Source organism: Rathayibacter sp. SD072 (genome assembly GCF_017355185.1).
Classification (GTDB): domain Bacteria; phylum Actinomycetota; class Actinomycetes; order Actinomycetales; family Microbacteriaceae; genus Rathayibacter.
The window spans coordinates 1-55,617 of the sequence record NZ_JADILJ010000004.1 but is presented as its reverse complement, the minus strand read 5'-3'; the positions used below and the strand labels follow the sequence as shown (position 1 = coordinate 55,617).

The following is a 55,617-nucleotide window of genomic DNA, read 5'->3' as shown; positions in this document are numbered from 1 at the left end:
GCGGCCCCTCCGGGTCCTCCTGCACTACTCCGAGACCGGCGGGCCGCTCTTCGCCTCGGGGCTGGCGTTCCAGGCGCTGTTCGCCGTCTTCGGCGCGCTGTTCGTGTTCTTCGCCGTCTTCGGATTCTGGGTCCGCGGGGACACCGTTCTGCGCGACTCCCTCATCGGCATCGTGCAGCGCTCGATCCCCGGGCTGATCGGCGGCAAGGGCTCCCTCGTCTCCGTCGACACGCTGCTGGACCAGTCGATCCTCGGCTGGACCGGAGTCACCGCCGCCGCGGTCCTGCTCTGGACGGCGCTGAACTTCCTCGGCAGCCTGCGTCAGGCGGTCCGCATCCTCTTCGCCCTCCCCGGTCCGACCACGCTGTTCGTCCTGCTCAAGCTCAAGGACGCCGGTCTCGCCCTCGTTTTCGGGGCCGTGCTGCTCGTCTCCGCTGCCCTCTCGGTGTTCTCGACCACGTTCGTCGACGTCGCCCTCGACTTCCTCGGCGTCGGCAGCGACTCGGAGCTCGGGCGCATCACCGGTGGTGCGGTCGGACTCCTGATCATGCTCGCGCTCGACACCGCGACGCTCGCGGGGTCGTTCCGGATCCTGTCGGGCATCCCCATCCCCTGGAAGAACCTCTGGGTCGGCGCCCTGATGGGCGGCGTCGCGCTCGGCGCGCTGAAGATCCTCGGGACTCAGCTGCTCGGAGGCGCGTCGCGGAACCCGCTGCTCGCCTCCTTCGCCGTGCTCGTCGGTCTGCTGATCTGGTTCAACCTCGTCTGCCAGGTGATCCTGATCGTCGCCTCGTGGATCTCGATCGGCATGAGCGACGCCGGCATCTCGGCGCGGAAGCTCACGCCCGAGGAGCGCGAGAAGGAGCAGGAGGAGCAGCTGCGCACCGCGCGCCGGACGCTCGCCGAGGTGGAGCGGCAGCGCCTCACGGCCGCCCTCGCCGACGCCTCCCTGCTCAAGCGCCGGCGGATCGAGAAGAGCCTGGCGCGCCTCGACGAAGAGCTCGCCGACCTCTCCGCCTGATCCGGCCCCTCGACCAGGACGGAGCGGGGTCCTCCTCGTCGCCGCGTGCTGTCCCCCGCAGGACGCCGCGCGTTGCCCCACGCCTGTCGGACATGTCCGTTTCTGTTGACACCACAGGCAAACGGGTCTAAAAAGATGTAAACGCAGATCCGCCCCGCGGAACGCGAGCACCACTGGATCGAGACGACGGAGTCGACATGTACGCACCGGAGCGCCACCAGGCGATCCTCGACCGTGCCCGCACCGAGGGTCGCGTCGAAGTCCGCGATCTCGCCCTCTCCCTCGCGGTCACCCCCGAGACCATCCGCCGCGACCTCACGAGCCTCGAGCGCCGCGGACTGCTGCGCCGCGCGCACGGCGGCGCGATCCCGGTGGAGCGGCTGGGCATCGAGCCCGAGGTCGCGGCCCGTGAAGGCCACCTCGCGGGTGAGAAGGACCGGATCGCCACGGCCGCCCTCGCCGAGGTGCCCGACGGCGGATCCCTCGCCATCGACGCCGGGACCACCACCGTCCGGCTCGCGGAGCTGCTCCCCCTGGACCGCCGGCTGACGGTCGTCACCCACTCCCTCCCCGTCGCGATGGCGCTCGTCGGCCGGCCCAACATCGACCTGCATCTGCTCGGCGGTCACCTGCGCGGAGTGACGCAGGCGGCCGTCGGACCGTGGGTCGCCCAGGCGATCGCCTCGGTCTCGGTCGACGTCGCCTTCATCGGCACGAACGGCATCAGCCGCGAGCGGGGCCTGACCACGCCCGACCTCGACGAGGCGGTCGTCAAGTCGGCCCTCATCGCCTCGGCCCGCCGCGTCGTCGTCCTGGCCGACCACTCCAAGTTCGGCCGCCAGGACTTCGGCCACGTCGCGCCGCTGTCCGCGGTCGACACCGTCATCACGGACAGCGGGATCGACGACGAGCTCGCCGACGACGTCGAGTCCGCAGGCCCCGAGGTGGTCCGCGCATGATCGTCACCGTCACCGCCAACCCGAGCATCGACGTCACCCTCTCGACCAGCGGCTTCGCCGTCGGCGAGGTCAACCGGGCGCACGGCGTGCGGCGCGACCCGGCCGGCAAGGGCGTCAACGTCGCCCGCGCCCTGGCCCGCAACGGAGTCGAGGCCACCGCCGTCTACCCCGCCGACCCCTCGACCGGACTCGATCTCTCGTCGATGCTCGAGGCGGCGGGGGTCCGCTCGGCCAGCTCCCCCATCGCGCAGCCGATCCGCACCAACATCACCGTCGTCGACGACGCGACCGGGCGCACCACCAAGATCAACGAGCCCGGCCCGGCGATCAGCCCCGAGGAGGCGAAGGCCCTCTCGGAGCTCGTCTGCGACCACGTCGTCGCCGCGCCGCGCTGGCTCGTCGCGTGCGGGAGCGTCCCTCCGGGACTCGGCGCGGACTTCTACGCGTCGCTCGGTCGACTCGCCCTGCACTTCGGCGTCCCGCTCGCCGTCGACACCTCCGGAGCGCCCTTCACCGCGATCATCGCGGCCGGGACGGCGACACTGGTGAAGCCCAACCTCGAGGAGCTCGAGGAGCTCCTCGGCCGCTCCCTGCCGACGGTCGGAGACGTCGTCGACGGAGCACGCGAACTCCTCCGCCTCCCGGACGCGCGAGCGCTCGTGAGCCTCGGAGAGCACGGCGCCCTCCTCGTCACGGCCGACGCGTCGTGGTGGGCGGGCGCACCCGCCGTCGTGCCTCTCAGCACCGTCGGGGCAGGGGACAGCACCCTCGCGGGCTACCTCTCGGCCACCGACGCCACGGAGGCGGAGCGCCTCGCGACAGCAGTCGCGTGGGGCACCGCCGCCGTCCGGCTCCCGGGCAGCGAAGCCCCGGGGCCCGACTCCCTCCGGCTCGACGACGTCACCGTCGTCGAGTCCCCCGACCCCCACCTCCCGATTGGAGAACTGAGCGCATGACTGCACTCACCGAGGCCTCGACCGTCATCGTCGACCTGACCGCCAACAGCAAGGACGAGGCCACCGCGCAGCTCGCGAAGACGCTGGCCGACGCGGGCCGCGTCACCGACCTCGACGGGTTCCTCGCCGACGTCCGCGACCGCGAGGCCCAGATGGCCACCGGCATGCCCGGCGGCATCGGGATCCCCCACGCCCGCTCCTCGCACGTCGTCGCCCCCAGCGTCGCCGTCGGCATCGCGAAGCAGGGCGTCGACTTCGGCGCCCCCGACGGACCGGCCGACCTGATCTTCCTGATCGCCGCGCCCGACGGAGCCGACCAGGCGCACCTGAAGATCCTCGCCCAGCTCGCACGCAAGCTGATCCACGAGTCCTTCACCGGGTCCCTCCGCGCCGCGTCCAGCGGCCAGGAGGTCGCCGACATCATCGCCCGAGAGGTCGTCGTCTCATGAGGATCGTCGCCGTCACCAGCTGCATCGCCGGCATCGCGCACACCTACATGGCCGCCGAGGCCCTCGAGCAGGCCGCGAAGAAGAAGGGGTACGAGATCCAGGTCGAGACCCAGGGCGCCGCGGGCTCCGACCCCATGTCGGACCAGACGATCGCCGACGCCGACGTCGTCATCCTCGCCGCCGACCTCGAGGTCCGCGGCAAGGAGCGCTTCGCCGGGAAGCCGACCCTCGAGGTCGGCACCTCGGAGGCGCTCGCGAAGGCCGCCGAGGTCATCGACCGCGCCGTCGCGACCGCCCAGGCCGCGCCGTCCGCGTCGCCGGGGACCTCCTCGGACACACCCCGGTTCGTGGCCGTCACCAGCTGCATCGCGGGCATCGCGCACACCTACATGGCCGCCGAGGCGCTCGAGCAGGCCGCGAGGAAGCGCGGCTACCCGATCCACGTCGAGACGCAGGGAGCCGCCGGCTCCGAGGAGATGACCGCGGGCGACATCGCCGCCGCCGACGTCGTCATCCTCGCCGCCGACCTCGAGGTCCGCGGCAAGGACCGCTTCGCCGGCAAGCCGATCCTCCAGGTCGGAGTCGCCGAGGCGCTCGCCAAGCCGGACGAGGTGCTCGATCGGGCGCTGGCCCTGCGCAGCGCGAGGCCCGCCGACGCCCCCGCCCGTGCGCAGGCGGCCGCCGCGCCCGCCGCCGCCCCGAAGAAGGTCGGCGTCGGCACGCGCATCCGTCAGAACCTGATGACCGGCGTGTCGTACATGATCCCGTTCGTCGCGGCCGGCGGTCTGCTGATCGCCCTGTCGTTCCTGTTCGGCGGCTACACGATCGTCAGCTTCACGCCGCAGCAGATCATCGACAACGGCTTCAACCCGGTGAACATCACCGACTGGGCCGGCGTCATGTTCCTCATCGGAGGCGCCACCTTCGCGTTCCTCGTGCCGGTACTCTCGGGCTTCATCGCCTTCGGCATCGCGGACCGCCCGGGCATCGCTCCCGGATTCCTCGGCGGCGCGGTCGCCGTGACCGTCGGGGCCGGCTTCCTCGGCGGACTCGCCTCGGGCTTCATCGCCGGCTACGCGGCGCTCTACATCTCGCGGATCAAGCTGCCCGCGGCCTTCAAGTCGCTGATGCCCGTCGTGATCATCCCCCTGATCGCGACCTTCATCACCGGCTTCCTGATGTTCGTCGTCCTCGGGGCACCGCTCCGCGCCCTGAGCGAGGGACTCTCGACCTGGCTCTCCGGCCTCACCGGCGGCAACCTCATCGTGCTCGGGATCATCCTGGGCCTCATGATGGCGTTCGACATGGGCGGCCCGGTCAACAAGGTGGCCTACGCCTTCGCGACCACCGGACTCGCCTCCGTCCCCGCCGACGGCGACCCGAACTCGGTGCAGTTCAAGGTGATGGCGATCGTGATGGCCGCCGGCATGACGCCGCCGCTGGGTCTCGCCCTGGCCACCACGCTCCGCAAGCGCCTCTTCACCGACGCCGAGCGCCAGAACGGCAAGGCCGCCTACCTGCTCGGCGCGTCGTTCATCTCGGAGGGGGCCATCCCGTTCGCCGCGGTCGACCCGCTGCGCGTGATCCCGTCCGCGATGATCGGCTCGGCCGTCACCGGCGCGCTCGTCGCCCTGTTCGGCTCGACGCTGCGCGCCCCGCACGGCGGAGTCTGGGTCACCGGTCTCGTCGGGCAGCCGATCCTCTACCTGGTCGCGATCCTCGTCGGAATGGTCGTCACCGCGATCGCCGTCATCATCGCCAAGAGCATCAAGCGCGCCCCCGTGGTCGCCGAGGTGCCCGAGCCCGTCACGGCTCGCCCCGTCGCCGCGGTCTGAACCGCCGCGACCCCCGAACGACCGTCCTGAGCGGTCCCACCGACGGCCCCCGCCTGCGCCGCCTTCTTCTTCTCCGAGGGAAGGTGGTGCAGGACGGGGGTCGTCGGCTGTTCTGTCTCCGCGGCGGTCCCCGCCCGCCGCGGCGCAGTCGGCTCCGCGACGGGATGCGTTCACGGGAGCGGGTTGCGAGCGGCTACGACGAATCGCTGGCACGCGATTCGCCGGTTCGCCTCGACGATGGGCGGCGGTCCCCGCCCGCCGCGGCGCGGGTGGCTTCGCGACGGGGATGCGTTCACGGGAGCGGGGAGCGGACGGCTACGACGAATCGCTGGTACGCGATTCGCCGGTTCGGCTGTGCTCATCTCCGCGGCGGTCCCCGCCCGCCGCGGCGCGGGTGGCTTCGCGACGGGGCGCGTTCCCAGAAGCGGGTTGCGAGCGGCTACGACGAATCGCTGGCACGCGATTCGCCGGTTCGCCTCGACGATGGGCGGCGGTCCCCGCCCGACGCGGCGCGGGTGGCTTCGCGACGGGGCGCGTTCCCAGAAGCGGATTGCGAGCGGCTACGACGAATCGCTGGCACGCGATCCGCCCATTCGCCTCGAACACGGGCGGCGGCGGTTGCGCCACGCGCAACCTCAGCTCCGACAGGGGTGATTCGGCTGTCAGGGGTTTCACCCACGTCACAGCTGAGGTTGTGATGCCGGGGCCGGCGCGGAGGTGAGGACACCGGGTGCGCCGCGGAGGGCCCAGCCATCGGGGGTCGGGGGCAGAACCTGAGCTGAGACGCGTGCTCAGCCGCCATCGTGGATGAGCGGCCGTCCTCGCTGACGTTCTGCGCAGCGGGAAGAGACGCGGTTGCCGGGAGGGGCGTGTCGGCGGCCGAGAATAGACTGCTGCGGTGACCAAGAAGCTCCTCCGCATCGCCTCCGTCAACGTCAACGGAGTGCGCGCCGCGTTCCGCAAGGGCATGGGCGACTGGCTCGCCGCGCGCGACGTCGACATCCTCGCCCTCCAGGAGGTGCGCGCGTCCACCGACGACCTCACCGGGCTGCTCGGCGACGAGTGGGACGTGCTGCACGACGAGGCGACCGCCAAGGGCCGCGCCGGAGTGGCACTCGCGTCCCGCGATCGCGCGACGATCCACCGGGTAGCGCTCGGAGCGGACGACTTCGACTCCGCCGGGCGCTGGCTCGAGGCCGACTACGAGGTCGGCGACCGCACGGTCACCGTCGTCTCGACCTACGTGCACTCGGGTGGAGTCGGCACCCCGAAGCAGGACGAGAAGGTGAAGTTCCTCGACGCGATGACCGAGCGGCTCCCCCAGCTGCAGGCGCACAACCCGCTCGCCGTCGTGATGGGCGACCTGAACGTCGGCCACCGGACCCTCGACATCAAGAACTGGAAGGGCAACGTCAAGAAGGCCGGCTTCCTCCCCGAGGAGCGCGCCTACTTCGACCGCTTCCTCGGCGCCGAGGGCGAAGAGGGCTACAACGCCGGAGCCGGCCTCGGCTGGATCGACCTGGGCCGCCGCTTCGCCGGCGAGGTGCCCGGCCCCTACACCTGGTGGTCGCAGCGCGGCCAGGCCTTCGACACCGACACGGGCTGGCGCATCGACTACCAGCTCGCCACCCCCGAGCTCGCCGCGCTCGCGCGCAGCTACGAGATCGATCGCGCCGACAGCTGGGACACCCGCTGGTCCGACCACGCCCCCGTCGTCGTCGACTACGAGCTCTGACCTTCATCCCCTCCCCCGCGCGATCACCGCGCCTCCGCACCGCTACTGAGGCCTCACCATGACTCCCACCGCTCCGGGCGCCAAGCCCGTCATCTTCTCGGGCATGCAGCCCTCCTCCGGATCGCTGCACCTCGGCAACTACATCGGCGCGCTCACGCAGTGGGTCGTCATGCAGGAGGACTTCGACGCGTACTTCTGCGTCGTCGACCTCCACGCGATCACCGTGCCGCAGGACCCGGCCGAGCTGCGCGAGCGCACCCGCGCGACGGCGGCCCAGTACATCGCGGCCGGCATCGATCCCGAGCGCTCGACCCTGTTCATCCAGTCGCACGTGCCCGCGCACGCGGAGCTGGCGTGGATCCTCAACACGGTGACCGGCTTCGGCGAGGCGAGCCGCATGACGCAGTTCAAGGACAAGTCGGCGAAGCAGGGCGCGGAGGCGGCCTCGGTCGGCCTCTTCACCTACCCGATCCTGATGGCCGCCGACATCCTGCTCTACCAGACCGACGCCGTGCCGGTCGGCGAGGACCAGCGCCAGCACCTCGAGCTCACCCGCGACCTCGCTGGGCGCTTCAACACGCGCTTCGGCGAGACGTTCGCGGTCCCGGAGCCGCACATCGCCCGTGAGACCGCGAAGATCTACGACCTGCAGAACCCCGGCGCCAAGATGTCCAAGTCGGCGGAGTCGGACGCTGGTCTGCTGAGCGTCCTCGACGAGCCGAAGGCGACCGCGAAGAAGATCATGCGCGCCGTCACCGACACGGAATCGGAGGTCCGGTTCGACCGTGCCGCCAAGCCCGGAGTCTCGAACCTGCTCACCATTTACTCCGTCCTGGCCGACCGGACCGTCGAGTCGCTGGAGCAGGAGTACGCGGGCCGCGGCTACGGCGACCTGAAGAAGGGCCTCGTCGAGGTCGTCGCCGCGACGTTCGACCCGATCCGCGCGCGGACGGCCGAGCTGCTGGCGGATCCGGCCGAGCTCGACCGTGCGCTGTCCCGCGCCGCCGACCGCGCCTCCGAGACGGCCGAGAAGACCCTCGCGACCGTGTACGACCGCATCGGCTTCCTCCGCCGCACCCGCTGACCCGTGCTGACGCTCGCGCTCTTCGACCTCGACGACACCCTCTTCCGGCACGCCCGGGCGGTGCAGGAGGGCATCGTCGCGCACGCCGCGGCGCTCGGGAGCGCGTACGCGGGTGAGCCGGCCGATCTCCAGCGGCGCTGGTACGAGCTCGAGGAGGAGCACTACCACCGCTACCTGACGGGCGAGCTCGACTACGAGGGTCAGCGGCGCGCCCGCGCGATCGCCTTCGCGGCGGACGCGGGCGTCGAGCTGACGCCCGAGGAGGCGAGCGAGTGGTTCGCCTCCTACCTCGAGCAGTACGTCGCGGCGTGGACGCTGCACGAGGACGCGCTGCGGGTACTCGACCGGCTCGAGGCGGCGGGCGTGCGGATCGGAGTGATCACGAACGGCGACCTCGACTTCCAGACGCGCAAGATGGACGCGATCGCCCTCTCGGAGCGCGTCGAGCACTTGATCGCGTCGGGCGAGGTCGGAGTGACGAAGCCGGATCCGCGCATCTTCCACGTCGCCTGCGAGCGTTTCGGAGTGGCTCCGTCCGACGCGCTGTACGTCGGTGACCGCCTCGGGACCGACGCGATCGGCGCCGCCCGGGCGGGCCTCCGCGGCGTCTGGCTCGACCGGGTGGGCGGACCGGAGCACGGACGCGAGCTCCCGGAGGACGCCCGGGAACTGGGTGTGCGGCGGATCGGATCCCTCGACGAGCTGCCGGAGCTGCTCGGGCTCTGAGCGGGACGGCCTGCGGGGCGATCTCGGCGAGGCGGGGTCTCGATATGCCGCTGCGCGGCTACTCGACCAGCATGCGGGAGAGCGCCGTCAGGGAACGAGGAAGCGCCTCAGCGCGACCCGAAGGCCGCGCCGAGGCGCTTCACCGATCCGGAGATCAGCGTTCCCGTTCGCCGCGCTCCGCGAGGCGAACCGGCGGAACGCGTGCGAGCGTTCCGTCGTAGCCGGACGCGAGACGCTCTCCGCATCGCGACCGTCTGCGAGAGCCGACCGCGCCGCAGCGGGCGAGGACCGCTGCGGAAGGGGTTACGACACGTCTTCGTCGACCCAGTCGAAGGTCTTCGTGACGGCCTTCTTCCAGAGGCGGTACTGGCGGGCGGCCTCGTCCTGGTCCATCGAGGGGGTCCAGCGCGAGTCCTCCTGCCAGTTCTGACGCAGGTCGTCGAGGTTCTCCCAGAAGCCGACCGCGAGGCCCGCGGCGTACGCGGCTCCGAGCGCGGTGGTTTCGGCGACCACCGGTCGGACGACCGGGACGCCGAGGATGTCGGCCTGGAACTGCATGAGCAGGTTGTTGGCGATCATGCCGCCGTCGACCTTGAGCTCCTGCAGCGGCACACCGGAGTCGGCGTTGACGGCGTCCAGGACCTCGCGGGTCTGGAACGCGGTCGCCTCGAGCGCTGCGCGGGCGATGTGGCCCTTGTTCACGTAGCGGGTGAGTCCGACGAGCGCGCCGCGCGCATCCGATCGCCAGTACGGCGCGAAGAGACCCGAGAACGCCGGCACGAAGTACGCGCCGCCGTTGTCGTTGACGGTCGCGGCGAGCGCCTCGACCTCGGGAGCCGAGCCGATGAGGCCCAGGTTGTCGCGCAGCCACTGGATGAGCGAGCCGGAGACCGCGATCGAGCCCTCGAGCGCGTAGTGCACCTCGCCGTCGCCCAGCTTGTAGCCGATGGTGGTGAGGAGGCCGTTCTTGGAGTGGACGATCTCGGTGCCGGTGTTGAAGATCAGGAAGTTTCCGGTGCCGTAGGTGTTCTTCGCCTCGCCCGGGTCGAACGCCGCCTGGCCGAAGGTGGCGGCCTGCTGGTCGCCCAGGATGCCCGCGATCGGGACCTCGCGCAGCAGCGACGAGGACTCGACGTGGCCGTACACCTCGGAGGAGGAGCAGACCTCGGGGAGCATCGACTTCGGGACGCCGAACGCCTCGAGGATGTCGTCGCGCCACTCGAGGGTCTCGAGGTCGAGGAAGAGCGTGCGCGACGCGTTGGTGACGTCGGTCTTGTGGACGCCGCCGTCGATGCCGCCGGTCAGGTTCCACAGGACCCAGGTGTCGGTCGTGCCGAAGATCAGGTCGCCCGCCTCGGCCTTCTCGCGCGCACCCTCGACGTTCTCGAGGATCCACACGATCTTGGTGCCCGAGAAGTAGGTCGCGAGCGGGAGGCCCACGATCGACTTGAAGCGGTCCGCACCCTCGTCGCCGGCGAGGCGGTCGACGATCGACTGCGTGCGGGTGTCCTGCCAGACGATCGCGTTGTAGACCGGCTTGCCGGTCGTCCTGTCCCAGACCACCGCGGTCTCGCGCTGGTTGGTGATGCCGACGGAGGCGATGTCGTGGCGGGTCAGGTCGGCACGCGAGAGCGCCTGGCCGATGACCTCGCGGACGTTGTTCCAGATCTCGATCGGGTCGTGCTCGACCCAGCCCGCGCGCGGGAAGATCTGCTCGTGCTCCTTCTGGCCGGTGGAGACGATCGATCCCTTCTTGTCGAAGATGATCGCGCGGGACGACGTCGTCCCCTGGTCGATAGCAATGACGTAGTCAGCCATAAGTGATTACTCCTTCGTAACGGGGATGAGTGGAGCGCGGATCAGAGGATGGGGAGCAGGACCAGCGAGGACCAGCCGGCGAGCAGTCCGCCGACGATCGGGCCGGCGATCGGCACCCAGGAGTAGGACCAGTCGCTCGAGCCCTTGCCCTTGATCGGCAGGAGGGCGTGCGCGATGCGGGGGCCGAGGTCACGGGCGGGGTTGATCGCGTAGCCGGTCGGGCCACCGAGGGAGGCGCCGATCGCGATCACGAGGATCGCGACGGGGAGCGCACCGAGCGCGGCGAGTCCGCCGTCGCCCTGGCGTCCGCCGCCGAAGCCGATGACGACGAAGACGAGGACGAAGGTGCCGATGACCTCGGTGACGAAGTTCCAGCCGTAGGAGCGGATGGCCGGGCCGGTCGAGAAGACGCCGAGCTTGTTGGCCGGGTCGGGCTCCTCGTCGAAGTGCTGCTTGTAGGCGAGCCAGCAGAAGACGGCGCCGAGGATCGCACCGAGCAGCTGCGCCGCGATGTAGGTCAGGATCGACACGATGTCGACCGGCACGCCGGAGCCGAACTCCTCAGCGCCGCTCGCGACCAGGCCGAGCGTGACGGCCGGGTTGAGGTGCGCGCCCGAGTTGTACGAGACGATCACACCGGAGAAGACCGCGAAGCCCCACCCGATGGTCACCATCAGGAATCCGCCGTTGAAACCCTTGTTCTTCACCAGCGCCACGTTGGCGACGACGCCGCAGCCCAGGAGGACGAGCAGCGCCGTCCCCACCAGTTCCGCTAGGAACACCACTCCGAGATTGTCCACGATGACCTTTTCCTCCGATTCGAGCGGACGCACGCAGGCGTCCGGCGCGGGCATCGATGCCCGACGTGTGTGAAGTTATCCGCGCCCCGACACCCCGACAAGGAGCGACGCGTGCACGTTCGTGCGTATCAGCGACGGAAGTCCCGGCGCGAGGACGATCGCGCCGGGACTTCCGTCTTCTTCCGCCTGTCTCCGCTTACGACGCGGGGACGGCGGTCGGCGTCTGGACGAAGGTGCCTCCGACGTCCACGCCGTTGTACTGCTTGAGGTGCGAGATGGTCGCGTCGACCTCGTCGGCGCGCGTCGCCTCGTCCCAGCCCAGGACCGACCCGGTGTGCTCGGCAAGCTCCTCGAGGAGCTCGCGGCTGAGTCCGCCGGTGAAGGCGTGGTTCGTGCGGCGCATGACCAGGTCGATCAGGTGCACCACGCTCTCGTGGCGGGCCAGGTAGCGGATCTCACCGGTGGTGAAGTCCTTGTCGAAGTCGAGGGCCTCGTCGTGTCCGTCGGCGAGGGCCTCGATGACCTCCTGCGCGCGGGTGCCGTAGCGCTCGAGCAGCTGGCCCGTGCGGGCGGAGGACAGGCCGGAGCGGTGCTGGCTGATCCACTGCGCGCGGGACGCGTCGGTGCGGGGGTAGCCCTTGCCGCCTCCGATGGCCGTCTTCACGGTCGAGACGCGGCGCGTCACTCCGATCTTCGCGAAGACCTCGTTCGAGAGGTGCTCGGAGAGGGCGCGGAACGTCGTCCACTTGCCGCCGACCAGGCTCAGGACGGGGGTCTTCCCGCCGGGCAGCGTCGAGGGCTCGATGCGGTAGTCGCGGGAGACGAAGCCGGGGGTCTCGTCGTCGTGACGGGGCAGGGGGCGGATGCCGGAGAACTTGAAGACGATCTGGTCGCGGTTCACCGGGATGGAGGGGAACACGTGGCTGACGAGCTCGAAGAAGTAGTCGATCTCCTCCTCCGTGCACACGGCCGGCTCGTTGGGGTCGGCCTCGATGTCGGTCGTGCCGACCATGACCCGGCCCTTGAGCGGGTAGATGAGGACGATGCGGCCGTCGCTGTGCTCGAAGAACATCTCGCGTCCCTCGCAGGCCTCGACCAGCTCGGGGTTGTCGAGCACGATGTGCGAGCCCTTGGTGCCGCCCATGAACTTCGTCGTGGTGCCCAGCGCCGTGTTCGTGAAGTCGGTCCAGGGTCCGGAGACGTTGACGACGACGTCGGCCTGGAAGGCGAACTCCTCGCCGGTCTCGCGGTCGCGCAGGAGCACGCCGCCCTCGGAGGTTCCGACGGCCTCGACGTAGTTCGCCGCGCGCGCCTTCGCTCCGCCGACGAGTCCGTCGCGCAGGACGTCGAGCGCCAGGCGCTCGGGCTCGTGCACCGACGCGTCGAAGTAGGTGGCGGTGTACTTGATCTTCGGGTCGAGCTTGGGCAGTTCGTTCAGCGAGCGCTTGCGGCCGTGGAACTGGTGGCGCGGCACGACTCCGCCGTCGCGGGAGAAGAAGTCGTACAGGGTGAGGCCGACCTTGATCAGCAGAGCGCCCCGCTCCTGCGGCTTGCCCGACTTGTGCGTCAGGAACCGCATCGGCGCCGCGAGGATGCCCGAGAACGTCGAGTAGATCGGGATCGTGGTCTGCAGCGGCTTCACGTAATGGGGAGCGATCTTCAGCAGGCCGTTGCGCTCGTGCACGCCCTCGTTGACGAGGCGGAACTCGCCGTTCTCGAGGTAGCGGATGCCGCCGTGGATCATGTGGCTCGAGGCGCTGGACGCTCCCGAGACGTAATCGCCGCGCTCGACCAGCGCGACGTCGACGCCGTTCAGCGCGAGCTCGCGGAAGGTTCCGATGCCGTTGATGCCACCGCCGATGACGAGGACGGTCGCTCGGGGGGTGTCCCGCAGGGCGGCGACGCTCTCGCGGATCGCGGGGGTTCCGGGAGTTCCGACAGACTGTGCCACTTCGTACTCGCCTTCGTGTCGTGTGTGATTCGTCGAGGCCTTCGCGGCAGTATCGGCACCTCGGGGGCGACGATTGATTTCGCGGAGGAATACAGCCATCCTTGACCCGGGAACACATCCGGTCAATACGGGTGGAAATACGTGCAAGGAGCATCTGTGACCCCTGTCCGACCGGTCGTCGAACTCGACGAGACGACGCACGCGACCCATCCCGACAAGACCCGCGACGCGCTCCGCGCGGCACAGCTCTACTACATGCAGGACCTGACGATGGACGCCATCGCGCACGAGCTGCACACGTCGCGCTCCTCCGTGTCGCGGCTCCTGTCGCACGCCCGCGCGACGGGCCTCGTGGACATCCAGATCCGCTCCCCGCTCGATCGCGCGAGCGCGCTCTCGGCGGAGGTGCGCGCGCACTTCGACATCACGGCGCACATCGTCCCGGTTCCGGATCACACCAGCGAGATCGACCGGCTGGAGCGCGTCGCCCTCTCGGCTGCGCGGATCCTCGGCCAGTTCATCGACTCCAACATGATCGTCGGCATCGCGTGGGGCTCGACGATGAGCGCGATCAGCCGCCACCTCATCGCCAAGGAGACGCACAACACCCAGATCGTGCAGCTGAACGGCGCGGGAAACACCGAGACCACGGGCATCAACTACTCGAGCGAGATCCTCCGCCGCTTCGGCGACGCCTATGCGGCGAAGGTGCAGCAGTTCCCGGTGCAGGCGTTCTTCGACGATCCGCTCACCAAGCAGGCGGTGTGGCGCGAGCGCTCGACCAAGCGCGTGCTCGAGCTGCAGCAGCGGATGGACGTGGCCCTGTTCGGCCTCGGCTCGCCGTTCGCGGCGGTGCCGTCGAAGGTCTACATCGGCGGCTACCTGGAGCCGGACGACTTCACCTCGCTGAGCGAGTCCGGGGTCGTCGGCGACGTGGCGACGGTGTTCTACCGGGCCGACGGGACCTGGGACGACATCCCCATGAACGAACGTGCAAGCGGCCCGGACCTCTCCACGGTGCGGCGGGCGGCGCGGCGGATCTGCGTGGTCTCGGGGGCGTCGAAGCTGCCGGGGCTCCGCGGGGCGCTGAACGCCGGGCTCATCACGGACGTCATCCTCGACGAGGGCACCGCTCGGGCGCTGATCTCGGACTGACGCCCTCGCGGGATGCCGGTCCGGTCACGCCACGCGGGGCGTACCGGAGTGGCGTCTCGCGGAAGGGACGTCAGGACTCGCGGGCGTGCGCGTCGAGGAACTCGTAGACCTCGGCGTCGTCGATGCCGGGGAAGGTCCCGGAGGGCAGGGGCGCGAGCACGTGCGCGTGCAGACGGGCGCTGGGCCAGGCGTTGCCGTCCCAGCGCGCCGCGAGCTCGGCGGGGGCGCGGCGGCAGCACGACTCGTCCGGGCAGCGGGACAGCTCGCGGCGGTCGGTGTCGCGTCCACGGAAGAAGCGCGCCTCGGCGAAGGGGACCCCTACCGTGATCGAGAACTCCTCCGTGGCGGTCGTGCCGGTCTGAGACGCCGACCAGAAGGTGCCGGCAGGAGTGTCGACGTACTGGTAGTACTCCGTCGTGCGGTTCGTGCGGCTGAAGGCCGAGCGCGCCGACCAGTAGCGGCAGACCACCTGGCCCTCGACGGCTCCCGTCACGTCCGTCGGCAGCGGGAGGTCGTCGTTCTCGTAGGCCTTCTGGATCGATCCGTCGCCCAGCACCCGCAGGAAGTGCATCCGGATGTCGAGGTGCGAGGTGAGGAGGTTCGTGAAGCGCAGCGCGGCGGCCTCGTGAGTGACGCCGAAGCCGTCCCGGAAGTCCTCGACCGAGATGTCGCGGCCGCGCTTCGCCTCCTGCAGGAACGCGACCGCCGGCTCCAGCGGCATGAGGCACGCGGCGGCGAAGTAGTTGATCTCGAGGCGCTGACGGAGGAAGTCGGCGTACGTCACGGGGCGCTCGTGCCCGAGCAGGCGGTGCGCCATCGCCTGCAGGGCGAGCGCCCGCAGGCCGTGGCCCCCGGGGATCGACGCGGGAGGGAGGTAGATCCGCCCGTTGGCCAGGTCGATCACCGAGCGGGCGGAGTGGGGGAGGTCGCCCACGTGGATGATCTCGAAGCCGAGGTGCCTCGCCATCCGAGAGACCGAGCTGTGCGTGAGGGCACCGCCGCGGTGCCCGACCGTCCGGAGCATCTCCCCCGCCACGCTCTCGATCTCGGGCAGGTACGCGTTGCTCTCGCGCAGCTGGAGTCGCTGCGCCGTGTTCGCGCGCCGCGCCTCCTCGGGGGTGGCGCTGGCCTCGTTCCTGCGCCGCGCGAGTTCGCGGTACACACCGAGGAACGCCTCCAGGACCGGTGTCGCGAGGCCCTTGTTGGCCTTGAACTCCGGCAGGCCGAGAGAGCGGTAGAGCGAGCCCTTCTGCACCCGGGCCAGCTCGATCTCGAGTGCGGCGCGCTCGCTCGGCGGCTCGTCCGAGAGCAGCGCCGCGAGCTCGACTCCGAGCGCTGAGGCCAGCGCCTGCATCAGCGAGAGGCGCGGTTCGCGGCGCCCCGTCTCGATGAGCGACAGCTGGCTCCCGGAGACGCCGACCCGCTCGGCGAGCTGTCCGAGGGTGAGCCCGCGGCGGGTGCGGAAGTGCCGGATGCGCTGCCCGAGCAGGGCGGCGTCGGTGCCGGGCGGGGTGGCGCTGGATGCGGTCACGACGAGCTCCTGCGATCGGTTGTGACAAATGCGGGAAAAGAGCCTTTCTTGACAGTCCGCAGACCGTCAAGAGACCCCGATCCTCCTCCATTCTGGCTGCAGGCGCCACACGGACGCCCCTCGACGCACTGATCGAGGCCGACTCCCCACCCGTCGACGACGACATCCCAGAAAGCGGAGCGACCATGAGCATCTTCACCAACACCGTGCGGCTCGAGCCGGGCACCCTGACCGCCCCCACCCCGACTCCCGCGGTCGCCGTCCCGCCCGCGCCGCTCGCGCTGCGACGCTGGGTCCGAGAGACGGCGGCGATCCTCCAGCCCGACGCGATCGAGTGGAGCGACGGCTCCCCCGCCGAGTGGTACCGCCTCACCGCGCGCATGGTCGAGGAGGGCAAGCTCCTCCCCCTCAACCCGGAGTGGCGCCCCGGCTCGTTCCTCGCCCGCACCGATCCCGACGACGTCGCCCGAGTGGAGGACCGCACCTTCATCTGCACCACGGACGAGGCCGACGCCGGCCCCACCAACAACTGGCGCGAGGCGTCGGCGATGAAGGCGGAGATCGCCCCGTACTTCGAGGGCGCGATGCGCGGGCGCACGATGTACGTCGTGCCGTTCTCGATGGGCCCCATCGGCGGCCCGCTCTCGCAGCTCGGCGTGCAGCTCACCGACTCCGCCTACGCCGTGCTCAACATGCGGATCATGGCGCGCGTGGGCGCCGCTCCGCTGGCCGCCTTCACCGAGGAGACCGCGTTCGTGCGGGGCGTGCACTCGGTCGGCTTCCCGCTGCGCGACGCCGACGGCGTCACCCGCGACGACGTCTCCTGGCCGTGCAACGAGACGAAGTACATCACCCAGTTCCCCGAGACCCGCGAGATCTGGTCGTTCGGCTCCGGCTACGGCGGCAACGCCCTGCTCGCCAAGAAGTGCTTCGCCCTGCGGATCGCCTCGGCGATGGGTCGCGAGGAGGGCTGGCTCGCCGAGCACATGCTCCTCATCCGCGTCGTCTCGCCGGAGGGGCGGCGGTACCACGTGGCCGCGGCGTTCCCGAGTGCGTGCGGCAAGACGAACCTCGCGATGATGCAGCCGGCCCTGCCGGGCTGGCGCGTCGAGACCCTCGGCGACGACATCACCTGGATGAAGAAGGGCGAGGACGGGCGGCTCTGGGCGATGAACCCGGAGACGGGCTTCTTCGGCGTGGCGCCCGGCACGGGGCGGACCTCCAACCCCAACGCCGTGCACACGCTGTGGGGCAACACGATCTTCACCAACGTGGCGCTGCGCGAGGACGGCGACGTGTGGTGGGAGGGCCTGACGGACGACGTCCCCGAGCGCCTCACCGACTGGCGCGGGAAGCCGTGGACGCCGGCGTCGGGCACGCCCGCCGCGCATCCGAACGCCCGCTTCACGGCGCCGGCGCTGCAGTGCCCCTCGCTCTCGGACGACTGGGACGCCTTCGAGGGCGTGCCGCTGGACGCCATCGTCTTCGGCGGGCGTCGGGCGACCAACGTGCCGCTCGTGACGCAGGCGACCTCGTGGCAGCACGGAGTGTTCCTGGGCGCGACGATCGCCTCCGAGAAGACCGCCGCAGCGGAGGGCACGGTCGGCGAGCTCCGCCGCGACCCGTTCGCGATGCTCCCCTTCTGCGGCTACAACATGGCCGACTACTTCGCGCACTGGCTCGCGATCGGGGAGGACCTCGGCGAGAAGGCTCCCGCGGTCTTCCAGGTGAACTGGTTCCGCAAGGGCGCCGACGGCTCCTTCCTCTGGCCCGGCTTCGGCGAGAACGCCCGGGTGATCCAGTGGCTGGTGCGCCGACTCGAGGGCACGGCCGACGCGCGCCGCAGCCCGCTCGGGGATCTCCCCGTGGCGATCGACACCCACGGGTTGAACCTCTCGGACGCCGTGAAGGCCGAGCTGTTCTCCGTGCCCGTGGACGCGTGGCTGGACGAGTGCGCGCTGACCGAGGAGTTCTTCGCCCGCTTCGGCGAGCGCCTCCCGGCCGAGCTCACCGCCGAGCTCGCGGCGCTCCGCTTCCGGCTCCTCGCCCAGGAGCTCGCGGTGCCGCACGCGGCCTGACCCGACTCGCAGGCCCCGCGCCTGCGCTCCCTGTGGCCCGCGGGAGGATCATCCCCCTTTCCTCGCACCTCCCGCGGGTCCACTCCCCTCGCCTCCCGCACCCGGAACACTGGACGACATGACCGACCGCATCACCCTCCGCTTCCTCGCGGCTCCCCAGGACGCCACCGCCGACGGCCGCAGCGCCCAGGCGGGGCGCGTGCTCGAGTGGATCGACAAGGCGGGCTACGCCTGCGCCGTGGGCTGGAGCGGCGGCTACTGCGTCACGGCGTACGTCGGCAACGTGCACTTCACCCGGCCCATCGTCGTCGGCAACCTGATCGAGGCGAGCGCCCAGGTGATCCACACCGGTCGCAGCAGCATGCACGTGCTCGTCCGGGTCGGCCAGGCGGATCCGCGCACGGGGGTCTACGAGGCCGCCACCCACTGCCTCCTGATCTTCGTGGCGGTCGACGCGGAGAAGCGGCCGCGCGCGGTGCCGGAGTGGCAGCCTCGCTCGCTCGAGGACTCGGCGCTCGCCGAGGGCGCCGCCGCCCGCATCGCCGGGCGCCGGGCGCTGCACGAGGTGATGCGCGAGCAGCGGTACACCGACGAGGGCACCGGGCCGCGCATCGTCTTCCGCTTCCTCGCGGCTCCGGGCGATGTCAACTGGGGCGGCAACGCGCACGGCGGCATCGTGATGCGCTGGATCGACGAGGCGGCCGACACGGTCGCCCAGCGCTGGAGCGGACGCGACGCGGTCGCGGTCTACTCCGGAGGGATCCACTTCTACCGCCCCGTCCGCATCGGTCACCTGGTCGAGGTGGAGGCGCGCCTGATCCACACCGGCGGCCGGAGCATGCACCTCGCGATCCACGTGCGCTCGGGGGACCCGCGCACCGGCGAACTCGAGCTGACGACCCAGTGCATGAGCGTCTTCGTGGTGCCCGGCGCCGACGGCACCGCAGAGCCGGTGCCCGCGCTCGAGCCGCGGAGCGACGAGGACCGCCGGCTCGACGCGCACGCGCTCGAGCTGATCCGCCTGCGAGCGGCCCTGCCGCCGCTGCCGCTGGATCTCGCGGTGCTCGCTCCGGTGGAGTGAGGACCGCCCCCGCTAGGGTCGGAGGATGCTCCCGATCCTCGTCGTCAACGGACCGAACCTGAACCTGCTCGGCACGCGCGAGCCCGAGGTGTACGGCTCGGACACGCTGGCCGACGTCGAGTCGCTGGCGACCGACCGCGCGCGGAGCCTCGGCCTCGAGGTCGAGTTCTTCCAGAGCAGCTCGGAGGGCGCGATCATCGACCGCCTGCACGCGGCGCGCGGCACCTGCTCCGGAGTCGTCCTGAACGCGGGCGCCTACACCCACACGTCGATCGCGATCCGCGACGCCGTGCTGGCGACGGAGCTCCCGATGGTCGAGGTGCACATCAGCAATGTCCACCGGCGCGAGGAGTTCCGCCACCACTCGTACCTCTCGGACGTCGCGATCGCGGTGATCGTCGGGGCGGGCATCGCGGGCTACGGCTACGCGATCGACGTGCTGCACCGCACGAGCGCATCGTAGCCTCGGGGGCATGACGCACCAGGACCCCGCCCGCTCCTTCGGAACCGCCGTCGACGCCTACGACCGGGGGCGACCGGGGTACCCGGACGACGCGGTGGACTGGGCCCTGTCGCACGCGCCGGATCGCGCGCCGGCCGCTCACGTGCCGCAACGCGCGCGGGCCGCGGGAGCGGACGCCTCCGATCGATTGCGGGTCCTGGATCTGGGCGCCGGGACCGGGAAGCTCACCGCCTCCCTCGTCGCCCGCGGGCTCGACGTCACCGCGGTGGAGCCGGACGAGGCGATGCGGGGGCGGCTCGTCGAGCTGCTGCCCTCGGTGCGGGCCCTGCCGGGCACTGCGGAGGAGATCCCGCTTCCGGACTCGTCCGTCGAGCTCGTGACGATGGCGCAGGCCTGGCACTGGGTCGATCCGGAGCGGGCGAGCGCCGAGGTGGCGCGGGTGCTCGTCCCGGGCGGGGTCGTCGCCCTCGTGTGGAACATCCGCGACGAGAGCGTGCCGTGGGTGCGGCGCCTCGGGGAGGTCGCGGGCTCCTCCCCCGCTGAGCGCTTCGAGACGCTGCGGCCGCCGCTGGGCGCCGCGCTCGAGCGCCGGGCCTTCGCGGCCTTCGACTGGGTGCACGAGATGACGCGGGAGGCGCTGCAGGACGTCTTCGCGTCGCGGAGCTATGTCATCGCCCTGCCGGAGCCGGAGCGGGCCGCGGTGCTCGCAGCGGTCTCGGGAAACGTGGACGGCCTGCCGGGCGAGCGCATCGGGATGCCCTACGCGACCCGGGTGACGATCGCGGGGCGCGCGGGCTGACAGACCCCCTCGGCTCGGGGATCTCGATACGCCCCTGCGGGGCTACTCGATCGGCAGGAGGACGCGAGACCCGCCCGGACTAGGCGACCTCGTTCGGGTCGCCGCCGACGCGGCCCGCTCGCTCCAGCGCGGTGATCGCGTCGCGCTCGTCGTCGCCCAGCTCGAAGCCGAAGACGTCGAGGTTCTCGGCGATGCGCGCCTTGGTGGACGACTTCGGGAACACGATGTGCCCGCGGTCGAGGTGCCAGCGCAGCACGACCTGCGCCGGCGTCACTCCGTGCGCCTCGGCGGCCCCGGTGATCACCGGCAGCTCGAGGAGGGGGTACTTGCCCTGACCGAGCGGCCCCCACGCCTCGGTCGCGATGCCGTGCTGAGCACCGAACGCGGTCACGGTCGGCTGCTGGTGGTAGGGGTGCAGCTCGATCTGGTTGACGGCCGGAACCACGTCGGTCGCGTCGAGCAGGCGCTCGAGGTGGGGCACGAGGAAGTTCGAGACTCCGATGGAGCGGGTGCGCCCGGCCGCCTGCAGCTCCTGCATCGCCTCCCAGCTCTCGACGTAGCGGTCCTGGGCGGGGCTGGGCCAGTGGATGAGGTAGAGGTCGACGGAGTCGAGCCCGAGCTTCTCGAGGCTCGCGTCGAGAGCGCCGGGTGCGGTGCCGCGGCCCTGGTCGCCGTTCCAGAGCTTGGTCGTCACGTAGAGGTCGTCGCGGGCCAGGCCGGAGGAGGCGATCGCCCGGCCGACGCCCTCCTCGTTGCCGTAGATCGCCGCGGTGTCGATGTGCCGGTAGCCGATCTCGAGCGCTTCGGAGACGATGCGCTCGGTCTCGTCGGGGTCGACCTTGAACACGCCGAAGCCGAGCTGCGGGATCGAGGTGCCGTCGTTGAGCGTGAGGGTGGGGATGCTGGTCATCCGTCCACTGTGGCGGCGACGACCGACATCCGGCACCCGCTTGCGCTCCGCCCCGATCCCGCCACCGGCCGGGCAGGCGCCGTCGGGCGACTACCCTCGAAAGGCGCCCGCGCGGGTGCGCCGACCGCACGAGGAGCAGTACGTGAGCATCATCGCCGCCGCAGACGGATCCGCCCTGGGCAATCCCGGCCCCGCGGGCTGGGCCTGGTACGTCGACGACGAGCGCTGGGCCGCCGGCGGCTGGTCCCACGGCACCAACAACATCGGCGAGCTGACCGCGGTGCTCGAGCTCCTGCGCGCCACCGCCCACGAGGAGGAGCCGCTGCACATCCTCTGCGACAGCCAGTACGCCATCAAGGCCTGCACCGAGTGGCTGCCGGGCTGGAAGCGGAAGGGCTGGCGCAAGGCCGACGGCAAGCCGGTGATGAACGTCGAGATCATCAAGGCGCTCGACGAGGCTCTGCAGGGGCGCGCGGTGACCTTCGAGTGGGTGAAGGGGCACGCGAACCACCGGATGAACGAGGCGGCCGACGTCCGCGCCCGCGCCGCCGCGACCGCCTACCAGCGCCGGCAGCCGGTCGACGCCGGACCGGGCTGGCCCGACGCCGCGCCGTCGACTCCCCCGGCTCCCGCCGTCGAGGACGCCCCGCGACGCTCTTCTGACGCGTCGGGATCGGCAGCAGCGCGTCACGGCAGGACGAGCATCCCCGTCGAGACGAGATCGCGCACTCCCGGCAGCACCGAGGCGCTCACCGCCTCCTCCTCCACGTGCAGGAGCGACGCCACGGCCGCGATGATCGCGGCGAGCGACAGCTCCCCGTCGCACGCGCCGACGACCGCGGCGAGCGCCGTGTCGACGTCCTCCGTGCGCGAGAAGCCGCCGCCCTGGCGCAGCCGCAGCACGGTCGGGTCGTCGTTGCCCGGCCAGTAGTGCCGCTCCTCCGTCACGTCGCGCGCCACGACGAGCGACAGGCCCGCGAGGGTGCGGTCGTCGAGGTCGGCGAGCCGCTCGGCGGCGTCGAGGCAGTGCGCCAGGTGGCCGCCGAGCCCCGCGGTCGAGAGCACTCCGTCGATCCGCTCGAGGCGCTCGAACGGCCGCCTCGGGCGCGCGGGCAGGCGGAGGGTCACGTAGCCGAACCCCACACCCGTCACCCCGCGCCGCTCGAAGTCCTCGAGCCACGCGTCGACCAGGGTGTCGAACTCCGCCCCGCGGGTCGTGCCCCCGTCGCGGATCCAGGTCTCGGCGTAGACGGCCGGATCCTGCTGCTCGCGCTCGACGATCCACACGTCCAGCGGCGACCGGGCGCCGTCGATCCAGGCGTCCAGCCCCGCGCGGCCGGGCTCCAGCGCTTGCTCGAGCGCACCGCGGGTGTCGGCCAGCCAGCCACGGACCCGGTCGAAGGCGTCGGCCGACTCGCGGTACTCCCAGTTGCCGAGCAGCTGCGCGACGCCGCCGGGGGTCAGGTGCTCCGCGGCGCCCACCACCACTCGGCGCACGATCTCGTCGCCCTCGAGTCCGCCGTCCCGGTACTCGTAGGAGGGCACCCCGGGCGAGCGCGGGGTGATCACGAACGGCGGATTGGTGACGATGTGGTCGAACCGCTCCCCCGCCACGGGCTCGTAGAGGCTGCCGTGCCGGAACTCGATCGAGTCGATGCCGTTGAGCTCGGCGTTGAACGCGGCGATCGCGAGGGCGCGGTGCGAGATGTCGGTCGCCACGACGCGGTCGGCGTGCCGGGAGGCGTGCAGGGCCTGGATCCCGCAGCCGGTGCCGAGGTCGAGGACCCTGCCGACCGGACGCTGGATCATCAGCCCGGTCAGGGTCAGGCTCGCTCCGCCGACGCCGAGGACGTGGTCCTCGGACAGTGCGCGGCCCAGGGCCAGCTCGCCGAGGTCGGAGGCGATCCACCAGGAGGCGGCACCGCGCGAGTCGACGAGGTCGTAGGGCCGCAGATCCAGCGCGGCGACGACGACCGCTCCGGCCTCGGCGCGCACGAGCTCCAGCTCGACCGCGCCGTCGAGCCCGAGGGCGGGGAGCGCCTCCTCCGCCTCCGCAGCCGTGACGGGATCGGCCAGGAGGAACAGCCGCGCGAGCACGGCGCGGGCCCGCTCCTCAACGGATCCCGCCGCGGAGCGGGCGAGCGCGCGCCGCGCCGGCACACGGTCGCCGCGGTGCAGGGCCTCGGCGGCCGCCTCCCCCCACAGCTCGCGGACGGCGTCCACGCCGTACCGGGCGCGGAGGAGGTCGTCGCGGAGTCGCGCGATCAGCGCGCGGTCGATCTGGTCGGGAGCCTGCACCGCTCCATCCTCGTGCACGGCTCGAATCCTCGGCGCACCCGTGGCTACGATCGGAGCATGCCTCTCACCGGAGAATACGAACCGAGCACGTCCGCCTGGGCCCGCGAGCAGGCGGAGCTCTACGAGTCGACCGGGGGTGCCGAGGGCAACCTCCTGCGCGGCAAGCCCATCATCGTCCTCACCACCGTCGGCTCGCGCAGCGGCAAGCTGCGCAAGACCGCGCTCATGCGGGTCGAGCACGACGGCGAGTACGTGGTCGTCGCCTCCAAGGGCGGCGCCCCGGAGCACCCCGTCTGGTACGGCAACATGCTCAAGGAGCCGCACGTCGAGCTCCAGGACGGGCCGGTCAAGAAGGACTACACGGCGCGCGTCCTCGAGGGCGACGAGCGCGCGGTGTGGTGGGAGCGCTCCGTCCAGGCGTGGCCCGACTACGCCGAGTACCAGACGAAGACCGAGCGCGAGATCCCGCTCGTGCTGCTCACGCCCTGGAGCTGACCCGGGACCGGCCGGGCGCGCCCCGGCGCCCCGGCCCCGTCACTCCGGATCGACGCGCGAGGCGATGAGGTCGAGCACCTTCGGGTGCGACAGCAGTGCGAAGTGGCCGACGACCGAGACCGCGATGTTCTCGCGCGCGCCGACGAGTCGGCTGCCGCCGGGGATGTACTGGTCGCGCATGCCGTAGATCGACGTGATGCGCGAGTCGGCGTCGCGCTCGGCGAGCAGGGTCCGGATGACCGGGCGGTGCGGATGGAACTCGCGCAGTGCGCGAGCGGGCGCGATCCTCGCGAGCGGCGAGCCGGTGAAGGGCGTCGACACCGCGATCATCCGGTCGATGCGCCGCTCGTGGAGGTCGTCGACGACCATCATGTGCTTGCCGATCAGCCCGCCCTTGCTGTGCGCGACGACGATCACGTCGCGCAGGTCGTTCTCGCGCAGGTACTCCTGCCCGAGAGCCGCCGACGCGACGATGGGCCGGGTGTTGTGCCCGAGCGCCGGCAGCACGTGGATCGGATGGCCGGCGCCGTTGAGGCGGTCCGCAACCGGTCGGAGGAACTGCCACGTCTCGTACACGCCCGGGATGAGCAGCACCGGTGCACGGTCGCCGTCGGCGTAGTGCGAGACGTCCCAGCCGTCGCGCAGATGAGCGAAGCGCGATCCGTAGGCGTAGCGGTAGTCGCGGAGGTAGGCCCGCCGGAGTGACACGGAGCGGCGCGCCTTCCCGGATCTACGCGCCGGCATAGGCCTCTTCGAGCGCCCGGATGTCGAGCCGGTCCATCGTGAGCATCGCCCGCATGGCGCGGGTCGCGCCCTCGGGATCCGGCCCGCCGAGCAGATCGGCGAGCACCGACGGCACCACCTGCCACCACAGCCCCCAGCGGTCGCGCACCCAGCCGCAGCGTCCCTCGGCGCCGCCCTCGGACGCGAGCGCGTCCCAGAGCCGGTCGAGCTCCTCCTGCGTCTGCACGGTGAGCACGATCGACACGGCCTCGGTGAACGGGAACCGCGGACCGGCGTTGATCGCCTGGAACAGCTGCCCGTCGAGCTCGAACGAGACCGAGAGCAGGGTTCCCGGAGCCGGCGAGCCCTCGGGCAGCACCCGGCTGTCGAGGATGCGCGAATTCGGCACGAGCGCCGTGTAGAACTCCACCGCCTCGCCCGCGGCGTCGTCGAACCACAGGAACGTGCTGACCGCGCCCATGCGCGCCTCCTCGTGCTCGTGCCGGGGACCTCGGGTCAGAGCGGGTTCACTCCGAACGCGGTCGCCAGCTTGTCGATCTTCTTCGCGCGCCCCAGTCGGGGCAGGTCGCTGCCGTCGCGGATCACGCGACCGCGCGCCTCGAACTCGTCGAGGAAGTCGCGCGCCCACGCCACGTCGGACGGAGTGGGGCTGATGACCTCGTTGATGACGGCGAGCTGCTCCCGATCGAGGCAGAGCTTGCCGGTGAGGCCGAGCGAGACGGTGAGCGCGGACTGCTCCCGGAGGACCGGGTGGCTGTTCGACACGGTCGGGCCGTCGATCGGGCCGGGCAGGTCGCCGATGCGGCTGGCCACGACGAGGCGCGAGCGCGGGTACGCCATGGCCAGGTCGTCGGAACTCGTGCCGGTGTCGCGGCGGTAGTCGCCGCTGCCGAACGCGAGCCGGAAGCAGCCGCGGGCGCGGGCGATCGAGACCGCCTCCTCGATCCCGAGGGCGGACTCGACGAGCGCGAGCACGGGGGTCGAGCCGCCGAGGCGGTCGAAAGTCTCGGTGACGTGCTCCGCCGCCTCCGTCTTGGCCAGCATGACGCCCGCGAGCCCCGGGAGGCCCTTCAGCGCGTCGACGTCGTCCGACCAGAACGGGGTGGAGTGGTCGTTGATGCGGACCCAGGCCTTCTTGTCGCCCTTCAGCCACTCGACGACGTCCGCGCGGGCGTCCGGCTTGGCCTTCGGGTCGACCGCGTCCTCGATGTCGAGGACGATCTGGTCGGCCCGCGACGCGTGCGCGGCGTCGAAGGTCTCGGTCCGGGTCGCGTTGACGAGGAGCCACGAGCGGGCGATCTCGGCCGGGACGTCGCGACCCTTGCGGATCAGGGGGGCGGCGGGGGTGGTGGGCAACGGCACGTGGTGTCCTCTCGGTGGCGCGGTCCTCGCTCCGCGGACACCGCCGCTCAGCGACGGTGCCGCGTCCAGGGTAGCGGCATCGTCCGCGGGCCCCGCGCTCAGGAGCGCTCCGCGAGCCCCTTCGCGAAGGCGGCCTGGCCGACGTGCTGGGCATCGTCGTCGACGACCGAGACGAGCCGCACGCCCAGGGTCACCGGCGGGTCCCACTGCCGGTCGACGACCTCGGCGAGGTCCTCGTCCGAGAGCGTGTCGAGGTAGGCGAGCGTCCTCTCGTGGACGACGTCGTGGTACTCGGCGAGCAGGTGCGCCGGCACGGCGGCGAGCGCCGCGACCTCGGACGGGTCCTGCCCGTAGCCGCTCGCTCCGGGCGCGAACGGCAGCGCGGAGCGGCCGTGGAAGTCCTCGGCGGTCCACACCTGCTCGTGACCGGCGAGCGGCGCGAGGTGGTCGTCCTGCACGCGGGTCAGGTGCCAGATCAGCCAGGCCGGCGAGTTGGCCTGCGCATCGGCGCGGAAGCCGAGCTGCTCGGGGGTGATGTCGTCCAGGACGGCGTGCACGTTCTCGTGCACCCGGGCGAAGGCGTCGCGGAGGAGGTCGATGGCTGCACTCATCCCACCAGTCTGCTCGCGCCCCGCCGCCGCCGTCACCCCCTCGGCCCTGCTCGGAGCATCCGCGGAGGCTGATGCCCGATAGTTGCTCCGTGACCCCCGGATCCCCGTACCTGGCGACGAAGCCGTGGCTGTCCTCCTATGCGGAGGGCGTCCCCACCGAGATCGACCCGCCCACCCAGACCCTCGTCGACCTCCTCGAGGACTCGGTGGCCCGCTACCGGCGCGGCACCGCTCTCGAGTTCTTCGGCGCGGGCACGACCTACGCCGAGCTCGGCGAGAGGGTGTCCCGCGTCGCGGAGGGGCTGCGCCGGCTCGGCGTCCGCCCGGGCGACCGCGTCGCGCTGGTGCTGCCGAACTGCCCCGAGCACGTGATCGCGTTCTACGCAGCGCTGCGGTTGGGTGCGATCGTCGTCGAGCACAACCCGCTCTACACGCCGAGGGAGCTGCGCCGGCAGTTCGAGGACCACGGCGCCCGGGTCGCGGTGGTCTGGGACAAGGTCGCCGACGTCGTGGCGACGATGCCCCCCGACCTCGGCATCGAGCGCGTGGTCTCGGTCGATCTGACGGAGTCGTTCCCGCTCGCCAAGCGCCTCGCGCTGCGCCTGCCGCTGCCGAAGGTCCGCGCCGCCCGCGCGAAGCTGACGGGTCGGCCGCGCACCCGCTCGGTCATCCCCTTCTCGCGCCTCGTCGGCAACCGCCGCCTCTCGCGCGCGCACCCCCGACCCGCGCTCGGCGACACCGCGCTGCTGCAGTACACGAGCGGTACGACCGGCACCCCGAAGGGGGCGATCCTCTCGCACGCGAACCTGCGCGCGAACGCGATGCAGGGTCAGGCCTGGGTGCCCGGGCTCCGCGAGGGCGGCGAGACCTTCTACGCGGTCCTCCCCCTCTTCCACGCCTACGGGCTCACGCTGTGCCTGACTTTCGCGATCAGCATCGGAGCGAAGGTCGTGCTGTTCCCGACGTTCGACGTGGGTCTCGTGAAGGCCGCGGCCAAGTCCTCGCCGCCCACGTTCCTCCCCGCAGTGCCGCCCGTGTACGACGCGCTCGCGCGCGCCTCCGAGCGCGGCGAGCTCGATCTGCGCGGCATCCGCTTCGCCATCTCGGGAGCGATGGGACTGCCCGTCGCGACCGTCGACCGCTGGGAGCGTGCGAGCCGCGGCCTCCTCGTCGAGGGCTACGGCATGACCGAGAGCTCGCCCGTCGCGGTGGGGAACCCGGTCGGACCGACACGCCGCCCCGGCACCGTCGGCGTGCCGTTCCCGAGCACCGAGATCCGCCTCGTCGACCCCGACGACCCCTCCGTCGACCGCGGGCCCGGCGAGTCGGGCGAGCTGCTCCTGCGCGGCCCGCAGGTGTTCCAGGGCTACTGGAGGCGCCCCGACGAGACCGGAGCGACGCTGCTGGCCGACGGCTGGCTCCGCACGGGCGACATCGCCACGGTCTCGGCCGACGGCTTCGTCACGATCGTCGACCGGGCGAAGGAGCTGATCATCACGGGCGGCTTCAACGTCTCGCCGTCAGAGGTCGAGGGAGTGCTCGAGTCCCACCCCGACGTGTCGCGGGCCGCCGTGGTGGGGCTGCCCCGCCCGGACGGCGGCGAGAGCGTCGCAGCAGCGGTCGTCCTGCGCGCCGGCGCGGCCGTCGACCCCGAGGCGCTACGCGACTTCTGCCGCCTGCACCTCACCCCCTACAAGGTGCCCAAGCGCGTGGTGCCGGTCGACGAGCTGCCCACCTCGCTCATCGGCAAGGTGCTGCGCCGCGAGGTGCGCGACAGGCTCCTGGGCTGAGGGAGGAGGACGACGTGGCCAGGATCGTGCAGTACCGCCGGATCGGCGGACCCGAGGTGCTCGAGGTGGTCGACGCCCCCGAATCCGAGGCGCCGGCGGGCGGTCTCGTGGTCGCGGTCCGCGCCGCGGGGGTGAACCCGATCGAGTGGAAGATCCGGTCGGGTGGGCGGCCGAGCCCGCCGCTGACGGAGCCGCGCCGCCTGGGCTCCGACGGCGCGGGCGTCGTGACCGCGATCGGCTCGGGAGTCGAGGGCTGGAGCGTCGGCGACGAAGTGATCGTGCAGGGCGCGACAGGCACCTACGCCTCGGCGGTCGTCGTGCGCCCGGAGAGCCTCGACGCCAAGCCCGCCGGTGTGTCCTTCGAGCAGGCGGCGGCACTCGGCATCCCGATCGGCACGGCCTACCAGGCCGTCGCCTCGCTCGGGGTCGCGGAGGGGTCGACCTTCCTCGTGCACGCGGGCGCCGGAGCCGTCGGGCAGGCCGCGATCCAGTTCGCCCGTGATCGCGGCGCCCGGGTGATCGCCACGGCGAGCCCCGCGAACCACCAGCTCCTCCGCGAGCTCGGGGCGGAGCCCGTCGCGTACGGGCCCGGGCTGCTCGCGCGCCTGCAGGAGGCCGCTGCAGACGGTGTCGACCGCGTGCTCGACGCCGCGGGCACCGACGAGGCGATCGAGGCCTCCCTCTCCCTGGTCACGGATCCGCAGCACGTCGGCACCGTCGTCGTGGGCGCTCGCGCCGCCTCGCTCGGCATCCGGGCCTGGTCGGGCGGCAACCCCGTGCCGATGACCCCGGAGGAGCTGCGCCTGCGCCGCGAGGCGGTGCCGCTCGCCGCACGACTGCTCGCGGAGGGCCGCTTCCGCGTCGAGCTCGGGCCCCGCTTCGCGCTCGAGGACGTCGTCGAGGCCCACCGCGCGAGCGAGGACGGCCACGTCCGGGGCAAGATCCTCCTGGTGCCCTGACCGGCGCCTCCGCCCGCTCTCACCGTCGAGAAGGAGTCTGGCCATGACCGCAGAGGACCTCGTCCCCGTGATCCTCGGGGGTGCGCGCACCCCTTTCGCCCGCTTCGGCGGCAGCTTCGCCACCTTGGCTGCCACGGAGCTCGGCGCTCACGCGGTCCGCGCGGCCCTCGAGCGCTCCGGAGTGGAGGCGGCCGACGTCGACGCGGTGGTCCTCGGCCAGGTGATCCAGGCCGGTGCCGGGCAGGGTCCCGGGCGCCAGACCGCGATCCTCGCGGGGCTGGGCTGGGACGTGCCGACCGTGACGATCAACAAGCTCTGCCTCTCGGGGCTCACGGCGGTGATCGACGCCGCCCGGCTCGTCCGGACCGGCGAGGCATCGGTCGTCGTGGCCGGCGGCCAGGAGTCGATGACTCGGACCCCTCACCTGCTCCTCGGCGCTCGCGACGGCGTCGGAGTCGGCGCGAGACCGCTCGAGGACGCCCTGCTGCACGACGGCCTGCTCGATCCCTTCGACCACCGCATCATGGGCCGGGTGACCGACGACGGCAACGCGGAGCGCGGGATCCGGCGCGAGCGCCAGGACGCCTATGCGGCGCTCTCGCACCAGCGCGCGGCCGCCGCTCGGGAGTCGGGGACCCTCGCCGAGGAGATCGTGCCCGTGGCCGTTCCCCAGCGCCGCGGAGCCGACGTGCTCGTGTCCGAGGACGACGGCATCCGGCCCGACACGACCGTCGAGGTCCTCGCGGGCCTGACGCCCGCCTTCACTCCGGAGGGGACCATCACGGCCGGCAGCTCCTCTCCCCTCACCGACGGCGCCGCGGCACTCGTCGTGGCGGGCCGCGGATGGGCTCGCGCCCGCGCGCTCTCCTGGATCGCCGAGATCGCCGAGCACGGGCAGGTCGCCGGGCCCGACAACTCGCTGCACTCGCAGCCGTCGGCCGCGATCCTCCGTGCGCTCGCCCGCCGTGGGTCGGCCGTCGCCGATCTCGATCTGATCGAGATCAACGAGGCCTTCGCCTCGGTGGTCCTGCAGTCGGCCGACGACCTGGGCCTGGCCCCCGAGTCGGTCAACCTCGACGGCGGAGCGATCGCGCTCGGCCATCCGGTCGGCGCCTCGGGTGCGCGGCTGGCCCTGCACCTCGCGCTCGCCCTGCGGCGGCGCGGGGGCGGCCTCGGAGTCGCCGCCCTCTGCGGCGGCGGCGGGCAGGGCGAGGCCCTGCTGTTGCAGGTCTGACGCCTTACGCGAGACGCCACTCCGGTACGCCCCGCGCGGCGCGCCGCGTACCGGACCGGCCTCTCGCGGGCGCCGGATCGTGGTCGGGGGGCCCGGCGTCCCGTCAGACCCTCCGGCTACGCTCGCGGCATGAGCATCCTCAGCCCCGACGGCCTCGAGTTCGTGACCGAGCGGCACCTGGCCACCCTCTCCACCCCGGGCCGCGGCGGACGTCTGCACGTCGTCGCCGTGGGCTTCACCTATGAGGACGGCGTCGTGCGCGTCATCACCTCGCGCGAGAGCCAGAAGGTGCTCAACGTGCGCCGCGGTGGCACCGCGACCGTCGGCCAGGTCGACGGCGTCCGCTGGTTGAGCCTGGGCGGTCCCGCCTCGATCGAGGAGGAGCCCGAGGCCGTCGCGCACGCCGTCGACCTCTACTCGCGCCGCTACCGTGTCCCCCGCGAGAACCCGCTCCGGGTGGCGATCCGCATCGACGTCGACTTCGCCCTCGGCTCGGCGGGTCTGCGCGCGGAGTAGCCGGCGTGCGCCCGACCGACGCTCTGCGCGCCGACGGCTCCGTCTCGTCGCTGCGCACGCACCGCTACGTGCGGCTGTCGCTCTGCGCTGCGGTCCTCCTGCTCGCCGCCGGAGTCGGCCGGCACCTGGTCGCGGTCGGCCCGCTCCGCTCGATCAGCGCCGCCTACTACACGCCCGCGCGCTCGGTCCTCGTCGGTGCGCTGTTCGCGGTGTCCGTCGCGCTGGTCGTCCTCGCCGGGCGGAGTCTGCGCCGCTACCTCCTGCTGCTCGGCGGGATGACGGCGCCGCTCATCGCGCTCGTCCCCGTGCCGCTCCGGTCGGACGAGCTCGCGATGCTGACGGGCACGGGCTGCCCCGCCGGCGTCGCGCGCTGCCTTCCGGCGAGCGCGACCGAGGAGCTCGCGGTCGGGATGCTCGCCTACCTCCTCGTCGCTGCGGCGGTCCTCGTCGCCTCCGTCGCACTGCTGGCCCTCGATCGCCGGCTGGACAGGATCGCTCTGGTGCGGATCGCCGTCGCGGCGGTGCTGCTCGTCGCCCTCGCCGCCGCGTCCGCGACTCCGGCCTTCGCGGTGACCGGTCACTACGCGGCCGCCGCCGTCTTCTTCCTCCTGATGGCCGCGGTCGCGGGCGTGCACGCGCACGCGGTGCGATCGGAGGGGGTGCGCGGCCCCGGCTCGCCGCGCGGCTACTCGATCGCGTACGCCGTGCTCGCGGTGCTGCTCGCCGCGACCGACCTCGCGCTGGTCGCACTGGTGCTGACCGGCCGCGGGGAGGCGCTGCTCGGGGAGCAGTGGCTGCTGCTGGTCGAGGCGCTGGCGCTCGCCCTCTTCACCGTCTTCTGGGTGCTGCAGACCGTCGAGAACTGGGCGGATATGGACCCGTCGCTGCGCTGACGCCCGGCCGGCGCCGGCTGCGCCCCTTCCGGCGGCGACAGAGGGCCGCCCGGGGACGGGCCTCGCCCGGCCGGCAGGGGCCACTCGGCGTTCACTCGCGATCGAGCGCCTTTCCGAATCGCCCCGAAGCGGGCCCGGAGCGTCCCCCGAGACCCTCTTCGCGCCGACCCGGAGCGGAGCGCAGGAGACCGTTCCCCGGTTGACCCCGGCAAGCGGACCCGACCCCATGAGCCCCGAGGACACGCTCCCTGAGCAGGCCCGGCCCCCACGAACCCAGAAGGCTCACCCGCGAGCGGGACCTTCATGAACACAGAAGGCCCGCTCTCTCGAGCGGGCCTTCTGATCGTGCGGTGGATCCGAGGGGATTCGAACCCCTGACCTCTTCATTGCGAACGAAGCGCGCTACCAACTGCGCCACGGACCCGTGCCTTCCGAGCCGTCTCCGGCCCGAACAACTCGTCCACACTAGCACGCCGGGGGGCGGGCTCCGAATCGACGAGTGGAGGCGTCAGGCCCCGCGGCGGCGCTGCAGCGCCTGGTCGAGGTCGATCGCGTCGACGCCCTCGACGACGCCCATCGAGGCGAAGCGCGAGGACGGACGGGGAGCCTCGGGGACCGGCACGGGAGCCGTGGCGCGGGGGGTGCGGATCGGCGCGACCTCGGGGGCCGACGCGGCCGCGCGCTGCGCGAGCTCCGCCTCCGCCGCCGCAGCGCGCAGGCGCTCGACGGCGTCGATGGAGGCCATGGCGCTGGCGGCCACGGTTCCGCGCGAGAGGTAGAGCGGCTTCGGGAGCGGCTTCGGCGTCCAGCTCACGGCCTCCGCGGCGGGGGCCTCCGCCTCCGCGGGCGCGTCCTCGGCCAGCTCGGCCTCGAAGACCTCGGCCGGGCGGCGCGACGCCGCGACGGTCGTCGCGGACGTCGACGCGGGAGCGGCCGCGCGGCGCCGACCCGGAGCGAGCACCAGCAGCGTGCCGAGTCCGGCCGCGACCAGCAACCCGCCGACGGTCGGCACCACGCCGTTGCCGCCGAACGGCAGCATCACGAGCCCGACCAGGGCCGCGACGAGGCCGACCAGCACCGCGAAGGCGGCGGTCTGCCGCCAGCGCAGAACGCCGGGCTCCGTGCGAGTGCTCTGCTTCGTGGTCGCGGCCGCCCGTCGCAGCGCTTCGCGCGCCGCCTTCTCCGCCTGTGCCAGCTCCATCGCCTGTGCCTTCTCTTCGGCTCGTCGTCGTGTCTCGGTCGCCCGGAGGGTGCGCTGCTGGAGCGCGACCTCGCGGGCCGTCGCCTCCGCACGCACGTGCTCGGGTACTTCCGCGGTCTCGGCGAGGATCCGCAGCGTCTGCTGCAGCCTCACCGCGTTGCGCTCGGTCGCGTTGTACGACCGGCGGCGCATCCACGTGGGGATGAGGTAGGCGACCCACAGAACGGCGGCGAGCGCCCAGACGACGCCCCCACCCAGCCAGTCGCTACTCATGCGACCCACGCTAGGAGTCGGAGGTGCTCCCGTCCGTCATTACGGGTAGGTGTGTCCGCGCGGATCGCCGATGAGTCGGCTCCCCGTCCGGGGGATGCCCGCCCCGTCCGGCGGCCCCGAGAGCCCGGAACGGTGCGATGCCCGCTGGTCGGCCTCGCTGGGTGTGCCGACGTCGTGCGGCACCTGGCCGTCGAGATAGCGGCGCAGGACTCCGCGCGGCACCTCCTCCGCCACCAGGGCGAAGCAGAAGTGGTCGCGCCAGTCGCCGTTGATGTGGATGAACCGGCGGCGCAGTCCCTCGTAGCGGTAGCCGAGCTTCTCGACCACCCGCAGGCTCGGCCGGTTCTCGGGTCGGATGCAGATCTCCATCCGGTGCAGCCCCAGATCGAGGAAGGCGTGATCGGTGGCGAGCGCGACGGCGATCGGAGTGATGCTGCGGCCCGCGAACCGCTCGGCCACCCAGTAGCCGATCGACGCCGAGGAGAGCGAGCCGTAGCCGATGTTCGAGATGTTCAGCTGCCCGGCGAGTTCGCCGTCCCACTCGATGAGGAACGGCACCCCTCCCCCGGCCCGCGCGTTCTGCTGCAGGGAGCGGATGCTCGCGCGGACGTCGAAGGCGGCACCGCCGCGGGGGTCCGACGCCTCCCACTGCCGCAGCCACGCCCGATTGGCGATCAGCTCGCGCTCGAGCGGGCGGGCGTCGCGCACCCGGATGGGGCGGATGGTGACTCGACCCTCGGAGAGCGTCGGGATCGGCAGCGGCATGTCCCGACTGTACTGCGCGCACGAGGTCGTCGAAGGGGGTGGACCGGGCGGTCGGGATCGGAGACGGATGCGCCGTGCCGCTCGGTCCCCTCACGCACGAGATCCCCCGCGGCGGCGGGGGATCTCGACGATCGGGAGGGCCTCGGGGAGGCTCCGGGTCAGAGGGTCTCGACGAAGTCCTTGAGCCAGGGCTTGAGGTCCTTGCCGAGGTCGTCGCGGTCGGAGGCGAGCTGCACGATCGCCTTGATGTAGTCGAGCTTGTCGCCGGTGTCGTAGCGGCGGCCGCGGAAGACGACGCCGTAGACGCCGCCGAACTCGGCCGGGTCCTGAGCCATGCGCTCGAGCGCGTCGGTCAGCTGGATCTCGCCGCCCTTGCCGGGCGGGGTGTCCTCGAGCACGCCGAACACGTCGGGCTTGAGGACGTAGCGGCCGATGATGGCGAGGTTCGACGGAGCGTCCTCCTTCGACGGCTTCTCGACGAGGCCCGTGATCCGGACGACGTCGTCCTCGTCGGTGGTCTCGACCGCGGCGCAGCCGTAGAGGTGGATCTGGTCGGGGTCGACCTCGAGCAGGGCGACCACGGTGGTGTCGCGCTTCTCGGCGACGTCGATCATGCGCGTGAGGAGCGGGTCGCGGGCGTCGATGAGGTCGTCGCCGAGCAGGACCGCGAAGGGCTCGTCGCCCACGTGGCGCTGGGCGCGGGAGACCGCGTGACCGAGGCCCTTGGGCTCTCCCTGGCGGACGAAGTGCACGTCGGCGAGGTCGCTCGCGTACTTGACGTGCGCGAGCTTCGCGTCGTCGGCCTTCTTGCTCAGGTTCAGCTCGAGCTCGGGCACCGAGTCGAAGTGGTTGGCGAGGGCGTTCTTGTTGCGCCCGATGATGACGAGGACGTCCTGCAGACCCGCGTCCGCCGCCTCCTCCACGACGTACTGGATGGCCGGCTTGTCGACGACCGGGAGCATCTCCTTCGGGATCGCCTTGGTCGCCGGCAGGAAGCGGGTGCCGAGACCTGCGGCGGGGATGACGGCTTTGCGGATTCGAGTGCCCATGGGGCGTCACTATATCGGCGGCGGTGGTCGGGGATGTTTCCGAGGACGCTCCGCGAGCGGCCCCTCTTGTGGGACAGGTTGCAGTGAGCGCGCCTCAGCAGAGCGAGGGCCGCGCCGATCCCGCACGCGGGCCCCGATCTAGACTGAGCGCATGCCAGCCGACATCACTCACGAGAAGCGGGCGCTGCGCGCCGAGCTGCGCGAGCGCCGACGCACGCAGACGACCACGGCCCGCGAGCAGGCGACGGCCCGCATCACCGAGCACCTCGTCGACCTGGTCACCCGCTACGGGGCCAGGTCGATCGCGTGCTACCTGTCGGCACCCGACGAGCCGAGCACCCGACCGTTCCTCGGCTGGGCCGAGAGCCACGGCATCCGCGTGCTCTTCCCCATCTCGCGGCAGGACGGCCTGCTCGACTGGGCGGTCGGCGACGGCCACACCGAGACGCAGGGCCTGTTCGGCATGCCCGAGCCCGTCGGAGCGCTGCTGGGGCCCATCGCGATCAACGACGTCGACCTCATCATCGTGCCCGCGGCCACCGTCGACCGGACCGGGATGCGGATGGGCTGGGGCCGCGGCTACTTCGACAAGACCCTCGGCTCGATGGAGAAGTGCCCGCCCGTCTACGCGGTCGTCTTCGACAGCGAGCTCGTCGACCACGTGCCGAGCGAGGTGCACGACCAGCCGGTCGACGGCGTCGTGACCCCCTCCGGCGTCCTCGACGTGCAGCGCTGAGCCCTCCTCTCCCCTCTTCCACTCCCCCTCTTCTCAGGAGCACCCGTGCCCACCTACTCCTACCGCTGCACGCAGTGCGGCAACGCCTTCGACATCCAGCAGAAGTTCACCGACGACACCCTCACGGAGTGCCCGAGCTGCCAGGGCGCGCTGCGCAAGGTCTTCAGCGCGGTCGGAGTCACGTTCAACGGCTCCGGGTTCTACCGGACCGACTCGCGCGCATCCGGCTCCAAGAGCTCGTCGTCGGGGTCGGGGTCGGGCTCGGGCTCGGGCGACTCGTCGTCGGGGAGCTCGTCGGCTGCGCCCGCCTCGACCGGCGGTTCCGGCGGATCGTCCTCGAGCGGCGGATCGTCCTCCGGCGGATCGTCCTCCGGCGGATCCTCGTCGTCCTCGTCGGGATCCTCTTCGTCCTCCTCCTCCGGGTCCTCGTCCTCCGGGAGCTGACCCGGTCCACCGCCCGCCGGCAGAAACGGAACAGACCATGATCAACGGCTTCAAGGAGTTCATCCTCCGCGGCAACGTCATCGACCTGGCTGTCGCCGTGGTCATCGGCGCGGCCTTCACGACGATCGTCAACGCGCTCGTCACGGGCATCTTCAACCCCATCGTCGGAGTGATCTTCGATGCGTCGTCGCTGCAGGCGCTCGGCTGGACGATCCGCGAGGGCGTGGGCGGCGAGGACGACACGGTCATCGCGTACGGAGCGGTCCTCTCGGCCCTCATCCAGTTCGTGATCGTCGCGTTCGTGCTCTACTTCGCGTTCGTGCTGCCGATCAACCACCTCAAGAACGCGGCGTTCGCGAAGAAGATGGACGACGCTCCCGCCGCCGAGGACAAGGCGCCGACCGAGCTCGAGCTGCTCGCCGACATCCGCGACCTGCTCGCCAACGGCGGCACCGCCACGACGGCCAACTCGGGCAAGCACGTCGACTGATCCATCTTGTTCTTCCTCGCCGAGGCGAGGAAGAACCGCGGTCGGCTCTCCGAGGTGGGCGCGTTCCTGAGAGCGTTGTGCGAACGGTGCGTGCGAAACGCTGGTACGCGTTTCGCACGACGCCTGCACCCTCGGGAGGTCGCCCGTCTGATCGTCCATCCGTCATCCGGGCTCGTCGAGCACGGATCACGGGTCCTGTGGACGTGGATCTCGATACGCCCGCTGCACGGGCTACTCGATCAGCGAGAAGGCTCGTCGCGGTAGAGAGAGCGTCGCACCCACCCTGCTGGGCGAGTAGGCGTCGCAGGCGGCGGATCGAGACCCGCCTGGTGCGGAGTCGGGGATCTCGATCCGCCCCCTGCGCGACCTGCGAAGGGGTCCGCCGACGCACGACCGCCGCGCTTCACCAGCAGGATATTGCGCCGATCCGTCAGTAGTGGGGCGGGACGTCCTGGCGGAGGCGGGAGTCGTTCGGCCCGGTGTCCGGGCGGGGCGACGGAGCCTCCGGGTCCGCGACGGGCGGGTCGTGGGGCGACGGGTCGGTGCCGGGCTTCGCCGGCAGGGACGCCCGACGGCCGCCGCGCGAGCGCCGGAGCGGTCGATCCGCTCCGGCGGGCGCGGCGGTCGGCAGGTCGTCGCTCACCCGTCGTGCGACTGGATCTCGATCGGCTGGGTCTCGCTGGAGACGGGAGCCTGCGCCGCCCTCGCCACGATCACCGGGGCCGCCGCCTCGGACGGAGCGCTGGGCGCCTCGTCGGCCGGCGCGCCGATCAGTCCGGCGACCCGCGCGGCCACGGCCTCGGGGTCGGCGAACAGCTCGAAGTTGTGCACGCGGAGGTAGTGCCAGCCGAGACGGCGCAGCAGCTCCGGACGCAGTCGCAGCGACACCCGGAGGCTCTGCGTGCTGACGTCGCGATCCGTCTCGACGACGACGGCACGGGTGCCGTGCGCCGCGACGAGGGCGAGCTTGCCCTTGTGCCCGATGTTGACCCGGAGCCCGCGGCGCTCGAGACGCGCGGCCAGGTCGACCAGCATCGGCTCGGAGTAGTCGTCGCGGTCGCTGGGCTGGACGCGGTCCTCGGCCTCCTGCAGCACCTGCGCCAGCGCGACCATGCCGTGGCGCATGCGCGACTCGTCGATGTCGCCCGGACGGAAGCACGACACGATGTCCATCGACCGGCGGGCGCGGGTCATCCCGACCGCGAGCAGCCGCTCGCCACCGGCCTCGGCCAGCGCGCCGAAGTTCGACAGCAGGCGCCCGTGGGGCGTGCGACCGTATCCGATCGAGAAGATCACCCGGTCGCGGCTCTGCGCGACGGACTGCTCGAGCGTGACGACCGCGAACGGCTCCGGGCGGTCGCCCAGGATGAAGTCGTTCAGGTCGGCGCGCTTGGCGAACGCGGTGAGCACGGCCTGCTGCACGCGCACGGCGTGACGCGGGCTCGCGGTGATGACCATGAGCGACTCGCGCGGGCGGATGACCGCGTGCTCGAGCACGAGCTCGACGACCTTCGCGACCTCGGCGTCGACGGACTCGACCGCTCCGGAGTCGTTCTCGGGCATGCCGTGGCCGCTCGCGATGTAGTGGAAGCGGAGCGAGTCGTGGCCGAGGAACGAGCCCGCCCACGGGAGGGAGTCGATCCGTCCGCCGTAGAAGCGGCGGTTGACGAGCTCGGCGAGGTCCTCGCCGCCCGCGCGGTAGCTGCGCGTGAGCGTGACGGTGTTGAGCAGCTCGCCGAGGCGCGCCAGGGCGGACTGCGCGTGCAGGGCCTCGACGTCGGTCCGCGTGGCGGAGCTGCCGAACTCGACGCTCTCGTCGACCCGCAGGCCGAACGGGGTGGGCGTCTGGGTGACCGGGTCGCCGAACGCGACGACCTGCTTGGCGCGGCGGATCGCTCCGACGTTCTCGGCGAGCGTCGTGGCGCCGGCGTCGACCAGGAAGACGGCGTCGAACGTGGTCTCGGTGCCGATCCGGTGCACCTCGTAGGGCGAGGCGAGCCAGGCCGGAGCGAGGACGCGCGACAGGTGCGGAGCGGCCTTCTGCAGCTCCTGCGGCGTGGTCGCCGCCTCGGTGCGCAGCAGGGCCCGCAGCGCGTCGCGCTCCTGCGGCCAGTCCACGAGCCCGATCTTCCAGGTCTCGGAGAGCTTCCAGGCCAGCAGCTCGGCACTCGAGGCGGCGTGCGCCTCGTCGACCAGCTTGAAGTCGGCCTCGAGCCGGTCGAGCACGCTCGTGTTGCCGCCGAGCAGCGCGCGCTCGTCGGTCAGCATGATCTCGAGCGCCGAGCGCCACCAGGCGAGGTCGAGCTCGATGGCGACCACCTCGGCCGGCACGTGGCGGCGCGAGAGGTCGGTGAGCAGCGGGTCCAGGCCCCACTCGCGCAGGGTCGAGAGCAGCGTCGTGCGCTCCTGCAGGTTCGCGAGCACCTCGCTGTCCTCGGCGAGCCCGGAGACCATCGAGGTCAGCTCGGCCAGCGGGAGCGAGGCGAGCTGCGTGGTCGAGCCGAGGCGGCCCAGCGGCTCGTCGAGGCGGCCGAGGTCGTCGGCGACCTGCTGGTACGCGACCTGCACGTCGGCGACGCCGACCGGCACCTCCGGCACCGTGCCGGCCACCGCGTAGCGCTGCCACAGCGTCCGCTGCTGCTGCACGCGGCGCAGCGACGCGTTGAGGTCGGTGACGTGCGCGCCGGGGCGCATGTACTCGCGGGCGAGCTTCTTCAGGCGGCGGCGGTTGGTCGAGGACATCTCGGCGGCGTCGCGGCGCGGCGACGTCGCGACGATGAGGTCCTGGATCGAGCGGTCGAAGACGGCGGGCTGGAACTTGTCGAGCGTCTCGCGGACGTCCTGGAGCAGGCGCAGGTAGATGCCGAGCTCGGCGACCGACTCGAACGGGCGCATCCGGGTCTGGCCGATGACGTCCTGCGCGCGGTCGAGCAGGCGCGGGAGGTCGCGCAGGTGCAGTCGCTTGGCCAGCTCGTGCGCCGCCTCGGCCTCGCTGGTCGACTGGAAGTGCGCGCCGTACCAGGGCGAGTCGCCGGGGCCGTAGCGGAACTCGCCCAGGCGGGCCGACTCGATCAGCATCTGCGTCGCCTGCGGTCGGCTGTGCGCCAGCGCGGTGACGGCGCGGCGGTCGAGCCTCGCGGTGGTCGACGGGGGCGTGCGCAGCTGCGAGAGGCGCGCGAGCTCCTCGAGGGCCTGCAGGGCCGAGACCCCGAAGCTGTCGTCGCGGCGGGAGAGGGCACCGCGGTAGTCGAGGAGCACCTTGCGCAGGCGCAGCAGGGCGTCGTCGATCTCGCTGACGGAGGGCCGCGCGGCCTTCTCGTTGCGGCCGATCGACTGGATCAGATCGCGGCGGAGCGTCCGGGGGCCGACGGCGATGCCGCCGAGGCCCGCCGAGACGAGGCGCTGGTGGATGCTGTCGAGGCTCGAGCGGCGCGCGCCGACCACGAGGACGCGCTTGTGCTGGGCGGCGAGCGCCCCGATCGCGTTCACGATGGTCTGCGTCCCGCCGGTGCCCGGCAGGGTCTTCACGACGAGGGAGTTGCCCGCCGCGATGTTCGCGATGACCTGCTCCTGCTCGGCGTCGGCGTCGAGCAGGAGGTTGTCGGTCGCCGGCGGACGCTCGTCCTGCGGGATGATCGACGCCACCTTCTGCGACTGCTGGAGCGAGCGCTTCGCGGCCGGGTTGCCCGCCACCGCGTCGAGCACGGGGTGCTCGAGCATGCGCGCGTCGCGGAGCATGTCGCCCGCCACGTCGGCGAAGCTCGACACCACGAGCCGCGGGTGCACGGCGAACCACGGCAGGTGCGAGGTCAGGCCGCGGAGCTGGTCGATGACCGGCTGCGGCTTGAAGACACCGCTCTGCACGGCGAGCTCGACGAACTGCTCGGGGTCGATGGTGATCCCGAACTGCTGCTTGAGGGCGCGCGCGAGCTGCGGGTTGAAGTACGGCTGGCCCTTGAGCTTGAGCTCGAAGTCGCGGCCGTAGCGGCGGATGGCGAGCGGGCGCAGCAGGACGGGAGCGGTGAACTCCGTCTCGCCGGCGCGCCACTGCGCCAGCCCGATCGCGAGGTGGACACCCTCGATGCCGCGGACCGAGCGCAGCTCGATCCCCTTGTCGGTGATCGCCGCGGCCGCGTTCTTGGCGGTGCGCAGGGCGAGCTCGTCGCGGATGAGCGAGGAGAGCAGGGTGGTCTTGCCCGAGATGAAGGGGGGAAGGCCGCCGGGATGGGTGGTCGACAGCTCGATCCGCGTACGGGGCGAGTCGACGAAGTGCAGGAGCGGCGAGGGGCCGCCCACCTTCGCGAGCTCGTCACGCCACGACTGCCACACCGGATCCGCGACGTTGCCGCTGCGGTAGCCCGCCTCCCCGCTGGTCACCTGTCCGGGCGAAGCGGTGGCGGAGGGGAGCCGGAGAGCGGACGCCTCCCGGGGGTCACCGGATTCGGGTGAGGTCGCCACCGGTCCGGCTCCTGGGAAATCGTCGACACGTTGCACACGGACACCCTAAACCGGGTACATGCGAAAGCCCGTAGCGACGCGGACGACGCTCTGACGGGGCGACCGTGACGTCGCGGGGTCCGGATCAGGAGGTCCAGGAGCCCAGCGGCGGGGCGGTCTCGACTCGGCGCTCGTCGTCGGTGACGCGGATGCGGCTGCCGATGCGGTCGTGCCCGCCGGCGCAGGCGACCGCGGTCATCACGAGCGCCGCGTGGTCGCGGGTGAGGTATCCCAGTGCGGCGCGGAGATCGATCGGCAGCCCGGTGGCCAGCGAGAGCGCGACGCGCGCGACGGCCTCCTCGGACAGGTCGAGCCGGTGCACGTGGCGCTCGAGGGCGCCGAAGTCGATGGACGGGTGCTCGCCGGCTCGCGTGCGCAGCACCCAGGGGCGCGCGGAGCCGGCGCAGCCCGCTCGCGCGAGCAGCTCCTCCGCGAGGCGCACCGACGGACCGGCGGGCAGGCGGCTCACGCCGACGCCTCCGGGGTGCGACGGCGGATCGCGCGCGCCACGACGGGGACGATCGAGACGAGCAGGCAGAGGGCGCCCGCGACCGCCGGAGCGAGCCAGCCGAGCACGCTGACCCCCTCGACGTCGGGGCCGAGGTACTGCCACTCCGCGATGGCGTAGACGAAGAGGGAGAAGAAGCCGAGGGCGACTCCCGTGAGGCCTGCGACGAGGTCGGCGGGGCGCACGATGCCGCGACGAGGCAGGGCCGCGTCGGGATCGTCCGGAGCGGCGTCGCTCGTGATCGTGCTGACGAGTCCGGTGAGGGTGGGGTCGGGCATGGGATCGATCAGACCAGGGATGCGGGCACCGCGTCATCGTCCCGAAGCATGATGTCGCGATCCGCGGGGCTGGTCCTCAGCGCTCGGACGGACGCGATCCGAGCGAGGACTGGAAGCGGAGGAGGTAGCCGTCGGGATCGGTGACCAGGACCTGCCTGACCCCCGACTCGCGCCCGCCCGTGCGGTACCAGCGCGTCTCGGGCTCCCCGAAGAGCACGACGCCTGCTCGGCGCAGCGCCTCGCCGACCGCGTCGGCGTCGTCGACGCGGATCTGCAGGTTCGCGCCACGGCCGAGCGGCCGCTCGAGCGGCGCGGTGATCCAGTCGCGGCCGAGGCCGACGGTGTCGAGCATCACGTGCGCGCCGCCGCGCACGAGATACGCGAAACCCTCCTCCGGGCGGGAGTAGCGGAGGGCGAAGCCGCAGGGACCGCACCAGAACGCGAGGCTGCGCTCGAGATCCTCGACGAGCAGCTCGGGCACCAGGTCGGGGTCGTCCGCGCTCACGCTCTCATCGTGGCATGGGCGCGCGGAGCGGCTCACGACCGCTGGGTAGGGTGCCGGGATGGACGCTCACGACCGCGACCCCCGGGATCCCGCGCCCGAGGAGCAGGACCTGTGGCCGCTGCGGCAGGCGCCGCCCGCGTTCCCCCTCTCGGCGCTGCTGCTCGTCCCGGTCGGCATGGCGGTCCTCGGCGGCATCGGGGTGCTCGCGCTCGTGCAGCTCGACTTCCTGCCGATCCGGATCCTGATCGTCGCGGGACTGCCCTACGCGGTCGTGGCGCTCCTGGTCGCGGCGGTCCTCCGACTCCGCGTGCTCCGCCGCCCGATCGACGAGCAGGCCGACGACCTGTACGCCTCGGGGAGGAGTCCCGCCCAGCGCATCAGCTTCGCGGTGGCCGTGTGGCTGCTCGTCCTCTGGGTCGTGATCGCCGCGTGCTGGATCGCGGCCGCCGGCTCGCCGATCGTGCTGCTCGGCGGTCCGCTGGCCGCCGGAGCGCTGATCTCGATCGCGGCGAACGCGCGGCTTCTCTACTCGCCCCGGGTCGCCCTCGCCGAGGTCGAGGCGGTGCGCGCTCACGCTCCCGGTCGCGGTCCGATCCTCGCGAACTGGGTGCTGGCTCCGCTGTCGTGGTTCGCCTTCGCGATCCCCGCGGCAGTGCTCTCGGGCGACGGCCTGCTCGGATTCTGACGACCGGGCCCGGCACGAGCGACGCTCGCGGGCGTCGTCGACGTGCCGCTGTCCGAGGGTCGGAGGACGCGGCTGCGGTGGTCGAGGCCGGGAGTGGTCAGCTCGCCTGTTCCGGCGCCTTCGTGCGACCGGGGAGCATCAGCAGACCTGAGACGCCGACCACGATCAGCAGGATCGCGACGACCGTCACGAAGGAGGCCAGCGCGAGCACGGGCATGATGATCGTCAGGACGCCGGCGATGACGGAGGCGATGCCCGCTGCGATCGGCAGCCAGGCCGGCCCCGAGACGGTGCGGCCGCTCGTGATGCTCGAGACGCCGTCGAGGATCCAGCCCAGGCCGATCACCAGTCCGAGGACGGTGAGCGACTCGAACGGGTTCGAGAGGCAGAGGATGCCGGCGACCAGGATGAGCGCGCCGAGCAGACCCGCCAGCCAGCGCACCCGCGCCTCGAGACGGGACGCGGTGAAGGCGAGCAGCAGGCGGAACACGCCCGCCGCGATCAAGTGGATGCCGAAGACGATCGCGACGGTCAGGAGCGTCGGGCCCGGGATCAGCACGGCGATCACCCCGAGGGCGATCGCGATCAGCGAGACGCCGATGATCCAGCTCCGCTCGACGGCGGTGCGGGACAGGGTGGGAGCGGCGTTCTCGGACATGGCGTTCCTTCGCGTCGGGGGCTGACCCTCGAACGCTAGGGCACCCGGAACGCGGCGCACACGGCCTTGCGCCCGCGCCCCGGGACTGTCAGAGGCGGATCCGGCGCAGCAGCTGCGCGTTGGCAGCGACGACCACGGTGCTCGCACTCATCAGCAGAGCGCCGACCTCCATCGGCAGGACGAACCCGAGCGGAGCGAGCACGCCCGCCGCGAGCGGGACGGCGACCACGTTGTAGCCGGCGCCCCACGCGAGGTTCTGGCGCATCTTCGCGGCCGAGGCCTTCGAGAGGGCGAGGACGCGCGCCACCGCCCGCGGGTCGTCGGAGGCGAGCACCAGCCCGGCCGAGGCGATCGCCACGTCGGTGCCGGCGCCGATCGCGATGCCGACGTCGGCTCCGGCGAGCGCCGGGGCGTCGTTCACTCCGTCGCCGACCATCGCGACGCGACGGCCCTCGGCCCTGAGCCGCGCGACGACGTCGCTCTTGCCTCCGGGGAGGACTCCGGCGATCACCTCGTCGATCCCGAGCTCCCGGGCGACGCGGCGGGCGACCGGCTCGGCGTCGCCGGTGACCAGCGCCACCCGGACGCCCTCGCGCTGCAGTGCGGCGATCGCCTCCGCCGACTCCGGGCGCACGGCGTCCTCGAGCACGAGGGCGCCGAGGATCGCGTCGTCGCGGAGCACGTGCAGGACGGTCGCGCCGCGCTCGGACGCCTCGGCGCTCTCGGGGAGCGGCTCGAGGCCGAGCTCGGCGAGCAGCGCCGGGCCGCCCACGGCCACGCGGTCGCCGCGGACGGTCGCCGCGACTCCGATGCCGCCCCGGGTCTCGAAGGCCTCGGCGCGCAGCTCCGACTCCCCCGCAGCCCGGACGATCGCGACGGCGAGCGGGTGCTCGCTCTCGCGCTCGACGGCGGCGGCCAGGGCGAGCGTCTCGGCCCCGCCGAGGACCTCGACCACCTCGGGACGGCCGAGCGTCAGCGTGCCGGTCTTGTCGAAGAGCACGGTGTCGACGGAGCGCATCGCCTCGAGAGCGGCGCGATCGGTGACGAGGATGCCGGCGCGGGCCGCCTTCTCGGTCGCGATCGACACCACGAGCGGGATCGCGAGGCCGAGGGCGTGCGGGCAGGCGATGACGAGCACGCTGATGACGCGGACGAGCGCGGTGCCGGGCATTCCGAGCGCCAGCCAGACGATCGCGGTGACGACCGCCGCTCCGAGTGCGAACCAGAACAGCAGTCCCGCGAACCGGTCGGCGAGGATCTGCGCGCGGGACGAGGACGACTGCGCCTCGGCGACCAGGCGGCGGATGCCCGCGAGGGCGGTGTCGTCGCCGACCGCGTCGACGCGGACCCGGAGCCGGGCGTCCGTGGCGACGCTGCCGGCGACGAGCCGGTCGCCCACCGTGCGCGCGACGGTCCGCGATTCCCCCGTCAGGACCGACTCGTCGACCTCGGCGGCGCCCTCGACGATCTCGCCGTCAGCGGGGACGCGCGATCCGGGGCGCACCAGCACCACATCGCCCACCGAGAGCTCGTCGGGCCGGACGCGCTCGAGGCCGTCGGCCGTCTCGCGCTCGGCCTCGTCGGGCAGCAGCGCCGCGAGCGAGTCGAGAGCGCTGGACGCCTGGGCGAGCGAGCGCATCTCGATCCAGTGCCCGAGGAGCATGATCACGACGAGCAGCGCGAGCTCCCACCAGAAGTCGAGCTCGTGCGGCAGGAGGCCGGTGCTCGCGCCGAGCGAGGACAGGAACGCGACCGAGATCGCGAGGGCGATCAGCAGCATCATGCCGGGAGCGCGCGAGCGGATCTCGTCGGCCGCCCCCGACAGGAACGGGCGTCCGCCGACCACGAAGAGCACGCTTCCGAGGACCGGCGGGGCCCAGCCGACCCAGGCCGCGTCCGGGAGTCCGTAGCCGACGAGGTCGGCGAACATCGGGCTCAGGAGGACCGTCGGCACGGCGAGGACCAGCATCGACCAGAACAGCCGACGGAACATCGCGACGTGCGCGGAGTGGTGGCCGGCGTGACCGCCTCCGTGGTCGTGGTGACCGTCGTGGTCGTGCCCGTCGTGCCCGTCGTGCCCGCGCGCGGCGTGGTCGTGCCCGGCGTGCCCGTGCGCGGCGTGATCGTCCCCGGCGTGATCGTCGCCGCGCGTCCCGCGGCCGTGCCCTGTCCGTTCGGACGTCGTGTCGTGCGTCATGCGCATCTCCTTCCAATACCCCCGGGGGGTATTAACACGAGATGTCGCCGGCTATTCCCGCCCGCCCTGCGGACAGCCGCCGAAACGGACGGTGCCGCCCGCGGTCAGTGCCGTCGGCCCGTGCCCCGCGCGGCGCGGTGCCGGCGGATGCTCCGCACGATCAGGAGCAGCACGACCACTCCGACGGCGCCGTAGATGATCGCGTCGAGCACGCCCGCGTACCGGTCGACGAGCTCGTACTGCGTGCCGAGCGCGGCGCCGAGGCCGATCAGCAGGCCGTTCCAGACGCCGGAGCCCAGGATGGTGAGGCCCGAGAACAGCAGGAGGTTCATCCGCTCGGCGCCGGCCGGGAGCGAGATGAGGCTCCGGACGCCGGGGATCAGGCGGCCGAACAGCACGGCCCACGTGCCGTGGCGGCGGAACCAGCCGACCGCCTTCTCGAAGTCCTCGCGGTCGACCAGGGGCAGCTTCGACAGCAGGCGGATGGAGCGCTCGGTGCCGATGCGGTAGCCGAGCCAGTAGAGGACGAGACCGCCGAGGTACGCGCCCAGCGTCGCGGTGATCACGACGAGCACCAGGTTCATCCGGCCCTGCTGCGCCAGGAAGCCCGCCAGCGGCAGAACGAGCTCGCTGGGGATCGGCGGGAACACCGTCTCGATCAGCGTCAGCAGGCCCACCCCCGCTTCGCCGAGCGCGGCGATCACCCGCGCAGCGACGCCGACCAGCCCGGAGAGCTGGTCGATGCTGTCGGAGGAGGAGGCGGTGGCCGCGGAGGCCGGGGCGAGGGCGAGGGTCGCGATCGTCATGACTGAGAAGCTACTCAGTGCCGGAGCCGTTCACCTGGGAATCCGGCGGCGTGGACGGGCGCCCGCTCAGGGCGCGCCCGTGAGCACGACGGCGTCGGAGTCCTGCAGGCGCACCTCGACCGACGCGATGTCCGAGAGCGGGACGCCCGTCGCGAGCGTCGGGTGCATCGAGCTCCCCGGGGTGCTCGTCCACGACCCGATCGGCTCGGCGCTCCCGGAGCGGTCGATCACGTACATGACGTAGCCGACGGAGCGGGCGGCCGGCGAGGACCCCTCGGCGCTCTCTCCCCAGCTGCAGGCCATGTCGATCCGGGTGCCCCAGTCCTCGGCGACGAACTGGACGGTCGCCTCGACCGGGACGCCGGGCTCGCTCGCGAGCGACACGGTGTAGCCGGTGGTCTGGACCGGGGGCAGCGCGTCGCCGACGATCACGGGCAGGGCGATCGCCGCGGCGGCCGACACCCCGGCGGCCGCCAGCACGAGGCCGGCGATCCGCAGCCGGGTGCGGCGGCGGACGGAATCGGTGGCCGCCGCCAGGCGCGACAGGAGCGCGGGCGGCGCGGCGGGGGCCGGGGCCTGCTCGGGGGAATCGAGCAGGCGCAGCGCCTCCTCGGCGCCGAGGTGCGAGAGGAGCCCCGGCAGCGGCACGAACTCGCCGAGCGCCTCGCGGCAGCCCGGGCAGCCGCGCAGGTGCAGCTCATAGGCGCGGCGGTCGGCGCTCGACAGCGACCCGAGGAGGTAGGCGGCGTCCCAGTCGCGGAAGGCGTCGCCCTCGGCCCGGTCGTCGTAGGGTGCGGTGCTCACAGCTCCGTCACTCCCCTCTCCTGCAGAGCGAGCTTCAGGGCTCGCATGCCGTAGTGCATCCGCGACTTCACGGTGCCGGGCGCGATGCCCAGCAGGTCGGCGATCTCGGCCACGGACCGGCCGCCGTAGTAGGCGTGCACGATCACGGCGCGGTGGTCGTGGCTGATGCCGCTCAGCGCGTCCGAGAGCAGCCAGGCGTCGAGCACCTGGTCGGTGCGGTCGGCGGAGGGGCGCTCCGGCACCTCGTCGGTGCCGATCTCGCGGGCGTACCGGGCGCTGCGGCGGTCGTCGATGACGAGGTTGCGGGCCACGGTGTAGAGCCAGGAGCGGGCGGCGCCCTCGCCCTGGGCGAGGATCTCGGGGTGCTTCCACGCGCGCAGCAGCGCCTCCTGCACCACGTCCTCCGCCATCTGGCGGTCGCCCGTGAGCCGGAGGACGAACCTCCACAGCGCCGCCGAGTGCTCGTCGTGCAGTGCACGCAGCAGCTCGGCCTGTTCCTCGGACATGCACCACCTCTGCTCACTCCAACGTAAGCACCCCCTGTCCGGTTCACCACAGGCGCGGGTTCGCTTCGCCGCCCGCACTCTGGTACTCCGGGTACGGTGACCTTCCCCGACGCCGCCGACGCCGCCCGCGTGCGCGTGTTCCTGCGCGAGAACCGCGAGCAGATCCTCGCCGACGTCCGCCACCTCGTGATGATCGAGAGCCCGAGCGACTCGCTCGAGGCGCTCGGAGAGCTGCACGCCTATCTCGTGCACTGGGTCGGCGAGCGCCTCGGGCACGCCGTCGAGATCGAGCACCGGCGCGAGCAGGACGCCCCGGGCGCCTCGAGCTGGACCTTCGCGGGCAGCGCGCCCGGGCGGGGCCCTCGCGGCTCGCGCTCCTTCGTCGCCCTGCTCGGCCACTACGACACCGTCTGGCCGCTGGGCACGACGCGCTCCTGGCCGTTCTCGCTCGACGGCGACCGGCTGAGCGGACCGGGCACCTACGACATGAAGGTCGGGCTGGTGCAGATGGTGTGGGTCGTCGCGGCGCTGCGCCACGCTCGACTCGCGCACCCGGCCGTCCGCCTCGTGATGAACGGCGACGAGGAGGTCGGCAGTCTCACCTCCCGCTCGTTCCTCGAGCACCAGAGCCGGGGGGCGGAGGCGGCGCTCGTCTTCGAGGGTGCGATCGGCGACGCGGTCAAGACGGCCCGCAAGGGCATCGGCAACTTCGTCGTCGACGTCGTCGGCGTCGAGGCGCACGCGGGGGTGGAGCCCGAGAAGGGCGCGAGCGCTATCCACGAGCTCGGCGTGCTGATCCCCCGGATCCTCGGCATCGCCCGGCCGGAGGCGGGGACCACCGTGAACATCGGCCTGGTCGGCGGCGGCAGCCGGGTCAACGTGACCACCGCGCGCGTGCGGCTGGAGCTCGAGGCGCGCATCCGGAACTCCGCCGAGGCGGCCCGGGTCGAGGCCGAGATGAACGCGCTGCAGGCCTCGGACGAGCGGATCCGGATCGAGGTCCGCGGGTCGTGGCAGCGCCCGGTCTTCGAGCGGACCCCGGCGGTCGGCGCCCTCTACCGGCGTGCGGAGCGCGTCGCCCGCACCATGGACCTGCCGCTCACCGAGACCGCCGTCGGCGGCGCGAGCGACGGCAACCTGATCGCGGCCCTCGGCATCCCGGTGCTCGACGGCCTCGGCGCTCCCGGAGCGGGAGCGCACGCACGCGGGGAGTCGGTGAGCGTCGAGGGGATCCTCGACCGCACCACCCTCGCCGCACTGCTCGTGGCGAGCTTCGCCGCGGAAGGGGACTGACCGTGCTGCACGAATCACGACCGGTCGGGATCGTCATCGACGCGCCCGCCGACGAGGTCTACTCGTTCATCGTCGACCCGTCGAACCTGCCGCTCTGGGCCGCCGGACTCGCCGAGTCCCGCGTGGAGGAGGTGGACGGGCACTGGTTCGCGGACTCGCCGATGGGGCGGGTCGAGGTGGTCTTCGCTCCGAGGAACCCCTTCCTCGTCGCCGACCACCGGGTGATCACGGCCGAGGGGCGTGTCTTCGACAACCCCCTCCGGGTGCTCGCGAACGGCGACGGGGCCGAGGTGGCCTTCACCGTCCGCCGGCAGGAGGGGATGACGCTCGACCAGTGGGACGACGACTGCGGACGCGTCGCCACCGACCTCGAGACCCTGCGCGGGCTGCTGGAGCGCCCGGAGGGCTGAGCGGCCGCTAGATTCGTTGCAGCCCGGCGAGCGCCGGTCGCCCGCGCGAGAACGAGGGACGCCATGACCTCTCCCGACCAGACCCCCGTCCGCCCCGTCGGCGGCATCGAGCTCAACGGCCTCGACACGATCCAGGAGTCGGAGCGGCACGGCCGCCCGCGCGACTTGTTCTGGCCGTGGTTCGCGGCCAACGTCTCGGTGCTGGGCCTGAGCTACGGCTCGTTCCTGCTCGGATTCGGCCTCTCCTTCGCGCAGGCCACCGCTGTCGCCGTCATCGGCATCGTCGTGTCCTTCCTCTTCTGCGGCTTCGTCGCCGTGGCGGGCAAGCGCGGATCGGCGCCGACGATGGTGCTGAGCCGGGCGGCCTTCGGTGTGAACGGCAACCGCCTCGTCTCGGTCATCTCGTGGCTGCTCACCGTGGGCTGGGAGACGGTTCTCGCCTCCCTCGCCGTACTGGCCACCGCGACCGTCTTCGAGGAGTTCGGCTGGGACGGCGGTGTGCTGACGAAGGTCGTGGCGCTCATCGTCGTGGCGGCGCTGATCGTGATCGCCGGCGTCGTCGGCTTCCGGCTGATCATGCGCCTGCAGCTCGCGATCACGATCGCCACCGGTGTGCTCACGGTGGTCTACGTCGCGCTCGTGCTCGACGACATCGACCTGGGAGCCGTCGCGAGCCTCCCCTCCGGATCGGCGGGGGCCGTGATCGGCGGTCTGGTCTTCATGATGACCGGCTTCGGGCTGGGCTGGGTGAACGCCGCGGCCGACTACTCCCGGTACCTCCCCCGGACGGCGGGCACCGGAGGCGTGATCGCCTGGACGACGATCGGCGGAGCGGTGGCGCCGGTCGTCCTGGTGGTCGTCGGGCTCCTGCTCGCCGGATCGTCGCAGGAGCTGTCGGACGCCATCGCGGCCGACCCGATCGGCGCGCTCGCGTCGATCCTGCCGACCTGGTTCCTCCTGCCGTTCATCGTCGTGGCTCTGCTCGGGCTCATCGGCGGCGCGGTGATGGACATCTACTCCTCGGGGTTGGCTCTGCTGAGCACGGGCCTCAAGGTCTCGCGGCCGGTCGCCGCGGGCATCGACGGCGTGCTGATGGTGCTCGGGGCGATCTACGTCGTGTTCCTCGCGGGCGACTTCCTCGGCCCGTTCCAGGCGTTCCTGATCACGCTCGGCGTGCCGATCGCGGCGTGGCTCGGCGTGTTCCTGGCCGACCTGCTCCTGCGCCGCCGCGACTACGACCAGGAGGCCCTCTACGACGCGCGCGGACGCTACGGCAGCGTGTCGATCGCGCCGGTGGTGCTCGTCGTCGTCGGGTCGGTGATCGGCTGGGGCCTCGTGGTGAACACCACGCCCGGCTTCGGCTGGGAGGGCTACCTGCTCGCACCGATCGGCGGTCGCGAGGGCGAGTGGGCCTACGCGAACCTGGGCGTCCTCGCCGCGCTCCTGATCGGGTTCGTCGGCGCCCTCGTCACGTCCTCGGCGAGCGTGCGCCGCCAGGAGTCGCGCGCGTGAGCCTGCTCGTCGCGATCGATCTGCAGCACGTCTTCGCCGACGCCGATTCGCCCTGGGGCTCGGCGGAGTTCGAGCGGGCGGCCGCCGGCACCGCGCGGCTGATCCCGGCGTTCGGCCGGCAAGTGGTGACCACGCGCTTCGTGGCACCCGCCGAGCCTCAGGGCGCCTGGGTGCCGTACTACCGCGAGTGGCCCTTCGCCCTCGTGCCGGACGAGGACCCGCTCTACGCCCTGATGCCCGGCTTCGAGGGGCACCGCGTGCTCACCGCGACGACGTTCGGCAAGTGGGGGCCCGAGCTCGAGGCGCTGCTCGACGAGTCGCGCGAGATCGTGCTGACCGGGGTCTCGACCGACTGCTGCGTACTGTCGACCGCGCTGGCGGCGGCCGATGCGGGAGTGCGGGTGCGGGTCGTGCAGGACGCCTGCGCGGGCGCCTCCGAGGCCGATCACCGGCGGGCGCTGGACGCGATGGCGCTCTACGCGCCGCTGATCGAGCTGACGAGCGTGGACGAGGTGCTAGAGCAGGACCGCTGACGGGTCCGGGCCGTGCGGCCGTGGGCGCCGACCGGCATGATGGTCTGATGCCCAGCACGGACGGCCGCGAGACGGCAGCACCCCGGATCCTCGTCGTCGGCGAAGCGCTGATCGACATCGTCGAGCGCGACGGAGCGAGCAGCGAGCACGTCGGCGGCTCCCCCGCCAACGTCGCGCTCACACTCGCCCGCCTCGGACGCGAGGCGACCCTCGTCACCGACATCGCCGCTGACGAGCGCGGTCGTCGCATCGCCGAGCACCTCGGCGCCTCGGGAGTGGAGGTCGTGCACGGCGACGCCGCGCGCACCTCGACCGCGAAGGCGCGCATCCAGCCCGACGGCTCGGCCGAGTACGACTTCGACCTGTCGTGGAACCCGCCGGCGGCGGACCCGACCGAGTTCGGCCACGTGCACACCGGCTCCATCGCCGTCTACCTCGAGCCCGGCGGCTCCGCGGTGCTCGAGCTGCTCGAGGCGCTGCCGGCCGGCACGACCGCGAGCGTCGACGCGAACATCCGACCGGCGCTCGTCGGAGGGCACGCCCAGGCGCTCGCGCGCTTCGAGCACGTCGCGGCGGCGTGCGAGATCGTCAAGCTCAGCGACGAGGACGCGGAGTGGCTCTACCCCACCGTCCAGCTCGACGAGGTGCTCACCCGGATCCTCGGGCTCGGCGCGCAGCTCGCCGTGATCACCCGCGGCGGCGAGGGCCTGCTGCTCGCGTCGGCCGTGGCGCGGGCGACGGTGCCCGCCGCGCGGATCGTCGTGGCCGACACCATCGGAGCGGGCGACTCGGCGATGGGCGCGATCCTCGACGAGGCGCTCCGCCAGGGGCTCGGCGCGCCGAACGGGATGCTGCTCGACGAGCCGTCGCTGCGGGCGATCGGACGCTGGGCCGCCCGGGTCGCGGGCATCACGACCTCGCGCGCGGGTGCGAACCCGCCGACGCGCGCCGAGGCGTCCCTCCCGGAGTAGGCGCTCCCGGCAGCAGGCGCTCCCGGTGAGGGCTGCCGGTGATCGTCACGGGCTCGTCACACGCGGGGACTTCCGCTCGGCCTCCAGGTCGTCCGAGACTCGAGCATGGGAACAGCACCGAGCTCCACCGCCACGGTCGTCCTGCTCGTCGGTCCGGGGACCGACGGCCTGCTGCGCGACCTCGACGCACTGCCCAACGTGGATGCCCGACCGGGCACCGGTCCGGGCATGCATCCGTCAGCCTCCACCTACCTGCTGCACGACGCGGATCCGCTCGAGCACGTGGCGAACGCCTGGATCGAGTTCTTCGAGGACCGGGCGACGCACGGCGCGCTCGACGTCGAGATCGAGACCGCGCTCGGCGTCTTCCGCCGCGGCGAGGCGTCCCTGCCCGACTACTACGTCGTGCTGGAGCCGGAGTCGGCGCCGGTGAACTGGAAGCACTGGTGGCTGGGGGTGCTCCCGCACGCGGCGCCCGCGCGGGTGCTGCCGAGCGCCTCCGACGCCGGGGCCGTGCGCAGGCTCCTGTCCCGCCTGCCGCAGGGGCGGCCGTTCCCCGATCCCGCGTCGTGGCTCCCCGACGTGCGCTTCAGCGTCCCGGACCGCATCGGGCTGGTGTGAGCAGGCCGTTGCCCGCGCCCGCCTCCGGGTCGATACTGATCGCGATCGCAGTCCCCCGTCAGGAAGAAGGCCCGCCGTGCCCACGAGTCTCAGCCCCTACATCGGCTTCGCCGGCAACGCCCGCGAGGCGATGGAGTTCTACCGCTCGGTGTTCGGGGGCGAGCTCCAGGCGAGCACGTACGCCGACTTCCAGGCGAGCGAGGACCCCGCCGATCAGGACCGCCTCATGCACTCGCAGCTGACGCTGCCGAACGGGCTGCTGCTGATGGGGTCCGACAGCCCGAGCGCGATGCCGGCGTCCGAGGGCGCCCGGATCCAGATCGCGCTCTTCGGCGACGACGACGCCGAGCTCAGCGGCTGGTTCGCGGCGCTCGCCGAGGGCGGGGAGACCCCGATGCCGCTCACCGAGTCGCCCTGGGGCGACCGCTTCGGCATGCTCGTCGACCGGTACGGCGTCGAGTGGATGGTCAACATCTCGCCCGCATCCGACTGATCGTCCCGATCGGCCTCCACGCAGGCGCAGAATGGAGGGACCGCGCGGCGTCGGTCGCGAGCGGTCACCCTCCCTACTGACGAAGGCTGCAGATGACGATCACGCTCGGGTACAAGGCGTCGGCGGAGCAGTTCGGTGCACGGGAGCTCGTCGAGCTCGCCGTCGCAGCCGAGCGGCACGGATTCGAGAGCGCGGTGGTCTCGGACCACTTCCAGCCCTGGCGCCACACCGGCGGCCACGCCCCGTTCTCGCTCGCGTGGCTCGCCGCAGCCGGCGAGCGCACCTCGACCATCCGGCTCGGCACCTCCGTCATGACGCCGCACTACCGCTACAACCCCGCCGTGATCGCGCAGGCGTTCGGCACCCTCGGCGTCCTCTACCCGGACCGCATCATGCTCGGCGTCGGCACGGGCGAGGCGCTCAACGAGATCGCGACCGGCTACCAGGGCGCGGGCGAGCAGACCTGGCCCGACTTCAAGGAGCGCTTCGCGCGCCTCCGCGAGGCCGTGCGCCTGATGCGCGCGCTCTGGGCGGGCGACCGCGTCTCGTTCGACGGCGAGTACTACTCCACCCACGAGGCGTCGATCTACGACAAGCCCGAGAGCGGCGTGCCCGTCTACATCGCCGCGGGCGGTCCGGTCGTGGCGAAGTACGCCGGTCGCGCCGGCGACGGCTTCATCTGCACCTCGGGCAAGGGCATGGAGCTCTACACCGAGAAGCTGCTCCCCGCGGTCGAGGAGGGTGCCGCGGCCGGCGGACGCGACTCCTCGACGCTGGACCGGATGATCGAGATCAAGCTCTCGTACGACCCCGACCCGGCGCTCGCACTCGAGAACACGCGCTTCTGGGCGCCGCTGTCGCTCACTCCCGAGCAGAAGCACTCGCTGACCGACCCGGTCGACATGGAGCGGGCCGCCGACGAGCTGCCGATCGAGCAGGTGGCCAAGCGCTGGATCGTGGGCTCCGACCCCGACGAGACGGTGGCGCAGATCACGCCCTACGTCGACGCGGGCTTCACGCACCTCGTCTTCCACGCCCCCGGCGACGACCAGCAGCGCTTCTTCGACGCGTTCGAGCGCGACCTCGCGCCGCGACTGCGCGCGCTCTGAGCACCGCCCCGCCCGCCGGC

54 protein-coding genes, 1 tRNA gene and 1 pseudogene (1 of these 56 only partly in view) are annotated in these 55,617 nt (G+C 72.3%); 32 read left to right on the top strand and 24 right to left on the bottom strand.

Annotated features, from left to right (window positions below):
* The 8 genes from IOC53_RS02775 to IOC53_RS02735 form a co-directional block, all read left to right on the top strand.
* Window positions 1-1,021: the 3' portion of a YihY/virulence factor BrkB family protein gene (locus tag IOC53_RS02775; protein ID WP_207402861.1), read on the top strand. The gene continues 62 nt to the left of window position 1, outside the view; only the last 1,021 of its 1,083 coding nucleotides appear in the window; its start codon lies off the left edge, out of view; it ends in the stop codon at window positions 1,019-1,021.
* Window positions 1,022-1,218: 197 nt separating this feature from the next.
* The gene (locus tag IOC53_RS02770; RefSeq protein WP_207402860.1) at window positions 1,219-1,980 is read left to right on the top strand and encodes a DeoR/GlpR family DNA-binding transcription regulator; all 762 of its coding nucleotides are present in this window, start codon (window positions 1,219-1,221) and stop codon (window positions 1,978-1,980) included.
* On the top strand, window positions 1,977-2,936 hold the full coding sequence (locus tag IOC53_RS02765) for a 1-phosphofructokinase family hexose kinase (protein ID WP_207402859.1): 960 nt from the start codon (window positions 1,977-1,979) through the stop codon (window positions 2,934-2,936). The genes IOC53_RS02770 and IOC53_RS02765 overlap by 4 nt, the downstream gene beginning before the upstream one ends.
* Window positions 2,933-3,385, top strand: a complete 453-nt coding sequence (locus IOC53_RS02760) for a PTS sugar transporter subunit IIA (RefSeq protein WP_207402858.1) — start codon at window positions 2,933-2,935, stop codon at window positions 3,383-3,385. Before IOC53_RS02765 ends, IOC53_RS02760 begins: the two co-directional genes overlap by 4 nt.
* Window positions 3,382-5,220 carry a PTS fructose-like transporter subunit IIB gene (locus IOC53_RS02750; RefSeq protein ID WP_242682816.1) on the top strand — a complete coding sequence of 613 codons (1,839 nt, stop codon included), beginning with the start codon at window positions 3,382-3,384 and terminating at the stop codon, window positions 5,218-5,220. The genes IOC53_RS02760 and IOC53_RS02750 overlap by 4 nt, the downstream gene beginning before the upstream one ends.
* Window positions 5,221-6,118: 898 nt before the next feature.
* Window positions 6,119-6,955 (top strand): exodeoxyribonuclease III, encoded by an 837-nt coding sequence (locus tag IOC53_RS02745; protein ID WP_207402857.1) that lies wholly within the window; start codon window positions 6,119-6,121, stop codon window positions 6,953-6,955.
* A gap of 58 nt (window positions 6,956-7,013) precedes the next feature.
* Window positions 7,014-8,039: a tryptophan--tRNA ligase gene (gene trpS, locus IOC53_RS02740; protein WP_207402856.1), complete on the top strand. Its 1,026-nt coding sequence runs from the start codon at window positions 7,014-7,016 to the stop codon at window positions 8,037-8,039.
* 3 nt (window positions 8,040-8,042) lie between these two features.
* Entirely contained in the window at window positions 8,043-8,765 is a 723-nt protein-coding gene (locus IOC53_RS02735) for an HAD family hydrolase (protein WP_207402855.1), read from the top strand.
* A gap of 303 nt (window positions 8,766-9,068) precedes the next feature.
* Here IOC53_RS02735 and glpK read toward each other — a convergent pair whose 3' ends face one another.
* From glpK to IOC53_RS02720, 3 genes are all read right to left on the bottom strand, one after another.
* Window positions 9,069-10,583, bottom strand: coding sequence for a glycerol kinase GlpK (gene glpK / locus IOC53_RS02730; RefSeq protein WP_207402854.1), 1,515 nt, complete (start codon window positions 10,581-10,583; stop codon window positions 9,069-9,071).
* Window positions 10,584-10,624: 41 nt separating this feature from the next.
* Window positions 10,625-11,437: an MIP/aquaporin family protein gene (locus IOC53_RS02725; RefSeq protein WP_207402853.1), complete on the bottom strand. Its 813-nt coding sequence runs from the start codon at window positions 11,435-11,437 to the stop codon at window positions 10,625-10,627.
* Window positions 11,438-11,579: 142 nt separating this feature from the next.
* The gene (locus tag IOC53_RS02720; protein WP_307786043.1) at window positions 11,580-13,334 is read right to left on the bottom strand and encodes a glycerol-3-phosphate dehydrogenase/oxidase; all 1,755 of its coding nucleotides are present in this window, start codon (window positions 13,332-13,334) and stop codon (window positions 11,580-11,582) included.
* A 255-nt stretch (window positions 13,335-13,589) separates the two neighbouring features.
* On the opposite strand from IOC53_RS02720, the gene IOC53_RS02715 reads away from it, so the two are divergent.
* Window positions 13,590-14,489, top strand: a complete 900-nt coding sequence (locus IOC53_RS02715; RefSeq protein ID WP_207402919.1) for a sugar-binding transcriptional regulator — start codon at window positions 13,590-13,592, stop codon at window positions 14,487-14,489.
* A gap of 70 nt (window positions 14,490-14,559) precedes the next feature.
* Here the strand turns inward: IOC53_RS02715 and IOC53_RS02710 are convergent, their stop codons facing one another.
* A complete protein-coding gene (locus IOC53_RS02710) occupies window positions 14,560-16,020 on the bottom strand; it encodes a helix-turn-helix domain-containing protein (RefSeq protein WP_207402851.1) in 1,461 nt (486 codons plus the stop codon).
* A 185-nt stretch (window positions 16,021-16,205) separates the two neighbouring features.
* Here IOC53_RS02710 and IOC53_RS02705 point away from each other — a divergent pair, with 185 nt between their 5' ends.
* The 4 genes from IOC53_RS02705 to IOC53_RS02690 all read left to right on the top strand — a co-directional run bounded on the left by IOC53_RS02705 (window position 16,206) and on the right by IOC53_RS02690 (window position 20,441).
* Window positions 16,206-18,098: a phosphoenolpyruvate carboxykinase (GTP) gene (locus IOC53_RS02705; protein ID WP_207402850.1), complete on the top strand. Its 1,893-nt coding sequence runs from the start codon at window positions 16,206-16,208 to the stop codon at window positions 18,096-18,098.
* A gap of 118 nt (window positions 18,099-18,216) precedes the next feature.
* Window positions 18,217-19,179 carry an acyl-CoA thioesterase gene (locus tag IOC53_RS02700; RefSeq protein ID WP_207402849.1) on the top strand — a complete coding sequence of 321 codons (963 nt, stop codon included), beginning with the start codon at window positions 18,217-18,219 and terminating at the stop codon, window positions 19,177-19,179.
* Between the two features lie 25 nt (window positions 19,180-19,204).
* The gene (gene aroQ / locus IOC53_RS02695) at window positions 19,205-19,642 is read left to right on the top strand and encodes a type II 3-dehydroquinate dehydratase (RefSeq protein WP_207402848.1); all 438 of its coding nucleotides are present in this window, start codon (window positions 19,205-19,207) and stop codon (window positions 19,640-19,642) included.
* Window positions 19,643-19,652: 10 nt separating this feature from the next.
* The gene (locus IOC53_RS02690; protein ID WP_207402847.1) at window positions 19,653-20,441 is read left to right on the top strand and encodes a class I SAM-dependent methyltransferase; all 789 of its coding nucleotides are present in this window, start codon (window positions 19,653-19,655) and stop codon (window positions 20,439-20,441) included.
* A 79-nt stretch (window positions 20,442-20,520) separates the two neighbouring features.
* On the opposite strand, the gene IOC53_RS02685 is transcribed toward IOC53_RS02690, so the two are convergent.
* Entirely contained in the window at window positions 20,521-21,351 is an 831-nt protein-coding gene (locus IOC53_RS02685; protein ID WP_207402846.1) for an aldo/keto reductase, read from the bottom strand.
* Between IOC53_RS02685 and IOC53_RS19630 the strand changes: the two are divergent.
* Window positions 21,254-21,844 (top strand): annotated as a pseudogene (locus IOC53_RS19630) (ribonuclease H); the annotation flags it as partial. The gene IOC53_RS02685 and the pseudogene IOC53_RS19630 sit on opposite strands and share 98 nt — an antisense overlap.
* A 194-nt stretch (window positions 21,845-22,038) precedes the next feature.
* Here IOC53_RS19630 and IOC53_RS19625 read toward each other — a convergent pair.
* Complete coding sequence (locus IOC53_RS19625; protein WP_374070176.1) at window positions 22,039-23,667, bottom strand: methyltransferase; 1,629 nt, start codon at window positions 23,665-23,667, stop codon at window positions 22,039-22,041.
* Between the two features lie 39 nt (window positions 23,668-23,706).
* Between IOC53_RS19625 and IOC53_RS02670 the strand changes: the two genes are divergently transcribed.
* Complete coding sequence (locus tag IOC53_RS02670) at window positions 23,707-24,144, top strand: nitroreductase family deazaflavin-dependent oxidoreductase (protein ID WP_077223758.1); 438 nt, start codon at window positions 23,707-23,709, stop codon at window positions 24,142-24,144.
* A gap of 39 nt (window positions 24,145-24,183) precedes the next feature.
* On the opposite strand, the gene IOC53_RS02665 is transcribed toward IOC53_RS02670, so the two are convergent.
* The 4 genes from IOC53_RS02665 to IOC53_RS02650 form a co-directional block, all read right to left on the bottom strand.
* Complete coding sequence (locus IOC53_RS02665) at window positions 24,184-24,852, bottom strand: triacylglycerol lipase (RefSeq protein WP_207402845.1); 669 nt, start codon at window positions 24,850-24,852, stop codon at window positions 24,184-24,186.
* A 22-nt stretch (window positions 24,853-24,874) separates the two neighbouring features.
* Window positions 24,875-25,348: a VOC family protein gene (locus IOC53_RS02660; protein WP_207402844.1), complete on the bottom strand. Its 474-nt coding sequence runs from the start codon at window positions 25,346-25,348 to the stop codon at window positions 24,875-24,877.
* A gap of 35 nt (window positions 25,349-25,383) precedes the next feature.
* Window positions 25,384-26,244, bottom strand: a complete 861-nt coding sequence (locus IOC53_RS02655; RefSeq protein WP_207402917.1) for a CoA ester lyase — start codon at window positions 26,242-26,244, stop codon at window positions 25,384-25,386.
* A 104-nt stretch (window positions 26,245-26,348) separates the two neighbouring features.
* Entirely contained in the window at window positions 26,349-26,861 is a 513-nt protein-coding gene (locus tag IOC53_RS02650; RefSeq protein ID WP_207402843.1) for a DinB family protein, read from the bottom strand.
* Between the two features lie 71 nt (window positions 26,862-26,932).
* Between IOC53_RS02650 and IOC53_RS02645 the strand changes: the two genes are divergently transcribed.
* From IOC53_RS02645 to IOC53_RS02625, 5 genes are all read left to right on the top strand, one after another.
* Window positions 26,933-28,651, top strand: a complete 1,719-nt coding sequence (locus tag IOC53_RS02645) for a long-chain-fatty-acid--CoA ligase (RefSeq protein ID WP_207402842.1) — start codon at window positions 26,933-26,935, stop codon at window positions 28,649-28,651.
* Window positions 28,652-28,665: 14 nt separating this feature from the next.
* Entirely contained in the window at window positions 28,666-29,610 is a 945-nt protein-coding gene (locus IOC53_RS02640) for an NADP-dependent oxidoreductase (RefSeq protein ID WP_207402841.1), read from the top strand.
* A gap of 43 nt (window positions 29,611-29,653) precedes the next feature.
* Window positions 29,654-30,844, top strand: coding sequence for an acetyl-CoA C-acyltransferase (locus IOC53_RS02635; RefSeq protein ID WP_207402840.1), 1,191 nt, complete (start codon window positions 29,654-29,656; stop codon window positions 30,842-30,844).
* A gap of 129 nt (window positions 30,845-30,973) precedes the next feature.
* Window positions 30,974-31,360, top strand: a complete 387-nt coding sequence (locus IOC53_RS02630; RefSeq protein ID WP_207402839.1) for a pyridoxamine 5'-phosphate oxidase family protein — start codon at window positions 30,974-30,976, stop codon at window positions 31,358-31,360.
* 5 nt (window positions 31,361-31,365) lie between these two features.
* Complete coding sequence (locus tag IOC53_RS02625; protein WP_207402838.1) at window positions 31,366-32,253, top strand: hypothetical protein; 888 nt, start codon at window positions 31,366-31,368, stop codon at window positions 32,251-32,253.
* A 351-nt stretch (window positions 32,254-32,604) separates the two neighbouring features.
* On the opposite strand, the gene IOC53_RS02620 is transcribed toward IOC53_RS02625, so the two are convergent.
* From IOC53_RS02620 to galU, 4 genes are all read right to left on the bottom strand, one after another.
* Window positions 32,605-32,677: transfer RNA gene (locus tag IOC53_RS02620), tRNA-Ala, on the bottom strand.
* Window positions 32,678-32,761: 84 nt separating this feature from the next.
* Window positions 32,762-33,727 (bottom strand): hypothetical protein, encoded by a 966-nt coding sequence (locus tag IOC53_RS02615; RefSeq protein ID WP_207402837.1) that lies wholly within the window; start codon window positions 33,725-33,727, stop codon window positions 32,762-32,764.
* A gap of 39 nt (window positions 33,728-33,766) precedes the next feature.
* Complete coding sequence (locus tag IOC53_RS02610; RefSeq protein ID WP_207402836.1) at window positions 33,767-34,492, bottom strand: GNAT family N-acetyltransferase; 726 nt, start codon at window positions 34,490-34,492, stop codon at window positions 33,767-33,769.
* A gap of 158 nt (window positions 34,493-34,650) precedes the next feature.
* The gene (gene galU, locus IOC53_RS02605; protein WP_207402835.1) at window positions 34,651-35,541 is read right to left on the bottom strand and encodes a UTP--glucose-1-phosphate uridylyltransferase GalU; all 891 of its coding nucleotides are present in this window, start codon (window positions 35,539-35,541) and stop codon (window positions 34,651-34,653) included.
* A gap of 151 nt (window positions 35,542-35,692) precedes the next feature.
* Between galU and IOC53_RS02600 the strand changes: the two genes are divergently transcribed.
* From IOC53_RS02600 to mscL, 3 genes are read left to right on the top strand one after another with little or no spacing between them, the layout of a single operon-like run.
* Window positions 35,693-36,277: a 5-formyltetrahydrofolate cyclo-ligase gene (locus tag IOC53_RS02600; RefSeq protein ID WP_207402834.1), complete on the top strand. Its 585-nt coding sequence runs from the start codon at window positions 35,693-35,695 to the stop codon at window positions 36,275-36,277.
* 45 nt (window positions 36,278-36,322) lie between these two features.
* On the top strand, window positions 36,323-36,721 hold the full coding sequence (locus IOC53_RS02595) for an FmdB family zinc ribbon protein (protein WP_207402833.1): 399 nt from the start codon (window positions 36,323-36,325) through the stop codon (window positions 36,719-36,721).
* Window positions 36,722-36,758: 37 nt separating this feature from the next.
* Window positions 36,759-37,211, top strand: coding sequence for a large conductance mechanosensitive channel protein MscL (gene mscL, locus IOC53_RS02590; RefSeq protein WP_207402832.1), 453 nt, complete (start codon window positions 36,759-36,761; stop codon window positions 37,209-37,211).
* A gap of 430 nt (window positions 37,212-37,641) precedes the next feature.
* Here mscL and IOC53_RS02585 read toward each other — a convergent pair whose 3' ends face one another.
* The 5 genes from IOC53_RS02585 to IOC53_RS02565 all read right to left on the bottom strand — a co-directional run bounded on the left by IOC53_RS02585 (window position 37,642) and on the right by IOC53_RS02565 (window position 42,999).
* A complete protein-coding gene (locus IOC53_RS02585; protein ID WP_307786041.1) occupies window positions 37,642-37,854 on the bottom strand; it encodes a hypothetical protein in 213 nt (70 codons plus the stop codon).
* Complete coding sequence (locus tag IOC53_RS02580; protein WP_374070171.1) at window positions 37,851-41,669, bottom strand: DEAD/DEAH box helicase; 3,819 nt, start codon at window positions 41,667-41,669, stop codon at window positions 37,851-37,853. Before IOC53_RS02580 ends, IOC53_RS02585 begins: the two co-directional genes overlap by 4 nt.
* Window positions 41,670-41,793: 124 nt before the next feature.
* Complete coding sequence (locus IOC53_RS02575; protein ID WP_207402831.1) at window positions 41,794-42,177, bottom strand: hypothetical protein; 384 nt, start codon at window positions 42,175-42,177, stop codon at window positions 41,794-41,796.
* Window positions 42,174-42,494: a hypothetical protein gene (locus tag IOC53_RS02570; RefSeq protein WP_207402830.1), complete on the bottom strand. Its 321-nt coding sequence runs from the start codon at window positions 42,492-42,494 to the stop codon at window positions 42,174-42,176. The genes IOC53_RS02575 and IOC53_RS02570 overlap by 4 nt, the downstream gene beginning before the upstream one ends.
* A 76-nt stretch (window positions 42,495-42,570) precedes the next feature.
* The gene (locus IOC53_RS02565) at window positions 42,571-42,999 is read right to left on the bottom strand and encodes a VOC family protein (RefSeq protein ID WP_207402829.1); all 429 of its coding nucleotides are present in this window, start codon (window positions 42,997-42,999) and stop codon (window positions 42,571-42,573) included.
* 58 nt (window positions 43,000-43,057) lie between these two features.
* Here IOC53_RS02565 and IOC53_RS02560 point away from each other — a divergent pair, with 58 nt between their 5' ends.
* On the top strand, window positions 43,058-43,684 hold the full coding sequence (locus IOC53_RS02560) for a hypothetical protein (protein ID WP_207402828.1): 627 nt from the start codon (window positions 43,058-43,060) through the stop codon (window positions 43,682-43,684).
* 97 nt (window positions 43,685-43,781) lie between these two features.
* Here IOC53_RS02560 and IOC53_RS02555 read toward each other — a convergent pair whose 3' ends face one another.
* From IOC53_RS02555 to IOC53_RS02535, 5 genes are all read right to left on the bottom strand, one after another.
* On the bottom strand, window positions 43,782-44,342 hold the full coding sequence (locus IOC53_RS02555; RefSeq protein WP_207402827.1) for an HdeD family acid-resistance protein: 561 nt from the start codon (window positions 44,340-44,342) through the stop codon (window positions 43,782-43,784).
* Window positions 44,343-44,430: 88 nt separating this feature from the next.
* Window positions 44,431-46,539 (bottom strand): copper-translocating P-type ATPase, encoded by a 2,109-nt coding sequence (locus IOC53_RS02550; protein WP_207402826.1) that lies wholly within the window; start codon window positions 46,537-46,539, stop codon window positions 44,431-44,433.
* A gap of 104 nt (window positions 46,540-46,643) precedes the next feature.
* A complete protein-coding gene (locus IOC53_RS02545) occupies window positions 46,644-47,345 on the bottom strand; it encodes a DedA family protein (RefSeq protein ID WP_207402825.1) in 702 nt (233 codons plus the stop codon).
* A gap of 66 nt (window positions 47,346-47,411) precedes the next feature.
* Complete coding sequence (locus IOC53_RS02540) at window positions 47,412-48,149, bottom strand: anti-sigma factor (protein WP_207402824.1); 738 nt, start codon at window positions 48,147-48,149, stop codon at window positions 47,412-47,414.
* On the bottom strand, window positions 48,146-48,655 hold the full coding sequence (locus IOC53_RS02535) for a sigma-70 family RNA polymerase sigma factor (protein ID WP_207402823.1): 510 nt from the start codon (window positions 48,653-48,655) through the stop codon (window positions 48,146-48,148). Before IOC53_RS02535 ends, IOC53_RS02540 begins: the two co-directional genes overlap by 4 nt.
* A 96-nt stretch (window positions 48,656-48,751) precedes the next feature.
* Between IOC53_RS02535 and IOC53_RS02530 the strand changes: the two genes are divergently transcribed.
* From IOC53_RS02530 to fgd, 8 genes are all read left to right on the top strand, one after another.
* Window positions 48,752-49,948 carry a M20/M25/M40 family metallo-hydrolase gene (locus tag IOC53_RS02530; RefSeq protein ID WP_207402822.1) on the top strand — a complete coding sequence of 399 codons (1,197 nt, stop codon included), beginning with the start codon at window positions 48,752-48,754 and terminating at the stop codon, window positions 49,946-49,948.
* Window positions 49,949-49,950: 2 nt separating this feature from the next.
* Complete coding sequence (locus IOC53_RS02525; protein WP_207402821.1) at window positions 49,951-50,358, top strand: SRPBCC family protein; 408 nt, start codon at window positions 49,951-49,953, stop codon at window positions 50,356-50,358.
* A gap of 63 nt (window positions 50,359-50,421) precedes the next feature.
* Window positions 50,422-51,870 carry a cytosine permease gene (locus IOC53_RS02520; protein ID WP_207402820.1) on the top strand — a complete coding sequence of 483 codons (1,449 nt, stop codon included), beginning with the start codon at window positions 50,422-50,424 and terminating at the stop codon, window positions 51,868-51,870.
* On the top strand, window positions 51,867-52,403 hold the full coding sequence (locus tag IOC53_RS02515; protein ID WP_207402819.1) for a cysteine hydrolase family protein: 537 nt from the start codon (window positions 51,867-51,869) through the stop codon (window positions 52,401-52,403). The genes IOC53_RS02520 and IOC53_RS02515 overlap by 4 nt, the downstream gene beginning before the upstream one ends.
* A 47-nt stretch (window positions 52,404-52,450) precedes the next feature.
* Window positions 52,451-53,374 (top strand): carbohydrate kinase, encoded by a 924-nt coding sequence (locus tag IOC53_RS02510; protein ID WP_207402818.1) that lies wholly within the window; start codon window positions 52,451-52,453, stop codon window positions 53,372-53,374.
* A gap of 105 nt (window positions 53,375-53,479) precedes the next feature.
* On the top strand, window positions 53,480-53,995 hold the full coding sequence (locus IOC53_RS02505) for a hypothetical protein (RefSeq protein ID WP_207402817.1): 516 nt from the start codon (window positions 53,480-53,482) through the stop codon (window positions 53,993-53,995).
* 76 nt (window positions 53,996-54,071) lie between these two features.
* Window positions 54,072-54,488, top strand: a complete 417-nt coding sequence (locus IOC53_RS02500) for a VOC family protein (protein ID WP_207402816.1) — start codon at window positions 54,072-54,074, stop codon at window positions 54,486-54,488.
* A gap of 92 nt (window positions 54,489-54,580) precedes the next feature.
* Window positions 54,581-55,597, top strand: coding sequence for a glucose-6-phosphate dehydrogenase (coenzyme-F420) (fgd, locus tag IOC53_RS02495; protein WP_207402815.1), 1,017 nt, complete (start codon window positions 54,581-54,583; stop codon window positions 55,595-55,597).
* Window positions 55,598-55,617: the final 20 nt, after the last annotated feature.

What these genes read in the sequence shown, in the direction of transcription:
- IOC53_RS02770 (WP_207402860.1), top strand. Translation starts at nt 1,219, where the DNA reads ATGTACGCACCGGAGCGCCACCAGGCGATCCTCGACCGTGCCCGCACC.
- IOC53_RS02765 (WP_207402859.1), top strand. Translation starts at nt 1,977, where the DNA reads ATGATCGTCACCGTCACCGCCAACCCGAGCATCGACGTCACCCTCTCG.
- IOC53_RS02760 (WP_207402858.1), top strand. Translation starts at nt 2,933, where the DNA reads ATGACTGCACTCACCGAGGCCTCGACCGTCATCGTCGACCTGACCGCC.
- IOC53_RS02750 (WP_242682816.1), top strand. Translation starts at nt 3,382, where the DNA reads ATGAGGATCGTCGCCGTCACCAGCTGCATCGCCGGCATCGCGCACACC.
- trpS (WP_207402856.1), top strand. Translation starts at nt 7,014, where the DNA reads ATGACTCCCACCGCTCCGGGCGCCAAGCCCGTCATCTTCTCGGGCATG.
- glpK (WP_207402854.1), bottom strand. Translation starts at nt 10,583, where the DNA reads ATGGCTGACTACGTCATTGCTATCGACCAGGGGACGACGTCGTCCCGC.
- IOC53_RS02725 (WP_207402853.1), bottom strand. Translation starts at nt 11,437, where the DNA reads ATGCCCGCGCCGGACGCCTGCGTGCGTCCGCTCGAATCGGAGGAAAAG.
- IOC53_RS02715 (WP_207402919.1), top strand. Translation starts at nt 13,590, where the DNA reads ATGCAGGACCTGACGATGGACGCCATCGCGCACGAGCTGCACACGTCG.
- IOC53_RS02705 (WP_207402850.1), top strand. Translation starts at nt 16,206, where the DNA reads ATGAGCATCTTCACCAACACCGTGCGGCTCGAGCCGGGCACCCTGACC.
- IOC53_RS02700 (WP_207402849.1), top strand. Translation starts at nt 18,217, where the DNA reads ATGACCGACCGCATCACCCTCCGCTTCCTCGCGGCTCCCCAGGACGCC.
- aroQ (WP_207402848.1), top strand. Translation starts at nt 19,205, where the DNA reads ATGCTCCCGATCCTCGTCGTCAACGGACCGAACCTGAACCTGCTCGGC.
- IOC53_RS02690 (WP_207402847.1), top strand. Translation starts at nt 19,653, where the DNA reads ATGACGCACCAGGACCCCGCCCGCTCCTTCGGAACCGCCGTCGACGCC.
- IOC53_RS02685 (WP_207402846.1), bottom strand. Translation starts at nt 21,351, where the DNA reads ATGACCAGCATCCCCACCCTCACGCTCAACGACGGCACCTCGATCCCG.
- IOC53_RS02670 (WP_077223758.1), top strand. Translation starts at nt 23,707, where the DNA reads ATGCCTCTCACCGGAGAATACGAACCGAGCACGTCCGCCTGGGCCCGC.
- IOC53_RS02660 (WP_207402844.1), bottom strand. Translation starts at nt 25,348, where the DNA reads ATGGGCGCGGTCAGCACGTTCCTGTGGTTCGACGACGCCGCGGGCGAG.
- IOC53_RS02650 (WP_207402843.1), bottom strand. Translation starts at nt 26,861, where the DNA reads ATGAGTGCAGCCATCGACCTCCTCCGCGACGCCTTCGCCCGGGTGCAC.
- IOC53_RS02645 (WP_207402842.1), top strand. Translation starts at nt 26,933, where the DNA reads ATGCCCGATAGTTGCTCCGTGACCCCCGGATCCCCGTACCTGGCGACG.
- IOC53_RS02635 (WP_207402840.1), top strand. Translation starts at nt 29,654, where the DNA reads ATGACCGCAGAGGACCTCGTCCCCGTGATCCTCGGGGGTGCGCGCACC.
- IOC53_RS02630 (WP_207402839.1), top strand. Translation starts at nt 30,974, where the DNA reads ATGAGCATCCTCAGCCCCGACGGCCTCGAGTTCGTGACCGAGCGGCAC.
- IOC53_RS02615 (WP_207402837.1), bottom strand. Translation starts at nt 33,727, where the DNA reads ATGAGTAGCGACTGGCTGGGTGGGGGCGTCGTCTGGGCGCTCGCCGCC.
- IOC53_RS02610 (WP_207402836.1), bottom strand. Translation starts at nt 34,492, where the DNA reads ATGCCGCTGCCGATCCCGACGCTCTCCGAGGGTCGAGTCACCATCCGC.
- galU (WP_207402835.1), bottom strand. Translation starts at nt 35,541, where the DNA reads ATGGGCACTCGAATCCGCAAAGCCGTCATCCCCGCCGCAGGTCTCGGC.
- IOC53_RS02600 (WP_207402834.1), top strand. Translation starts at nt 35,693, where the DNA reads ATGCCAGCCGACATCACTCACGAGAAGCGGGCGCTGCGCGCCGAGCTG.
- mscL (WP_207402832.1), top strand. Translation starts at nt 36,759, where the DNA reads ATGATCAACGGCTTCAAGGAGTTCATCCTCCGCGGCAACGTCATCGAC.
- IOC53_RS02570 (WP_207402830.1), bottom strand. Translation starts at nt 42,494, where the DNA reads ATGCCCGACCCCACCCTCACCGGACTCGTCAGCACGATCACGAGCGAC.
- IOC53_RS02560 (WP_207402828.1), top strand. Translation starts at nt 43,058, where the DNA reads ATGGACGCTCACGACCGCGACCCCCGGGATCCCGCGCCCGAGGAGCAG.
- IOC53_RS02555 (WP_207402827.1), bottom strand. Translation starts at nt 44,342, where the DNA reads ATGTCCGAGAACGCCGCTCCCACCCTGTCCCGCACCGCCGTCGAGCGG.
- IOC53_RS02550 (WP_207402826.1), bottom strand. Translation starts at nt 46,539, where the DNA reads ATGACGCACGACACGACGTCCGAACGGACAGGGCACGGCCGCGGGACG.
- IOC53_RS02545 (WP_207402825.1), bottom strand. Translation starts at nt 47,345, where the DNA reads ATGACGATCGCGACCCTCGCCCTCGCCCCGGCCTCCGCGGCCACCGCC.
- IOC53_RS02535 (WP_207402823.1), bottom strand. Translation starts at nt 48,655, where the DNA reads ATGTCCGAGGAACAGGCCGAGCTGCTGCGTGCACTGCACGACGAGCAC.
- IOC53_RS02520 (WP_207402820.1), top strand. Translation starts at nt 50,422, where the DNA reads ATGACCTCTCCCGACCAGACCCCCGTCCGCCCCGTCGGCGGCATCGAG.
- IOC53_RS02510 (WP_207402818.1), top strand. Translation starts at nt 52,451, where the DNA reads ATGCCCAGCACGGACGGCCGCGAGACGGCAGCACCCCGGATCCTCGTC.
- IOC53_RS02505 (WP_207402817.1), top strand. Translation starts at nt 53,480, where the DNA reads ATGGGAACAGCACCGAGCTCCACCGCCACGGTCGTCCTGCTCGTCGGT.
- fgd (WP_207402815.1), top strand. Translation starts at nt 54,581, where the DNA reads ATGACGATCACGCTCGGGTACAAGGCGTCGGCGGAGCAGTTCGGTGCA.